Below are 48,383 nucleotides of genomic sequence, written 5' to 3'. Positions count from 1 at the left end.
CACCCTTTAGTCGAAGAAATAATTACAAAAGGACCGCAATTTGTGGGCTTTTTTCTTATGATTAGTAAGTCAATATTCTTTATGGTGCCAAAAGTAATCAAAAAGCTTAATAAATCTTGATATAAAAACAAAATGACGTATGCTAATTCATACGTCATTTCTTGTGTCATTTATTTAGTAAGTACCTCAAAACGGTGCTGTGATTACTAATGTTTTTATATTTTCTCAACTAAACGTACTATTTACTTTAACAAGTGTATCTTTTTTGAACTGAAATAAGAAGGAATAAACATTTTTATGAGCAGAATTAGGATATTAGGAAAAAATAAATAATCCATGGAGGGACCTATTGTGAAAGTAAATATACAGAACAATTTCTCGGTATCAAAAATAGTTATTGGATGTATGCGGATGAATGAATGGAACTTAAACGTTGAACAAAGAGTGGAATTTGTAGAATGGTGTATTGAACAAGGAATTACAACATTTGATCATGCTGACATATATGGTAGCAATCATCATAATGAAGAACTATTCGAGTTTTAGAATTAAAACCTCAGTTAAGAGAAAAAATTGAAATTATTTCAAAATGCTCCATATGCGTTCCTAGTAAAGAAAATCCAACAATAAAAACAAGATATTTTAATTCAGATAGTGAATACATCATAAATCAGGTAAATAAATCATTAGAAAAACTTAAGTCCAGCTATATTGATATACTACTTATTCATATGCATGACTTGCTTGTTAATCCGAAAGAATTAAATGATACGTTTCTTCAATTAAAAGAGGAAGGAAAGGTTAGATACTTTGGATTATCAAACCATAATCCTTTGGAATTCGACACACTGCAAAAATATTCAGATGTAAAATTTGTTACGCATCAATTTATGTTAAATCCTTTAGGAATCGAAAATTATAAAAATGGTACAATGACTCATTGTTTAAAGGAAGGTATCCATCCGATGTTTTGGTCTCCATTAGCTGGAGGCAGAATTTTCAATCCTAAAAATGCTTTTGAAGAAAATATGAGGAATGTATTAGAAGGTATTAGGAAAGAACTTCACCTTGAGGAAATAGATGAAGTGATTTACAAGTGGCTTTTAAAGCATCCGTCCGATTCTGTTATAGTATTAGGAACAGGAAATAGACAGCGTATAAAGAGAGCATTACATTCACTTGAGGGTGTGCAGATGACAAGGGAACAATGGTACAAAATCCTCACAGAAGCAGGATATAAATTCTGGTAATGCATAGTATCACTTCAAGTTAATTTTATATAAAAGAGGGTTAGCTATCAAGAGTTGTAATGTTGCAATTAGATGAAACTTGACAATAAAAAAGAGTGAAATGCTGAACAATTTCACTCTTGAATAAATTATTTAACTTTTGGTCGGACGTTCAAGGGTCAATATTTCATCTTCAAGAGAAGAAAATTGCTGTTCAACCACATGTTTAACATCTAAAACTGCCGCATTATAGAAATGAGGAGCAAGTGACTCCTTAACGAAATCTAATACTCTTTCTGCAGCAAATTCAGATATTTCTTCATCTCTTTCTTGAGAAAAGAAATATTGAATGTCAGCTATCATTGATTGCTGTTGCTTTTTTGTAAGCTTATAAAACAAATCAGAACACCCCTTTAAAATAATACTGCCATTATACATGTGAAAATTAGAAAATTATAGGCTATATTTTTACTGAATAATATGTACCTGAATGTGTGTGTCACGTTTTTTATTATATCGAGAAGGCAGATCTCCCTACTTGGCAGCATGTTTAAAATAAGGGCTTTTGAAATCCATTCATACGTGCGAAAATTGCAATTTGTCCAACATGATATACTTCATGTGTGTAAACATGATGATACAACCAGTATAGAGTAGGTATGGAAGGTGGTGTCCATCCATCTGAAAACGTTGGAACTTCAACTAATTTATCAAGTTGTGAAGAATCAAATGTATTCAGTATATCATCTGTATAATTTCTAATGTGAATATAGCTATCTAATATTTCTTTTGGAGAACAGTCATCATTTATATTTAAAATACAATTCTTTTTTAGTCCAATTTCATTAATCCAATAGTCTTCGCTGTTTGAAATATGGGAAACAATCCAAGCGAGATTTTTTGGATAAAAGTCTGATTCTTTAAACCAATACTCTTCATCAAGATTGCTTAAGTAGGGAATTAACGTTTTTCTAGGGTCATTACGATAAGGAAAAATCAAAAAACCATCCTTTCTTGTTTAAATATGTATATTCATTTTAAGCGAATAAACGTTCGGTGGAAAGGCTTTTTAAAAATTATAAAAAAATTTATTGCACCGTAAATATTTCTAAAAGTTTCTAAAAAGGGGTGAAAGACAAAATGGAATATGATTATTATATTAATCCTGAAAATTGGATCGGCGGTTTTTATGAGCTATCGATTGAATATCATCCATTCGGTGATGACAAAAGGATTAACGAAGCTCTGAATGCTTTGTGTAAGAGTGACTTCTTTAATGGAATGTGGGGAGAAAAAAAGGATTATGAAAAGCATTCTATTTCTCTACCAATAAATATTGAAGATGAAAGTGTAGATCAGTTTTATGGATTCTTATATTTGTCGGAAGAAAATGAACTTCCTTGTATGATCTGCGTGATTAGAGTGAGTGGTGAGTCAGATTGGTTAGATATTTCTATACCGCAAGCCTCATTTGGAAAGAAATACCCTTATCAATATCCTCTTACTAAAGAGTTAAATCCTTGGTTAAATGAAGTCAATGAAATGTATATAAAGTTGGCAGAAATCATATTCCAAAATTCACCCTTTGATTTTACAATGATAGGAGAAGAAATTTCGGGTTATACAAATCAAAAAGATATTACTGTGGAGGACGTAAAAAATATTACTTGTATACTACCAACTCAATTGCAAAATAAACTTGGACTTCATGGGAAAGGAAAAGAGCTGTCCAATCAACTTAGAATGTTTGGCTAAGCTAGTTTGAAGGAGGAAATGGATGTCATCTATTAAAAAAAGAGATCAACTAGTAATTCTAGTTCATGAAATTTATGGAGTAAATGACCATATGAATTTATTTAAAAAAATATTCGAAGAAAATGGTTTTGATGTGATTTGTCCTAATTTACTTTACTTAGACGAATCTTTTAGTAAGCATCAGGAAGATGAAGCATACAATAATTTTTTCCATTATATTGGGTTTGAAAAAGGTGCTGTTGCTATAAATAAACTAATTAATCAAGTACATAAAAGCTATAGTGAAATTTATTTAGTAGGGTTTAGTGTTGGGGCAACCATTGCCTGGATATGCAGTACACAAAATGCATATCTGAAGGGAGCATTTTGTTTCTATGGCTCAAGAATTAGAGACTATTATCAAAAAACACCTAAATGCTCAGTATCTTTATTTTTTGCTGAAAATGAAAAATCATTTAACGTTCATGAATTAATAATTAAACTAAAAAACGAAAAATATCAAAGTGTTGATGTTCACTTGTTTAATGCAGACCATGGATTTGCTAATCCGTATTCTGATCATTATGATAAAAGTGCATATGAACAATCACTAGACGAGATAATGTCAATTATTAAGAAGGAAAGATAAATATCATGTTGTCTTGAAAATTAGTGAAGAAGACAGACCAGTATTTATTTCTGATCTGCCTTAATGAATCGGGGGAGAAAAAATAATGGATATAAAAGTAAATATAAGTTCGGCAGCCACCAAGAAATATCAAAATCTGACCTTAAAACCCAAAAGGAAAGGGCTTGTAGTCCAGAACATGATGTTAGAATTAAAGATATTAAAGCTAGTTTTGTCCAGTTAGGATTACTTTTCTTATAGAAGTAAAGACTAGTAAACCCAGTAATTGATATGAGTATATCTAATGGAAAAAACGACCAATTCCAAGCGCTTAGGATAGGATTATTGTAATCTTTGAATAAATATTGACTTGGAACTAAATGAAACAGAGTAATGAACCAATAAATAATAAAACCGATATCAGTTATCCAAAAAAAGTATTTTAACGTTTTCAAGTGAAAGGCTCCCTTAATAAATTATATAAGTTGTACGGATTTAAAGTGGTAAGTATTTTTAGTAATCTTGATAAATAAGGCGCGAAAAGAGGCTTCGATAATACGAGCCCCGAATAAATTTCTATTTATTAAAAGAATAATCTCTTTCAACTTTACAGATACGAGTTATGTATTTGGAGTACCAATCAGTTTTCCCTTTTTCTTGAGCTTTTTGGTGAGGCATATTATCTTTCCATAATTTTATAGATTCTAAGCTGTCCCAATAGGAAACAGTGATTCCTATACCATCTTGATCTCTAGAACTTTCAACACCTAAAAAACCCGGTTGTTTAGAAGCAAGTTCAACCATTAAATTAGCAACCTGACCATACCCTTCATCATCTTTTTCTGTTCTTTGAGAAGTAAAAATTACAGCATAATAAGGTGGTTTTGGTGTTTTTGCAAATGACATAATATCGCCTCCATATAGTTATATTAATAATATTAACATATGTAATAAATAGTAAATAGTAAATAACTATTTTAGTGCCACTGTACGACAATTTAGAAGAAAGACTAGTATTTAATTCTAATCTTTCTAGATAAATCGGGGAAGTAAGAATAATAGATATAAAGATTTAATGCAAAAACGTTTGAAGTTATATCTTAAAGAGGGGTTTATTGTAGGGGAGAAAGAAAGAGGTCCAAGATAAAGCTGCTGGAACTTAGCCACTTTATCTTGAGCCTCTTTTTTAATTTATCGCTGGTAACTAATAATCTTTATGCTTTTTCCTTTTTTATTCGATAAATAGTGTATTCTGATTGAATCATCATAGCAAGAAGAAATACAGGAAAAGAAAGAATGACTGCTCTACGATGCCAATCTAAATTCCTCTTTAAAAAAAAGCTGGCAATAAGGATATTTGCAAGTGAATTTTTCAACATTATTTCACCTCTTTTTCCTTAGTTTAACGGTTATGGTGAAATTTATGTATTAGTAGATGAAAATTATGCAGTAAAACAATCCTACTGCTCTTATGACTGTATTTCTTTAATTGAGCTGCGTGCAGCAAGACTTTTATTTAAAAATTGAGCTTGTGATAAAGCCTGAGAATCGTTTAGGATATCACCTGGTTTGTTTGCTTCTCCTAAAATATAAGTTGAGAAATTCATATTTAAAAAATCGAAAGTATAGCGGAATTGCTGAATAAGGGGCAGGCCTTTTATTCTTGGTTCATCTCCACCTACCGCAATAACAATCGCCTCTACTGTCTTGATACGTTCTTTAAATTGTGGGTACCTTTCATCACGTATCGCTTGACTAAGTCGATCAATCATATTTTTCATTAAGCCCGACATCGTATACCAATATATTGGTGTGGCAAAGATGATTACATCGTTTTCCATGAATACTTTTACGATTTGATCATAATCATCATCTATGAGTTGAAATCCTTCTTTTGTATGGCGTAAATCTTCAATTGGTTGAATAGATAAGTCCTTTAAATATACCTTTTGATGTTTTATGTCTTTCAAGACCTCGTTTGCTAGTAATTCAGTGTTTCCTTCAGCTCTTGAGCTGCCTATAATGGATGCAATTTTCATTTTTAATCCTCCTCCATCTGTCCGTTTAAAGAAAGTTTATCCTTAATCCATTCATTAATAAAGATGATTATTTTGATTAAACCGATCGATAAAACCGATTTAGTGGTATGTAGAATATGGAAATTAAGTTATTTTACTAAAGATTAGGAAGTATCACTTTTTTCAACGCGCATGCTGAAACTTGATTTACTTAAAAATGTAAAATATTTTTAGTCGCCGACATAGAAAATATTTTGAAACAAACAAATAAAAAATTCCGGGTCTTGGATAGGGCAATCTTCTTCAATTTCTAAATATGTTTTGAATAATTCTGTAGCTTTCCTATTCCATCTTGCCACTTCTTTACCTTGGTGATAAAACCTAACCCAATCCATGAGTTCTTTTTTTAATACATATTCACTCGTATTATTAGTAATGAGGAATTCAGGGGCAATTTTTTGCCATGTTTTATAACTTACATTGAATTCCTCATTTGTCTTACAGTTAAATACATTGTACTCTGGCCTACCGAACCACTTCGTTACTTTTTTGCTCTGAAAAACTATATCTCCATCATTTGAATAAGCGTCATACTGAACAGACCAATCAATATCAAATATATAATTTCCTATTTTAGCTATTAAGTTTTTGTAAGTTCTTTTGAATTTGCATACTACATTACCTTGTTCGTCCATTACATCTATTATTTTAGTTGATGGCTTAAACTTAGGAGGAGAGTAGGAAAATTTCTGCATATAAAACTCCTTTAATAGTGCTACTTTAATAGATTATTAAATTATATGATATATTCTTTTTTATGTAACATCCTTTACTATTAGTATTTAATGGGACAACGTTATGCTCCACAAAAGATAATTCCATTGCATAACCACTTCTTGGAATAAAATACGACTTACATAACAAAAAGTTTCAGAAATAAATAAGTGAATTGAAATAAACGGATGATGTAGCTGCTTATGAAAGGAAGTTGTTCATTTTTTAATAGGAAAAGAAAGAGGAAGAATTTATTTTGCTAGATTGAAAATAAAAAAAGTATCGGCTCCGCCTTCGCCAAATACCATGATAGCCACGCATGCTATCCCCACTACATATAAAATAGCATTTGAATATTAATTTAGATAGAAGGGATTGTAAATCCTTTGTTAAATGAAGAATAATTTGGAAAACGAATAATATAGCAGTCCCCAAAATAGTAGTTTGTTTACAACAATTTGCAGTAAGTAGAATATATTGAAAGTAGATAGTTATTGGAGCAATAATGCCATCTATCAATAATATTATGTTCTTTTCAAAATGAAAGGTGACAATTAGTGGCAAAATATGATGCTTTTATTTTCTAGTTTATTCTTATGTAAATGTTCTCTATTGAGAATGACTAAATGTTTTTGTTGTGATAGAGATCAATAATCAGGATATTTTTTGAATTAGTTTTTATAAATAATGTAAGAGTAGCTGCCTCAGTGGGTGTTCTTTTTCTATATAAATAATAAATAGTTTATTAGGAGTGTGTATTAAATGGAAAAGGGATTTGATTGTTCAACGAAATTAACAGAAGTAACGGCAAGGAGTTTAAAGAATGCAGGTTTTGATTATGCAGCCCGTTATCTTGGCAACAGCTGGAAGTCATTTGATAAAAAAGAAGCGGAGGTCATTCAAGTAGCAGGTCTTTATCTTATCAGCATTTTTCAAAAAAGTGCAAATTATGGAGCGTATTTTACCTATGAGCAGGGAGTTGCGGATGCAAAAGAGGCAATGGAATATGCATATGCTGTTGAACAGCCTAAAGGGACCGCAATCTATTTTGCTGTCGACTTTGAGGCAGATTCCGCCCACCTTAAAGATGTTCTCCAGTATTTCAGTGGGGTAAAAAAGACATTAAAAGATTATAAGTTGGGGATTTATGGTTCTTATACTGTCATGCATGCAGTAAAAGATGTTGCTGACTACTACTGGCAAACTTATGCATGGTCCCGCGGACAAGTTGCTGATTTTATTCATATGCACCAATATGAAAATGATGTAGAAGTGAATGGTGTGACAATCGATCGGAACGATATTAAAAAAAGTCCTGGGCATTGGGAAACTGCCAAAGCGGTGGCAGCTGTAAAGGAAGGAGTAAAAAGCAATATAGTGAAAACAAACAGCTATCATATTGTAACGACAGTGAACGCATATATGAATGCAGCAGATGCGAAAGCAAAACAAAATAAAAAAGGGACTGTGCCAATTGGAGATTATTATATTTTCAACGAATCTCAAGGAATGATCAATGTGACGCAGAAGAAAGGGGTTCCAGGCAGCTGGATTAATCCTTCAGAAAATAAAAAAACGTCACCTGAAACGGCACGTTACCATATTGTAAAAAAAGGGGAAACAGTAACGTCCATTGCAAATGACTATAAAACCACGATTGCAGCCATTAAAAAGCTAAATCCAGATATTCAAAATATCGACTTGATTTATGTAAACCAAAAAATTCGTGTTAAATAAAAAAATTGAATTCATGGAAAAAAGACCGCTTTATACCTTAAAATGACAAGGAATAGAGCGGTCTGATCATAATTTTTATTTTTTTACAGCATGTATATAATGGATTGTTTCAAACGCTTTTAAATAGTCTTTGCGATTTTTAAAGTAATTCTCTTCGATATCATATGGTGTTAAGTGCTTAAAGATCAGCAAACCCACTTTTTCAAGCATCTTTTCCATTTCACAATAAGAAAAACAAGATTTCATTGGTTCACCGCCAGCCAAAGCCATTTTCACCATGTTTTCGACTCGGTTAGATAACCCTTTTTCTGTAAAAAGATGTTCATCCCCATAATCAAACACAATTGAGCTTCCAGATGGGATATGTGCAAATATTTGTTCTAACAAAAGAGATAGTTGCTCTTTTGATAAATAATAGGAAACACCTAATAGGCTAAAAAAAGTTTTTTTCGTACCATCAAAACCAGCATGTTTAAGCTGCTGATACGAAAATTTTTCAGTAAAATCCATCGACACAAAATGTAGATGATCCGGAGTTTCCAGTTTGGCATCTTTTAAGCGCTTCTTTTTATTTTCCTGTGTAGACGGATGATCTAGCTCGAAAATTTCCAGTTTGTTTTTTACGTGCGGGTTGCGAAAACAAAAAGTATCTAAACCTGCTCCTAAAATAACATATTGCTGTGTACCTAACATCATTTCATGTAACAATACTTTTTCACAATAAGCAGCACGTGCCAAAGGGGTTGGCGATAGCTGGATTTGTGTAATCCATTTTAATAATTTATCTGCATTATTGTCTAATTTAGCTGCAATATCTTTGTTAAAAAACTGTATTCCTTGGACCATATTTTCTTTTATCATATTTTTTTCTTGCTGAGAAATTAAATCTTTAGCTATATAATCATCAAATATTAGGGGACGATCAAACTCACTATGATAAGCTCTGCTAAAAGCAGAAACTAAGGAAGTAATACTGGATTGACCTGTTTTCAAATGAGCTTCCTCCTTATTAAACGCAAAAATAGGGTTCTCATGGCCATGAGAACCCTATTATATAGTTAAAAATCACAATTGTAAATTATAGCATAAATAACTTTTTTTGTCAAATGTTTAGCGTTGGAATAAAAAAACTGACAACTTAGTTGCCAGCGAAATGAATTTTCCCTCATCTGCCTTTATGCCTATTTTTTGCTTTTTGAATTTTTATCGCTCGTTTGTACTGCTGTTGTTCTTCTTTTTGTTGTTTACTTTTTATTACTTTTTCTTTTTTTCGTTCTTCATATTCGGCTTTGATAGCTTCTTGAGCTTGTGAGGAAATAGTTTTTTGTTTTATTTCCTTTGACACTTTTCGCTGCAGTTTTTTCGGATTGATTTTCTTTTGTGCTTCTTTTTTCACCGTTATACCTTTTTGGCTATGCACAGCGATAAATGACAGCAAGTCTTTCTGTACAAAATCTAAAACTTCTTGATCTTTTGGTTCTTTACCAAAAACGTAGCGATAGGCTTTCAATTTATTAGCAGATACGGTTTCAATTAACCCGATATAAAATTGCCCATCATGATAAATGGTTAGTTTCATATAGAGTCCCTCCTCAATAAAAAATAGAATGATGGACATCCCGAGGAGGGGAAGGTTACTGACATCTAAATGATAGATGCATCCGGACTACCAACCGAATTGTGTTTTTTCATTCTTAATATGTATTATACACTATTTTACATTTTTTTGATGAATAGATAGGTCGTTTAGCTATCTATTCATCAAAAAAAAACAAACCTTTCTCTTTAAGTGCTTGTTTTAGTTGTTCCAAAGCCTTTGGTCCCATCCCATGAAGCGCTAATAGTTCTTTTTCTGTAATTTTTGTGAGTTGACTTAACTGCACATAACCTGCACCAAACAGTGCTCGTTTTGCTGGCTTTGCTAATTTTTCTGGAAAATCAGATGCTTGTTCTGTTGTTTGATTGTTTGCCATTACTAGTACACCTCATTTATTTTTGCTTTTTATTATAACAATAATTATGCGGTGAAGAAGGAACACTTTTTATTTTTTTAGCTCTTCTAGAAAATAATGATATGCTGCTACACTAAATGCTGAAATGATTTCACCTGCAAAAACGAGTAATCTAGCAGCTAATTCCATCGCTATCCACTTCTTTCCTTATTTTAATGTCGAATCATTTTTATTTTGATTATATTATATTCTAATATAATTTATCCGGTTAGTATATATACGTGGGTTTATAGCAAAAAGTTTCATAAAATTTGAAGTACTCCTAAAAAATTGTATGTAAATAACGGGAAATATAAAGCATTATATGGTACGTTAAGGATAAACCGCTATTTAGAGGGGAGTGTTTTAACGATGCTAAAAGAATCGTCAAATATTTCTATGTTTATTTACAACGAATCCCATCGTAAAAAAATGGAACAGTATTGCTTTGGGGAAACACAGTTTTCGAGCTCGCCGATACAGGTGATTGATGCACTCGAAGAAAATAAGGACATTTATCCTGTTGTCGTTAATTGTCAGGAGCAAGTGATTGGTTTTTTCGTTTTAGAAAAGCTGCAGCATCAGTCCATATTCGGAGTTTATGATCATGCAATCCTTTTCCGCACTTTTTCCATTGATGCAAATTATCGAGGAAACGGGTTGTCAAAAAAGATAATGAACGAGTTAATTTCCTTTGTAAAAGAGAACTTTCCAGACATTGATACGATTGTATTATCGGTTAATCATAAAAATGAGAAGGCCATTCGTTTATATGAAAGGATGAACTATGTCGACACCGGGAGAACGTATACTGGAGAGAAGGGAAAACAATTAGTTTTTGAAAAAAATATAGAGCACAGTTCAATTAAAAGCGGATAAGAATACTATCATTTATCTCAATAAATATAAAAACCAAACAGCATGATTTTGTTCATCCATCGCCGCCCTTGTAAATGCTTCTTTGATTAATGGATTATTTGATTGATAGGCAATATCCAAATAAAAATCGACTGCTTCTTGTTCATCATGAAAAGCAAAATCAAGCGCTTCCTTATACATTTTTGGACATGGTTCTGTGATTTTAGGCGTGTGCTGCTGTCCAGTTAGTTGTGTATAAAGTTGGGAAAAAGTTTGAAAATGCTTTTTTTCATCGTTTCTAATTTCATGAATTATTTTTTTATCGGTCTTGTTTTTTGCTAAATTTTCTATCTCTTTATAACAAGCAATTGCAGAGTATTCACCATCTATTGCTTTTGCAATATTTAAAGCCAATTCATTTGTTTTTCGTTGGTTGTTGTCGTAATAAGGGTAGTACATACTATCAGCTCCTTTTTTTAACAATCCATTATATGTAAATGGGAGTAGTGCTGGAATTTGTCCTTATGAAATTTAATATATTGAAATAATATAAAAATAAAACTTGTGTATCTGTTTTTTTCTAATTACAAAAAAAAAAATTTGAAAATTCTTTTTGACAGAAGATTATTACATGTGTTACCATCCAATTACATTAAAAAATGCAAATAAAAACTCTTATGATGAGAGGTGGAGGGACTGGCCCTTTGAAGCCTCAGCAACCATTCTAACAAAAAGAAAAGGTGCTAATTCCAGCAAAGTTATCATCGCTTTGATAGATAAGAGAGGGATCCTTAAGACAACAAGCCTCTCTAAAAAGTTAGAGAGGCTTGTTGTCTTAAGGAAAATATCATTTGTATTTTTCTTTTGAAAATTGAATACATAACAACATATTAGGTGCTGTGTAAGGTTAGTTATTTATACAGCTTAAAAGGGAAGACCGGTTAAATTCCGGCACGGTCCCGCCACTGTGATGGGGAGCAACTTATCAACTACCACTGTTTCTTTTTTGAAATGGGAAGGGATAAGGAGCATTGATCCTAAGTCAGGAGACCTGCCTATTGTGTACGCTTGTACTCTACGTGGATATAGAGAGGGGTGACTAGAATGCATTGTTGAGAAAATCGATTCATCTCAACATTATTTGTAATGCCTTTTAATCTCTCTTTTCCAATAAGAAAAGGGAGATTTTTTATTTTAAAAAAAAGCTCTTTTCAAAAGTTTGTTGTTTTTAAATAAAATAATAAACACGACTGAAGCACTGAGCAGCCTGAATACACGTAGACTCCTGCTTAGAAAAGCGAGAAAGACGAGACCCCACAGGAGCATAGCATTGATGCGGCTCGGCACTCGTCCGCGGAAAGCGAAGTGTATTCAGGCTGCGGGGTAAATAACAACAATTTATACGAAAAGAGCGTAAAAAAACAACGAACTAGGAGTGGAGAATAGAAATGAGCAATGTAAAAAATTCTAATTTAGGATACCCAAGAATCGGCGAAAACAGAGAATGGAAAAAAGCTTTAGAACAGTTTTGGGCTGGCAAGATAGAAAAAGCGGAATTTTTAGAAGCAATTGAAGAGCTTCGTTTAAGCCATTTGAAAAAACAGAAAGAACATGGAATTGATTTAATTCCAGTTGGCGATTTTTCTTTATATGATCATGTATTAGATACAGCAGCAATGTTTGGGCTTGTGCCTAAGCGTTTTGAATACAATGGCGGCAAAGTATCTCTTGAGACATATTTTGAAATTGCCCGTGGAGCGAAAAATGCTGTAGCATCTGAAATGACAAAATGGTTTAATACAAACTACCATTACATTGTTCCGGAATTGAATGATGCGCAGCCAGTACTTGTAGAAAACCGTCCTTTAAGCTTTTATAAAGAGGCAAAAGAAAAGCTTAGTATTAACGGTAAACCAGTTATTTTAGGTCCAATCACTTTTATAAAACTATCAAAAGGATATAAACAAGAGGATTTTGCAGCTATCGTAAATCAATTTGTGCCTTTATATGAAGAAGTTGCAAAGCAGCTTCAAGAAGAAGGAGTAGAGTGGCTGCAAATTGATGAGCCGATTTTATCTACATCCATAACAAAAGAAGAGTTGGCATTATTTAAGCCAGTTTATACAGCATTAACAACAGCTGCGCCAAAACTAAAATTTATTTTGCAAACGTATTTTGAAGCAATCGAGCAATATGAAGAAGTCGTTTCACTACCTGTTCAGGCAATTGGACTTGATTTTGTACATGATGAAGGACAAAATCTTGCAGCATTAAAAGAAAAGGGCTTTCCGGAAGATAAAGTTTTATTTGCTGGGGTTGTAGATGGAAGAAATATTTGGAAAGCTTCTCTTGGAAAAATCTCTTCTCTTTTAGAAGAAATTGGACACATAGTAGGAAAAGATCGTGTTGTTGTACAGCCATCTTGTAGTCTTTTACATGTACCAGTTACTGCTAAGAATGAACAAGAATTAGAGCCAGTATTAAAAGAGGCAATTTCTTTTGCGGATGAAAAATTAGCAGAAGTAGCGATTCTTGCGAAAGGCTTACAGGAAGGGAAAGCTGCGATTCAAAATGAAGTGGACAACAGTGAAAAAGCAATTGCTGCATTGGCAGCATCTTCTCACCGTAATAATGCAGAAGTACAAGAAGCGATTCAAAATATTTCTTCTTACGCTTCCGAAAGATATGCTGGATTTGAAGAACGTTTAGCTCTTCAAGAGAAAGTATTTAACTTGCCCATTTTGCCAACAACAACAATTGGAAGTTTCCCGCAAACTGCAGAAGTTAGAAAGAATCGTTTAAAATGGCGCAAAGGAGAACTTTCCAACGAAGAATATGGAAAATTTATTGAAGAAGAAACAAAAAGATGGATTGACATTCAAGAAAAATTAGAAATAGACGTATTAGTGCATGGTGAATTTGAACGAACAGACATGGTTGAATATTTCGGTGAAAAATTAGCTGGCTTCCAGTTTACAAAATTCGGATGGGTGCAGTCTTATGGTTCACGATGTGTAAAACCGCCTGTGATTTTTGGAGATGTTGCATTCATTGAGCCAATGACAGTGAAAGAAACAGTATACGCACAATCCTTAACAAAGAAGCCAGTAAAAGGAATGCTGACAGGTCCAATTACAATCTTAAACTGGTCTTTCGTACGAAATGACATTTCCAGACAACAAGTAGTAAATCAAATTGCACTTGCGCTCCGCAAAGAAGTGAAAGCGTTGGAACAAAGCGGCATTCGCATGATTCAAGTCGATGAGCCAGCTATCCGCGAAGGGCTTCCATTAAAGGAAAGCAAAAAAGAGGGCTATTTAAATGGTGCAGTATATGCATTTAAATTGTCTGTATCGTGCGTAAAAAATGAAACACAAATTCATACACATATGTGCTATTCAGATTTTAAAAATATTATTAACAGCATTGATGCTTTAGACGTAGATGTCATTTCCATCGAAACATCAAGAAGCCATGGAGAGTTGATTGAAGCGTTTGAAGTAAATGAATATAAAAAAGGGATCGGCCTAGGGGTTTATGATATCCACAGCCCGCGTATTCCAACATTAGAAGAAATCACAAGAAACATCGATCGCGCGTTAAAGGTGCTTGATTCGAAATTGTTTTGGATCAATCCAGACTGCGGATTAAAAACACGCGGAGAATATGAAACAGTTGAAGCATTAAAAGTAATGGTAGAAGCAGCCAAACAAACAAGAGCAAAGCTGCTTGTAACAGAGGGATAAGAGGAGTAATGTAGAAAAGTTTAAGAATGATCGTTTTTAGTCATAATGAAAGGATAATTAGTTCAAGATGAACTAGTTATCCTTTCTTTTTTGTCCATGGAAATATTTATTTCTTCTGTTATATTGTTAAAATAAATAATTAATTTATTTCTTAAGATAGATAACGGTCTAGCTGCAGCGCCTAGCTCTTGTGGAAAATAACCTCATGCCTCTAAAAGTAAAAAACACTTTTTTGAGTCATGAGAACATTTTTCTTCAGAGCTGTTCAAGACGCTTCCGCTTTTCTTACAAAAAGATATTTACAAACAATGGATAAACGTGATATAAATCGTTAAGACAGACTGTAAATGCAGTCAATTATTATAGAAGAATAGGATAAATGGTGAAAAATATGAAGAAAGAAATGTACAAAAAAGTAAAAGATATCGTGTTTATTTTGCTGGGATCCTTTTTATTTGCTTTAGCAGTTAATTTATTTGTTATTCCAAATAAATTTGGAGAAGGCGGCGTCACCGGGATTACAATTATTTTGTTTTACTTATTTCAATGGGGGCCAGGAATTGTTAGTTTTATTCTCAATGGTTTTTTACTTGTAATAGGATATAAATTTTTAGATAAACAGACATGTATTTATACGATAATTGCTGTTATTTTTAATTCATTATTTTTACATGTAACGGAAAACTGGCGTATTGAATCAAATGAGATGGTCATTAATGCTATATTCGGCGGTGTGCTGGCAGGAATTGGCATCGGTATGATTTTAAAAGTGGGCGGAACAACGGCCGGAACAACGATTTTAGCAAAAATTACAAATAAATATCTCGACTGGAATGTCAGCTTTTCTTTATTGTTTTTTGATTTAATTGTTGCTTTTTCTTCTTATTTTATTATAGGACCGGAAAAATTGATGATTACGATTGTGATGTTGTATATCGCAACGAAAGTAATGGAGTTTATTATTGAAGGACTGAATCCGAAGAAGGCTGTCACGATTATTTCAAGTAAACAAAGCGAAATCGCAGAAAAAGTAAATGACATAATGGATCGAGGCGTAACGGTTATGTACGGAAGAGGCTTCTATTCAAAAGATGCGAAAGAAATTCTTTATATTGTCATCAGCAAACAAGAAATGGTTACTTTAAAGAAAATTGTCAAAGAAGTAGACGAAGAAGCATTTATTGCTATTCATGATGTCCGCGATGTATTTGGAAAAGGATTTTTGGAGCTTGCTAAGTAAATAATCTAGTTTAGTAGTAAAACCTCACTTTAATTAGTGGGGTTTATTTTCTATTATATAGAAAATAAGTGATCAGCCTTGTATAGTTAAATAATGTAAGTATCAATGATAGTGGAGAAAGGAATAAATAATTAACATGACTTTTCAAACATATAAAAAAGTAATCGAAAAAAAAGTCCGTTATGACAATAAAGTAGTCGAACATAGTTGTTTATTGCTGCAAGCAGAACCGTATATCGTGCTTTTTCATAAAATCACTGATTCTTTTACAATGACAACAGTGGAAGGAAAGCACCTGACTATTTCTGAAGGCAGTTATACAACTGCTTTTTACTGGAAAGATCGGCCTTATAATGTATATTTGTGGAGAGATAGTGAAGGGAATTATTTAGGCTGCTATTTTAATATAGTGAAAAATACGTATAGGACGGATGCTATCGTCTGTTTTGAAGATTTAATGATAGATGTGCTCGTTTTGCCAAATGGTCAGGTCTTTATTTTAGATGAGGACGAGTTGCCTGAACCGATAGAGCAGTTTGAAAAGGGTCAAGTGCAAAAAGCGTTGACTCACTTAACTACTAATATGGAGATCGTGTTATCTGAAGTTTTTACTGATATAGAGAAGAGTTTTCCGCATGAAAACATGCTATTGTTCCTTAATCAGTAAGTATTGATGAAATAAATTAGGCTGTTTAAAACATAAGAGCCCTCCCGAAAATTTTACGCATCCAATTTTCCACACAATATAATGACCAACAACTTTTAAAACCGAAGATATAGAAGAAATATATGGTAAAATTTATTGAAAAGGAGGGTAATAGAAATGGAAACAAGATGTATCTATCCATACATTTATTTTTTGGGCGACCCAGTTGTGTTTGTATTTGACATAAAAGTAGAAAAATACATAAGACCATCTCAGTTAAGAGAAGCGGGAGATTGTAAAGTTTACGAACTGAAGGATGGAGAGGAGTTTGAGTCATTTGATCATATAGAAGCAACCCCAGTTACTGGCGCTGGCTATTTTATGAGTGAGGAAGGGATTGCTTTTATGACAAAAGAGGTGAACCGGCAAATTAGCCATCATAAAAAAATATCCTCCACAAGCATAAAGGAAGATTTCCATGCCCCTGTCCACCTTGTTGCTTCTGAGTCGACAGCTGGGTCTTTACGTGCTGCCCTCGATTCTCCTAATAAGGTGATTGGTTTATCAGAGTATCTGGCTGTAGGTCCAATCAGAAATTTACATACAGAAAGTGGACAAGCAGAACGGTTTGAATGGCTGTTCGATCACATTAATATGGAAATAAGTGAATTTGACCAGGAGATTCGCTTTACAAATACACTTGTCGAAATAGCAGAAATCTCAAAACATGCTCCTATTTATATTTGGTGTGGCAATAACAATGAAGAACAAACCGCACTCCGTTTTTTTCTTTATCTTTTAGCAGATAAAACAAACGATATTTTTCTTATCCATATTAATGAACACAATGACATTAAACATACTCATATCTCTATGTTTGACGATAAGGAATTAAAGATTCTTTTTGAGTATAAGCAAAAGAAAGGAAGAACTCCACTTTCCAACGAGGAAAAAATCAATTATATCGAAGAATGGATGACGTTGGCAAAGTCAAAGGAAGTACTGCGCATTTGGCAAGAGAACAAAATTGGCAGTGTTTCTGAGCAGTATTTTGATTCTATTATTCTAAAAGTAATTAAAACATTACATGAAAAGCAAGAAAATAAAGAGTTTATTAGAGTCTCTGCCATTATTGGGGAAACGATCGATCAATTGGAGGAATATATGAGTGATTCTTTTATAGAATACCGCATTCGTGATCTTGTATACAGCGGGATATTAAAGATGAAAGGGATTCCTAAATCGATGCGGCATTATCGCGTAATGCTTTCTGAAGGATAAGAGAGGCTTTACCTGTAAAAAAAGGATATTTTCATGAATGGAAATATCCTTTTTTTAGGATGTGCTTTTTATCTCTATTATTCTTCTAATAGCTCTTTCAGCATTTTCTCTCGATTATGCAAAAAGTATTTCGTAATTTGATAATGATCGGTTTCTTCATACTCCATTTCTTCTATTCTTCCATTGTCAAAGCTAAAAATTGTTGCATTTGGGTAGCCTAATAGAATAGGAGAATGGGTGGCAATAATAAATTGGCATTCACCGGATTCACTTAATTGATGTAAGAGCCGCAAAAAAACTAACTGCCTTTGCGGGGTAGAAAAACAGTTTAATTAAATCTACTTAAATGCCTCCATATCTATTTGAAAACCTCCTTATATGGTAATATAAACCATATGAGGAGGTTTTTTTTGTATAGCATTAATAAAGCATCAGAAATGTTAGGTGTCTTTATATCAACTTTGAGAAGATGGGAAAAAGAAGGGAAATTTAACTCCATTAATACAACGGGTGGTCATCGTAGATACACGATTGAAGAATTAAATAAAATAAAGAAAATTAAACCCAAAGAAGGCAAAATAACCATAGGTTACTGTCGAGTTTCTTCTTCTGATCAAAAAGAAGATTTAAAGAGACAAATTGAAACAGTTTCCACTTTTTGTATCGCTAAAGGTTACACTTTCCGAATCATTGATGACTTAGGGAGTGGGTTGAATTATAACAAAAAAGGTTTAAAAGAACTTATCGCTTTAATTCAAAGTAATAAGGTTGATAGAATAGTGGTTCATTATAAAGATAGACCCATTCGATTTGGTTATGAAATCATAGAACAAATATGTGATTTTCATGAAGTGGAAATCGAAGTGATTAATCATACAGAAGATAAATCGTATGAACAAGAACTGGTTGAAGATATGTTATCCACTATTACTGTTTTCAGCAGCCGTTTATACGGTAGTAGGAGTCATAAGCAAAAAAAGTTAAAAAAAAGCAATGGAAGAAGCACTTGCTGAAAGTGATTGAATGAAATAATTGAACAGAAGGAGGTGAGAAAATGAGTCTAATTTACAATAAAAAGATTCAAGTAATCTTCACAAAAGAAGAAGAGTTGATTCTGGATGGACAAAGTAAAATTTGTAATTGGTTGTACAATCAGCTGCTAGATGCTTGTGAAAAGGATTACAAAGAGAATAATAACTCCCTAAAGCTATTAGAAGGTCGAAATTTACGTGATTACAGTGTGTCTTTAAAAGAAAAGTACCCTTTTTTAAACACTGTATTTTCCTCTGTATTAAAAGAACCTTCGACACGTTTAAAAAAGGCGTATCAAAGTTTCTTTAAGGGAGATACGCGATATCCAAAATTCAGAAGTTGGAAAAAGAAATGGTTTAGTTTAGTGTTTGATGAACCAAATAAAGGGTGGAAAATCCAAAATAATGGTACACAAATTTCCATTTCTTTAGGGAATATTCCTGGTATGGAAACAGAAAAAGGAAAACGAAATCCGTCTATCATAGGAAATCTGAAAGAAAAAATGGAAGTACGAGAAGATGAAATACTGAAGACTTTTAGTCTATGTAAACAACAAGGAAACCATTTTTATGCTGTTTTTACTGTAGAACGATGCACAAAAAAAGAAATGGAATTTAAACAGGTTATGTCTGTTTATCGCAAAGAATATAACCTAGCTAAAAAAGAAAATAGAGAAAAACCACCAAAACCTAAGTTTAAGGAAGAAACAGTAGTGATACCGAAGAATGTTACATGGATAGCACTCGACCCGAATCATAAAAATTTCTTTGTGGGTGTAGACTTTGAAGGGAATTCCATTGAGTTTCAAAAGTTGAAGATGATGAAATACTGGGATCAGACCATTGATCAATTAAAATCACTTCGAGATGCGTGTGAAAAGAGATATCGAAAAAGAAAAACAAAACATGGTAATCCTTTCACAGTACATAGTCCTCGTTGGAATCGATTAAATCATGCGTTAAACATTGCCTATCATAAACGTCGAGAACAAATAAAGACGGCATTATACTCCATTGTGCATACCTTATATCGAAAATATTGATTATCGGTGACTATACTCCAACAAACAGAACAGCTCCTTTTAATCATATGAAAAGAAGTATGCTGAATCAAGAAAAAATGGGAGAATTTCGTAAGGTTTTGGAATGGGTCTCCAGTAAACTAGAAAAATACTACCTGATGGCTAACGAACATAATACAACAAAAGAATGTTGTGTTTGTGGGCATTTAGAGAAAAAGGAACCAAATATCCGAAGTTTTGTTTGTGCATGTTGTGGAACCGAATTGTTGAGAGACAATAATTCCGCCGTAAACATCGGTAAAAAGGTTGGCTATTCATTGGATGTTGTTGCATATAAGCACAAACTAAAAAACTTCACCTATAAAGGAGAAGCGAAATTTGGAAAGAAGATTTTATGGTTAGAAAACAACCATTCATTGCCTTGCTTAGGCTAGTTAGGAGTGTCAAAGGCACGTTTGTACTGACTACACTTATAACGACATGCTTTCCCATTCGAGAGCAAGACAGTGCTCATTTGCACCCTGAAAAAATGTTGTTCTGCCAACAAGACCTTCACGCTGCAATACGGTCTTGATTTGGGGATAAGATGATTACTCAGGCGAGACATTCTAAAAAATCTATCTACTTAGATAGTTTTGATTAGAATGGAAGAGAAAAATCAAAGCGGAGAGTGCAGCTTCTGGCTCATCTAATAAATAGATTGCTTGACCGTTAAAACGGTTTAAAAAAAGGGATAAAAACGATTCTCCATGGGATTGCTTAATGATTTGCCGCCATAATCCCGAAATCCATTTTGGGCTACTTCATCAAGATGTGTAGCAAAATGATAAAAAGATTCTGCTCGCAGAAAAAATCCATTTGAAACTTTCGGCATCCAAGACAAACGAATATACTCCCCTAAATCAAAGTGGGAGGAATGAACATCATAATAATTATTCTTGCTGCCACCAGCAGTATGAAAGCCACATTTATCGGCAATGGCTTCTAAAAGAGTCGATTTTCCAGAGCCATTTTCTCCGACAAAAAAAGTAACATTGCTTTTAAAATCTATTGATTGAAAATTTTTGATAGTTGGGATGGAGAAAGAGTATTGTTCATATGTAGGGATATTTTCTTTTATCAAACTAATTCTTTTTAAAAACATCGTATCACCTGCATTTCTTTATTTGTAAGAAGCAGCTAAATCGGAATTTAGCTGAGAATCTTTTCTTTTTTTATGCTCACTATGATAGTAAAAAAATCTTTGATCCTGTCAATATCAAATGGCTTGATTTCTTTTTCTTACTTCCTCAATCGTATTTATAAACTTGTGTTCTGCTACTCCAAGGTAGGAATCCGATCGACGGATATAAACGATATCAATATTTTTATAAGGTTCAGGGAGTGGAAATAGTCGAACTAGTCCCTCTTTTTCAAATTTCTCTACCAAAGTTCGTGACATAGCCGTAATACCAAGACCAGCAATAACCGTACCCATAATGGTTTCAAGTGTACCAAATTCCATTATTCTTGGTGTTGCCATCTGTTCTTCTTTTAGCCAATGTTGTAAGTTTTCTCTATATTGACATCCTTTATTAAATAAAATAAACGGTAAGTGTAGTAATTCTTTGCCAGATTGAACATTTTTAGATTCTTCTCGACTGGTACCACAAACAAGTACAACCTCTTCCTCAAATGCAGGAACTTGATCAAGTAATGGTTCATTGACTGGCTTCGCTACGAACGCTCCATCTAATTGATACGTTAGAACTTTTTCTATTAATTGTCTACTTACTCCCGATACAAGTGTTATATCCACCTTTTTATATTTGCCATAATATAAAGACAGAATATCAGGAAACCCTGCTACTGTTTCGACCAATCCAATGCGTAGCGACCCGACAGGATCATCTTCATCCTGGAATGCTTTATTTATTTCACTCATCAACCTCATCAGTTGTTCCCCATACTTTAAAAGTTTCTTTCCTTCCACATTTAATGTCATTCCACGTCGATGGCGATGAAATAATGGCTTCCCAATTTTCCCTTCAAGAGAACGGATACGTGCAGTTACATTCGGCTGGACATAACCTAATTTATTAGCAGCAAGACTTACACTGCCATGTTCTGCAACAGCCATAAAAATTCGTATATCTTCAACATCCATGATTATCTTTTACTCCTTATCAACTAAACTAGTTTATATAAAACAGGTATCACAATTAATGATATCTACTATAACTTATCATTATTTTACAAGATATTATTGTCAAGATAAAATAATGACCGTCATATAAGGTTACTTATAGGTTAATAAAAATGAGAGCTGATTCTAAAAAGTCATATTTAATCGTATTTGAAATTGATAAGTTTATGTATAAAATTCACATAAAAGGGGATCTGTAGTGTTTTATCTATTATTATTTCTCGCAATTATTTTAGAAGTTATCGCAGTATTTTTTCTCAATATTACGGATGGATTTACGAAATTTGTTCCAACTGTTTTAGCTATAATATTTTACTGTTCCTCTCTTACTGCTTATATCCTGCTTAATGCTAGAGGTGAAGCAGGAGTAGCTAGCGCCTTATATGCTGGAGGCGCAACGGTACTTGTTGTTATTACTGGTGTTGTTTTCTTTGGTGAATCTATTTCCTTATCTAAAATACACGGAACCTGTTTTATTATTATTGGTTCCGCTGTGCTCAACTTGAAAGAAAATTCTAAAGAAAGGGGCATTAAATAGTGGGCTATGTATTTTTAACAATCAGTTTGATTTTAGGTGTTTCAAGTCAAATGTGTGTAAAATTATCAAAAGGATTTAAAGTCCTTCTTCCAACAATAGGGGCATTCCTGCTATTGATTGTTTGTATTTATTTTGTTTCTTTAACGACAAAATATTTTGAAATGGGTGTAGTTTTTGCTATATGGGCAGGATTGACAGTTGCTAGTACTACATTGTTAGGTATATACATATTTAAAGAATCAAAAAGCACGAGAAAGCTAGTTTCTGTAGCTCTTATCATTATTGGTGTTGTGATATTGAAGGCTTTTTAATATAAAGATAAATTGGCACTTATTTTTTGCTGCAGCTAGATCGGAATCTAGCTGCAGCTTATTTTTTATGCCCACCCAATAAGGTTGCTCGCTGTAATGCCGTGCCGCCAGGTGTATAGGAAACAGCACGCAATAGAGAAGCGGGGCCGTAGCGATTGCGAATGCTGTCTACGACATAACCGATTTTTCTTTTTTTCCAGCCGTTTGTGTCAAATAAATCAAGCTGCATTTCGTAGTCGTTTTCTAATTTTGTAATGGAAATGGATAGTTGTCTAACGGTTTGCCCATTATAGTTTTCTTTAAATAACTCTAGGCAAACACGATAGATATCCATTGTAATATTTGTTGGGGTTTCAATCGTTCTGGAACGGTGAAATCCGCCGCCAAATTCATGTTTGCTGTAAGAAACGCCTAAGCTAATCGTTCTGCCTGCATGATGTTTCGTCCGGGCTCTTTTTGCCACTTCTTCACACATTTCTAACATAACGGATTTAATTTCTCTTTCTTCTTTATAATCGCGCAGGAGAATTTGGCTTTTTCCGTAGCTGATTTGTCCTTGCATAATCGGAGCGCCAATTTCTGAAAGATCAATTCCCCATGCATGGTGATAGATCTGATTTCCCATAATGCCAAATTTATTTTCCAGCAGCTTTAAATCATAGCGGGCAAGCTGCCCAATGGAGAAAATCCCCATGCTATTTAATGTTTTTTCCACTCGTCTGCCGATTCCCCACATTTCGCGCAAAGGAGAAATCGGCCAAAGTTTTTCTGGAATATCTTCATATGTCCAAGTACTGATGCCAGTAGGCGACTTTTTTGCTGCTAAATCAAGGCAAAGCTTTGCCATCAACATATTTGGACCGATGCCAATGGTACAAGGAAGACCGAAATCGAGCATAATATCGTTTTGAATTTGCTTCGCGATTTCTTCCGGTGTTCCCAAAATTTTCTCCAAACCACCTACATCGAGAAAACTCTCATCGACTGAATAGATATGGACAGCAGATGGTGGCGCATATCGAAAAAATAATTTCGTAATTTCCGTCGATACACGGACAAATAATCCCATTCGCGGGTTGCACACTTCAATTCTTGGGTCATCAGGAATCTCAAATAAACGAGATCCCGTTTTAATATGAAAATCTTTTTTCATGGCAGGAGATGCTGCTAAAACGACACTGCCTTGCCGGTCGGTGTTGCCGACGACAACAAGGTGGCAAGTGAGAGGATCTAATCCTTTATCGACAGCGATAATGCTTGCGTAAAAACTTTTCATATCCACGCAAAGAATAGATCGTTTTGGAAATTGTTTATAGTCAAACACTGTAGTCTCCTTTTAATTTTTTTGTATGTTTACTAAGGTGCGAAAAGGAATATAGTGAATGTTATTGTTTGTATCTTGGATGCGAAGCTCCTGTTTTATATGGTCGATATAGACAGTTCTTCCAGTTATTCTTTTTATTGCTCCATGTTTAAAAATGTCATAGTGAACGGTCCAATTGTACTCCATGCCTTCTAGGATAAGGAGCTCCATTTCTTGAATTTGACTTTCATCTAAAATAGGCTGTGTTATTTTTTTATCTTCTTTTAAAGCTTCCTTTATGCTTTGAACATGTTCTGGAAGCATCATTGCTGTCCATTTTATTGATCCTCTGTCTCGAATCATAACCATCATCTCCTTACATCTGTTTTCATCTTATCAGAACATTTGTTCGTAATCAAGAAGAGGGATAAAAGTTTTACAGAGAAGAATTTTCCATTCTATATCAGAATTGGTTAACGGATATTGTTTCCAAATGAAGCGGAAATATAAGACATAAATGCAGGGGAGATAAAAGCAGAACTGGCAGCTAGTCTATTTTTTTTAAAGCCTTAACACTTAACAAATAGAGCAATTAAGGTATAATAGTATTTGGTGAAAAAAATCTCTTCAATAGATAAAATGGGTATATCTAGTGAACATTTTATTGAAATAATTGAAGAAAGCATACATAGTTATTTATAATAGATAATTGAAATTGTAAAATCAGAAAGAGAGTGTTCATTATGGGTCGTAAATGGAACAATATTAAAGAGAAAAAAGCGTCAAAGGATGCGAATACGAGTCGTATTTATGCAAAATTTGGCCGCGAAATTTATGTGGCAGCGAAACAAGGAGAACCAGATCCAGAATCCAATCAAGCGTTAAAAGTAGTTCTTGAGCGCGCTAAAACATATAGTGTCCCAAAAGCAATTATTGATCGTGCGATTGAAAAAGCAAAAGGCGGTTCAGAAGAAACATACGATGAGCTTCGTTATGAAGGATTTGGACCAAGTGGATCAATGGTGATTGTGGATGCATTAACGAATAACGTAAACCGAACTGCTTCAGATGTTCGTGCAGCTTTCGGAAAAAATGGCGGAAATATGGGTGTGAGCGGATCCGTTTCTTATATGTTTGATGCTACTGCTGTAATCGGTGTAGAAGGTAAAACAGAAGAAGAAGTGTTAGAGCTATTAATGGAAGCGGATGTAGACGTACGTGATATTCTTGAAGAAGAAGATGCAGTAATTGTCTATGCCGAGCCAGATCAGTTCCACGCCGTACAAGAAGCATTTAAAAGTGCAGGTGTGACAGAATTCACAGTTGCTGAGTTGACAATGCTTGCCCAAAACGATGTAACACTAGATGGAGATGCACAAGCACAGTTTGAAAAAATGATTGATGTATTAGAAGATTTAGAAGACGTTCGCCAAGTGTATCATAATGTTGATTTAGGGGAATAAGATCGACGAATGTTTATATTGTCAAATTTTTGACGGAATCCTTAAAGTTTTGATTTATTCGATAAATGCTCCTCTCATGGATAAAATGAATTTTATCATGAGAGGAGCATTTTTTTAGGTGGCTTTTTGTTTATCTTGCTAAAAAATAGTCGGATATCTATGTCCGACTATTGGTATTTAATGTTTCATTATTTGTTTTTTTGGGTCTAGGGATGTGCCAACCATATATTAATGACAGCATTCTTAAAGAAACGATTAAAAGAAATAATATATAGATTTCTAATTTAGTTGAAGCTATTTGATTGCTAATAATGATTCCGGTTAAAATGGTCCAAAATGCATATAAATCATATTTAAAAACAAAAGGCTGCCTCTTGGATAAAGCATCTCTTATAATTCCTCCACCTACTCCAGTTAATAAAGCGGATGTAATGATAGCGCTTGAAGGAAGATTTAGCTCTTTTGCAAATAATGAACCTTGAATCGCAAAAGCGGCTAATCCAATGGCATCTAATAACCCAAATGAAAGTTCCCAATGTTTCCACTTTGTTAGTTTATGAATAGGAAGAACATATATTAAAGTGATGAGAAAAAAAGTAATGAAAAATAGCTTTCCTTGGCTCCAAAGGGTTGTTCCAGGAGCACCAATAAGCAAATTGCGTAAAGCTCCTCCTCCAAAGGCTGTAATGAAGCCTAAAGCATAGTAACCGATTAAGTCATAATCTTCTTCAGATGCAATAATTGCTCCACTTAATGCAAAAGCAATCGTTCCAATGATGTTAAAAATCTCCCAAGACATAATTACTGTTTACACCTACATTCATTAAGTTTAAAAATAGTATTGTCACTACCGATAAGTATTGTAACATCTTTTACTAGGAAGGTGTAAAAAAAGTATCATTCATTTAAAAATAATTAGGTGAATAAATGATACTATTACAATTATTTAGAACAAATATAAAGACTAAAAGATAAATGACTAAATTAACTTAACGATCACACCATGCTTTCAGTATAGAGTCCAGCTGCTGAAGCGATTTTTCCGATTTTGTTTTCGCATCTTCCAGCCAAGACTGATGTCTACTGTGCTGACTCATCCGATTAGCAATCATTCTTTTCACTTCATCTGGATTCGGGCCTCCTGGCAGCGAACGAACATGAACAAAATAATCAGCATCAAGTGACTGCCGAAGTTTTGCCTCATCCAGTAACAGCGGTTTGCCAATAACCTCTACTGCAGCTTTATTGACATGAGATAGAGTGATTTGGTATGGGGAGATATGTTGAGTTATTGCGTTTTTCACAACGATACTTGCAATATGGTGTGCTTTACGGAAGGAAAGTTTATCCGTTCTTACGAGAGTATCCGCTAATTCAGTAATAGTAGCGAAACTAAAGGCAGCCCGCTTACGAAGATTTTCTTTATTCACCTTCACCGTTCCGATTACGCAGCCTATCAGCCGGCATAATTTGTCCAATAGCTCCAAGCTTCTCCAAGCGTATGGCTGCATATCATCTTCTGTATCGACAATGTCGCCAAAAGGAGTGTTGTGAAGCATGGTAAGTACGGTTTTTGTATTGCCTACACAGCTCGATAATAGTGATCGAATATGCTCGAAAGACACTGGATTGCGTTTTTGCGGCATAATGGAGCTTATTTGCACATAAGGATCGGCAACCGTTAATACTCCGAACTCTTGTGTGCTCCAAACAAGCAGATCTTGAACAAAACGCCCGAGGGTAATGGCCGTAATTTGAGTGGCAGTCATAACCTCCGCAATATAATCAGCTCCTGCAATCGCATCATAGGAATTTTCCACTAATCCATCAAATCCAAGTAATTCCATCATCCGTTCCCGATTGATAGGGAAGCCAGAAGTGGTAAAAGCAGCTGCACCCATTGGACTTTGGTTGCAATGTTTATATGCTAGCATAAATCGTTGGATATCCCGATTTAAGCTATCAACAACTGCCATAATATAATGGCCGAGTGTTGTAGGCTGTGCCTGCTGTGTGTGCGTATATCCAATCATAAGGGTATCAGCGTGTTCTTGAGCAAAGTGGAGTAATAGTTCTTTTAAAGATAAGATGGAAGAAATGGCAATCTGCATTTTTTGGCGCAGCGTCAGGCGAAACATCGTGATGCACATATCGTTGCGGCTTCGGGCAATATGGAGATTTCCAGCAATATCTCCAGCTTTTTGCAGCAGCTCACCTTCTATTTGAAAAAATAAATCCTCTACTTCAGCAGTATAATGAGAGGTGCGAATAGAATGTAAATCTAAGCTTCTAAGAGCCTCAGCAATCTGTTTTCCTTCCTCAAACGAAATCAAGTGCCGCTCGTGCAGCATAATGAGCTGCGCTTTATTAATGGCCATCATCGGATCAAGCAAATGGAGTTTCGCGTTGTCATAGGAAGGTTGAAGCACAACTTCTGTGTATGTTTTTCCTGGAAAAGTATAACCTTCCTTTTGAAAAATTTGGTCACTGTGCTTGATTTCTTCATCGTTTATTGATTGCTTATTCGAGGTTCCCATTGCATCTTCCCCCTTAATTTTTTCTATTATTAATAAAATAGCAGTGCATTCCAGTTGTTATCTGAGTAATTAACGTGTAATGTTTTCATTTCATCTTATTCCATTTGCCTGAATAACGTCATGTATTTATTTAGAATATAGTGTTCTGAAGTAGCTTAGAAAATCTGTATAATAATTGTAAAAATCAAAATGAAAAAATAGGAGGAAAAATTAACCGTTAAATATACATTATAATTAGAAATGAGGAATGAAATTGTTACATTTTATTGGATGTGGAAGTGCTTTTAATACGCAATTAGGAAACAATGCAGCATTTATCAAAAAAGGGAATAGCTTATTTTTAATTGATTGTGGCAGTAGTACATTCGAAAGGTTTCAGAGAAGCGGCTTGTTAAAGGGTGTCGAGCAAGTATACATACTTTTGACACACACTCATCCAGATCACGTTGGCTCTTTAGGCGACTTGATATTCTTTGGATATTATGTAATGGGGAATTTGGCAGAACCAAGCGTAACGGTGCTTGCTCCTAATAAATTAAAAATTCAACACCTATTAAAAGGAATGGGAGTAGAAGAAAACATTTATACATTCATTCCATTTGAAAAGAACGGAAGAATTCGCTGTAATGATTTCCATTTACAGTATGAAGCTGTTTCTGTTACACATGTAAAAGAATTAAGTTGTTTTGGCTATATTATTCATTTTGAGAATAAGACCATTTATTACAGTGGAGATGCTAATAGCATCCCACCAGAAATTTTAGATAGGCTTCATGATGGTGAATTTGACTTTTTTTATCAAGATACTTGCAAAGCCGATTATAAGGGGAACGTCCATTTATCATTAAGAAAATTAAATGAATTAGTGACGCAAGAGTTTAGAGATAAAGTTTATTGTATGCATTTAGATGAAGGATTCAAAAAAGCAGAAGCAAATAAGTTGGGGTTTCATGTAGTAAAATCGATCATTTAATATTAAAAAAGTAAATCCTTCCTAAAATTTATGCAAGTAATATTTTAATACTGAATGGAAAGAATAAAGTGGACAAACGAATTGTCAATCTTTAAAGGGAGGAAAAAAGATAATGACAAAAGTACAAGATGTAATGACAAAAGATGTAAAAGTATGTACACCACATGAGCCTCTGACAGCTGCAGCAAAAATTATGCGTGATATTAATTGTGGTTCCGTACCGGTTTGTGAAGGGAAAAAAGTGGTGGGAATGATCACGGATCGTGATATTGTCATCAAATGTGTAGCTGATGGAAAAGACTGCAGCACCGTTCATTGTCATGATTGTATGACTTCGGATGTTATTACCTGTTCGCCGGATACAGATGCACATGAATGTGCCCGTATGATGGCTGACCAGCAAATCCGCCGTATTCCTGTGGTCGAAAATGGAGAATTAGTTGGAATTTGTGCGATTGGTGACTTGGCAACCGTTGATATTCATATTAATGAAGCCGGGGATGCGTTAAGTCATATTTCTCAACAGCTTCATTAATTTTATACAATACATTTAGGAGGCAATATAATGGGAAGAGCAAACAATCAAGTATCATCGGGCAATAAAAATTCATTACCTCAAACTCCAAAAAACTTAAAAATAGCACCGAATCATGTTGATGAAGAGTTTTCTCGTGAACTAGGTGAAAAAGAGAAAATAAAAGCCCCAAGACCTCAATAAAAATATGTACCAACGCAATATCAATATTAATTTTAGGGTTGCCGATTACAGGTGATCCTTTTTTTGTTAAAATTTTTTTAGTTATACATAAGCTCAACCTGAAATATTAAGAAAATCTTAAGATTTTTCATCCGAGAATGTTAAGATTTTCCCATTATGATATAAACAGAGAAAAGATAGAAGAAAGCAGGGGAAACATGGAGAAGTTAAATGTATTAGTCGTGGATGATGAAAAAGAAATCCGCGATGCGATTGAAATTTATTTAAAAAACGAAGGAGTCACCGTATTAAAAGCGAAAGATGGAATCGAGGCGTTGGAATTAATCCATGAACAAGAAATCCATCTCATCATTTTAGATATCATGATGCCGAGGCTGGACGGTATTGCAGCTACTTATAAAATACGGGAAGAAAAAAACATCCCTATAATTATGTTAAGTGCAAAAAGTGAAGATACGGATAAAATATTAGGCTTGCAAGTTGGCGCAGATGATTATGTCACGAAACCATTTAATCCGATGGAGCTTGTTGCCCGGGTAAAATCACAGCTGAGAAGGTATGTGACATTCGGCACATTCGAAGGCATCAATAAAGTCATTGATTTAAACGGACTGACATTAGATGCAGAAGCAAAAGAAGTAAAGGTGAATGGAGAGCCGGTAAAGCTCACACCAATTGAATATAAGGTTGTCGAGCTGTTGATCCAACATGCAGGACGCGTATTTTCCATTGAGGAGATTTATGAAAGAGTATGGAAAGAACCGAGTTATCATGCCGAAAATACAGTTGCCGTACATATTCGCAAAATTAGAGAAAAAATCGAAATTGATCCAAAAAATCCAAGATATTTAAAGGTGGTGTGGGGCATTGGCTACAAGATGGAAAAATAGCATTGGTTTTGTCGTTTGGACTCTCTTATTTACAATTGGAGTAAGCGGTTTATTCACGATTTACATATTAGTGAAGGATTATCGGTATAAAGATTATTTCAACACACCGCAATTTAAGCGAGTAGTTGATCAATTTGCCGAGTATTTAAGTGACTTTGAATTATACAGCATTCCGTTGGAAGACGCGAAAAAATTAATAAAAGTGACAGGTGAAGAAATTAATGAGCACCGCTATCGATATGGAAAGCTAGATGACCAGGTTGCTAATATAAAAGAACAGTATAAACAGCAAATTGCAGAAGCTTATGCAGAGGAAAATGAAAAGCAAGCAGATGCATATATAGCAGAAAGAGATGAAAAAATTGCTGATATTAAGGAGAATTTTGAAAGCGATGAGCATGTAAAATCAAAAGTAATAAAAGAAAAAATAGAAAAATTAGAAAGTTATTATAGTGAAAAAGAATCATACCGTATAGATTACTACGTAAACATGGAAGGATTTAGCTATTATTTTAAAAATGATAAAACAGGGAAAGTATATACGAATTTAACGCCTTCTGAACAAAAACCTGGAAAGAATGTGATGAATACAAAAAATATGCTGTTTCATACAGACTATACGGTAACAAGTAATGGTTTTATTGATGATAGATTTATCGATTATGTGCAGCTGGACGATTTAATAACAATAGATAAGCCTGGAAGGTTTGAAGGGGAAATTGGTGTATCCCAATCTTTATCCACTTCTAGTGTTCTTATGGAGGCGTACAATCAGTATAAGCAGGAGCAATTTATTTTATTTGTGTATTCGTTATCAAGTATGGCAACACTTATTATCGCTTTTATTATCGGGAAAAAATCTAGAGTAATAACAAAAGTAAGTGAAAGCTGCAAATCTCTTTATCAAAAAATCCCAATTGATATATGTGTTTTATTTTTCATCACAACGATTGTGTGTACGGGTTTCTGCATTTACGGAATAACTACTGAATTAGAATATATATTCGATACTTTATTTCTACAGGATATTATCATATTTCTTCTCATCGGAGCGTTTTGTTGGGGATTAACGATTATTCAAGGAAAAATACTATTATCAGCATGTAGAGATTGGAAGCAATTAAAAAAAGAGTGGAGTAAAGCGCTGGTAAGTAAAACTATTTCTATCTTAATCTTGCTCTGCAAAAAAACAGTCCATCGTGTAAGAGAAGCATTTTTAAATCAAAGTGTCGGCAGGCAATTATTTATGATGTTAACAACTATTTTCGGGTTAGGCCTTTTAGCAACATTGTCAGTAGTGGAACCGGATTTTATCTTTATATATATCCTTATCCTTATCATTATAGGTTTCCCATTAGCCATGACCTTAGTAAAAAAAATCGACTATTTTAATAGAATCGTACTGAAAACAAATGAACTTGCAGCAGGGAAATTAGGACCGGATCTCGAAGTGTCCGGGAAAACAGTATTCGCACAATTAGCAGGCAATATGAATGTATTAACGGAAGCAGTAAAAACATCCCAAAGTGAACAAGCAAAAAGCGAACGGCTGAAAACAGAATTAATTACAAATGTCAGCCATGATCTTAGAACGCCTTTGACTTCAATCATTACGTATACACAGCTACTAAAATCGGGGTCTGTCACAAGTGAAGATCAGGTGAGTTATCTTGAAATTATTGACCGGAAATCGAAGCGGTTAAAGGTGCTGATTGATGATTTATTTGAAGTGTCGAAAATGGCAAGCGGCAATATTGAGCTGAAAAAAGAAAAAGTCGATGTTGTGCAACTATTGCAGCAGGCATTGGCAGAATACGATGAAGGCATCAACGAATCTACTTTACAGTTCCGAGTAACTCACAAAGAGAAGCCAGTGTATGCCTTTGTTGATGGTCAAAAAATATGGCGGGTTTTTGAAAATTTAATCGGCAATATTTTAAAGTATTCCCTAGAGCATTCCCGTGTTTATATCTCAATTGAAAAATTAGACAATCAAGCAGTCATTACCTTTAAAAATATTTCAAAATATGAACTAAGCGGCAACAGTGAAGAGCTGCATGAACGATTTAAGCGAGGAGATACATCCCGCCATACAGAAGGGTCAGGCCTTGGGCTTGCCATTGCCAAGTCCATTGTCGAACTTCATGATGGGATATTTACGATGGAAACAGATGGAGATTTGTTTAAAGTAAGCATTTCGTTAAAAGAGGAGTAAGGAGAAAGGAGCAAATAATGGAGAGTCAAACGGATATTTCAAAAATATTTCCCTTATTTTATCAACGCTTATTTCAAATAAGCTACTCCATCACAAGAGATCGGCATTTAGCAGAAGACGTTGTTCAAGAAACATTCATCAAAGCTATGAAAAAAATGGGAAGCATAGAGGATGAGAAAAAGATAGGCGCCTGGTTATCTGTAACGGCAACAAGAACAGCGATTGACTTTGTCCGGAAAGAGCGAAAAAAGCAAGGTGTCTTGATGGAGAAAGATATGCTTGATTGTTTCGGAAAAACGGAAAAGCAGCATGTAGAAGACAAAGTGGAAGCCGACCTATTTTTCGATCGAATAAATGATGCAATTGGACGGATGAATAAAGAATATCAGAAAGTATTTTTATTAAAAATAAAACATGGCTTAAAAGAGAATGAAATTGCCGAAATCCTTGGCATTAAACATTGCACTGTAAAAACAAGAATTTACAGAGCAAGAAAACAGTTGAAAATGCAATTTTTAAATGAAGTGCAAGTATAATATGTAAAAAAGTGGTGTCCTATTTGGGAAGTAGTTCAGATAATGTGGAGAAAATGTAAAATAACAGTGAAAAATCAAATATTAGTATATTTAGCATACAAAAACGTTTGGGATAAACCCAAGCGTTTTTGATAAAAATTATATTGGTTTGTTAAATGAAGACCATTACCTTGAAGGTTACTATTGAACTTCAATTACAAAGGCATAACTTGAACTTCCTTTTTCCCATCTTGCAGAAACATCGTACAAATACACACCTTTTTCTTTTGGCAATAGTATTACGTTATCACTTAATGGAACATTTTCGGTTTTTTCATTGGTAAGCCATCTATTTACTCCTAATGTATTTTCTTTAGGCTTATTTTCGAATTCTATTTTCAATTGGGATTGTGGTGATACGACCACAGGTTTTAGTTCTTGATGTTTAATGATTTCCGGTGGAGAACTAGTATCAGCACAAACTGAATTAAATAGTCCATCCCAACAATACGAACCTTGTGCTACTTCCACCTTTTTATCTCCGACAGTTATGATTGGTGAAGGTGGTTTAGTGCTAGATAGCCCAATAATAAAATATACTCCAATAGATACTACACCTATTATTAATATAGAAATCAAAAACTTTCGCATACATCCCCCTCGTGTTAATTTTTACTTAGCTAATCTTTTAAGTAATCTATCTATTATATTAACATATAATTACAATTTACTTTTCGTCATTTTAAATCAGAGGTAGAATTAGCAATTAATTAAACAACCCAAATGCCAAGATGGCAATTGTAGTTGTCATACTGATATTTCGTATGTTATTTGCTATATGTTTTTAAATGATAAAAGTTATTAATTGTTAATATAACTAGGGTTGGAAAAGACTAAATCATAATGCGATTTGGTCTTACAGTTGATATGCTTTCTAATGTTTCTCTACAAAAAATGCTTACTTTTAGGGACACCACTTTTCTGTTTATAGAGCAGCTTTAATCACTTTTTTATAATAGAAAACAGACAGGATACCAAAGATAGAGTAAAGTGCTGTATATAGCACCATGACAATAATCATTGGCGTCCATAATTCGGTGCCGAAGAAAAACCAGCCGGATTGTACGGCGAAATAGCTGTGAAGCAGTCCAACGACCAACGGAATTCCAAAGTTAAAAAGCTGCTTGCCTTGAATTCCTTTCAGTAAATCACCTTGTGTATAACCTAATTTTCGTAAAATCGTATAATTGTATTTTTCGTCTTCGCCTTCATCCATTTGTTTAAAATAGAGGATGCATCCAGATGTAACCAGGAAAGCAAGTCCTAAAAAGGCAACGATAAACATTGTCAGTCCCATCATTCTTTTTTGATGGTTTAGCATATCGAGGCGGGAATGGTTGCTTTCATCAAGTGCCAGCGCATGAAACGTTTGATTGGCTTTTTCCATTTTTGTTTCGTCTTGTAAATCAATGCCGATATAGGTAGTAGATTTCATTTGTATATTTTTATCAATATTATCAGCCAGCGTGTGGAAAACAGTTTGATCGACGATGGCTGTAGGCAGCCCGCCGCTTGTGAAATTAAAGGAAACGACTGTGTTTTTATTCAACCCTAAATAGTTAAGGGGAATAAATCCTTTTTTATGATTGAATGTAACAATTCCTTTATCTTTAAAGCCCATAAAACGCTGTAGTGCGTCATTTACGCCTGTAAAAAGGACTTCCTCTTTTCCTACTTCCACTCCTTTGACACTGTTTTCGCTCACAACAGCAATCGGCATATTGCTCATATCCTGCGTCATTCCTTTTGGTTCAGAAGCGAGGATTTTCTTTAAATCAGTACTCACCTGAATAACGGGAATGATTGTTTCTTTGGATGATATATTTTTATCTGCTAATGTTTGCTTAAAGGTATCGGCTGTTTTTGTTTCATTGAAAGCAAACTGGTTCGGAATACTCTTTTTTGCTGATTGCTCTGCAGAATAAAAGGTAATGTAGCTTAACGACAATAAGGCAATAGCAAGAGCAGAGACAGTTGTAATAATCGTTAATAAAAGCGCATTTGATTTCATTCGGAACATAATCGTAGAAAGGGAAAGCACTTCATTGATGTTCAAATAGCCGTTTTTGCTTTTTCTAATAATATTAGAAATAAAGCTGACAGATCCTTTATAGACAAGATAAGTTCCAATAATAACAGACGCTAAAATGACAACCATTGCCATAAACAATTCATTCATCGTAGTGAAATCTCCATCAAATAGTCTGGAGGAAATATAATAGCCGACAATAACAAGAATAATACCAACAATACCCATCAATATTTCCCAAATAGATAATTTTTTTACTCTGCCTTCCGATGAAGATTTCACTCTAAATAAAGCTAAAATCGTTTGTCGTTTAATGAAGGCGTAATTCATCAACATGATAAAAACATAAATTGCACAAAAAACAAGTATCGTTTGAACAAGTGCCTGTGATGAAAAATGTAATGTTGCAATTCCTTTAACGCCTGTTATTTTAAATAAAATTAAGATAACAAATTTCGAAAAAGAAAAGCCGATAAAAGTTCCAATCAGCAAGGAGCCAAAATATAAGATAATATTTTCTGTAATAAGGATTCGGAATATGCGATTTTTCGTCATTCCAATTAGCTGGAATAGTCCAATTTCTTTGCTGCGGCGTTTAATAAAAATCGTATTCGCATAAAACAGAAAGATACCGACGATCGCAACTAATAAAATCGAAGCAGAACGAATGGCAGCGCCTCCTTTTAATGAACCTTTCGTTGCATCCATGGACGGATCATATTGTAAGGTCACAAAAGCGAAATACAAGGATACACTAAAAATAAGGGCAAATACATAAAGATAATAATTTTTGATATTCTTTTTTAAATTTCGCAGGATAAGCTGATTAATGTTCATATTGCACCCCGCTTAACACACCTTGTGTTTTCATAATATCTTGGAAGAAGCTTTGTCTTTCTTGTTCGCCTTTATTTAATTGTGTATAAATTTGCCCATCCTTTATAAAAATGACTCTGCTTGAGTAGCTCGCTGCAGCTGGGTCATGAGTAACCATGACAATTGTTGCTTTGCGATTTTGGTTTAAAAGCTTAAGTTTATTTAATAAATCGGAAGCAGATTTAGAATCAAGTGCTCCTGTTGGTTCATCGGCAAAAATAATGCTCGGTTCATGAATGAAAGCTCTTGCAGCGGATGTTCGCTGTTTTTGTCCGCCGGAAATTTCATTTGGATATTTATCTTTTAACTCGTAAATGCCAAGTTCTTTCGCAAGCGTATTAAATTTTTCCTCTGCTTCTTTTTTCGGCACATTGGAAATAGATAAAGGAAGAAGAATATTTTCTTTTACCGTCAAAGTATCCAATAAATTATAATCTTGAAAGATAAAGCCAAGATGGTTTTTGCGAAACGTAGCTAATTGTTTTTCTTTCATGCCTGTAATTTCTTTGTTTTCAATTTTGATCGTACCGTTTGTGACTTTATCAATAGAAGAGAGCACATTTAAGAAAGTGGTTTTACCAGAACCAGATGCTCCCATAATGCTGACAAATTCGCCTTTTTGAATACGAAGATCCAATCCCTTTAACACTTCTTGCCTATTAAACTTATTTCCATAGCTTTTATGAATTTTATTTGCTTCTAAAATAGTCATTTTTGACAACTCCTTTATTTGATACGTTTATTATAAAAAGATATGGTGATTAATTCCTTCGATTAGCCGAACAAATAAAGGAAGCATGTGACAAAATTGTCACATGCTTTGTCACTGCCAGCTGTTTGTTTCCCATTACTTGATGTTAAGAAGTACAAAATCATTTTTTTTCGGAAAGGTTAACGTAAAGGTTGTTCCTTTTTTCGGCATGGATTCCACTTCTAGATGAATAAGCAAGGAATCTGCCACTTTTTTTGTTAAATACAATCCCATGCCGGTCGCGTGATTGTTCATATGATTTGTTGTGGAGGTAAAGCCTTTATCAAAAATGCGGGGAAGATCTTTAGCATCAATGCCAATTCCGCTGTCTTTGATTTGCAATACACTATTTTCACCTTTTTGACAGCTGCATATGATAATGTCAGATGCTTCGCAGTACTTTACTGCATTGGATAAAAGTTGTCTAATGATAAAAGCAAGCCACTTGCTGTCGCTAAGGACTTCAGTTGCTTCTAACTCTACATCAAAACCAATTCCTTTTTGAATGCACCACGATTGTAATGTTTTAATTTCATCGAAAATAATTGCTTCTATATTTGTTTTTTCGATATACAAATCATTTTGCATAAATGGGATTCTTTTTTGATGAAGCTGCTGATCAAGCAAAAGGTGAATTCGAAGCCACTCATAGGTTAACTGCGCTTTTATTGGTTCATTTTCCAGGCGGTCGATCATTAAATGAAGGGCAGTTAATGGTGTCTTCACCTCATGTATCCAGGCTAATAGTTCATCTTTTTCTTCTTCCAGCATAATTAAATTTTGCTGCGCTTCTTTTTTTAACAGTTCTGTTTGATTTTTAATGCTCTTTTCAATAATTTTTTCGAAAGGGCTTTCAGGATCTGCAACGCTTGTTAAATCAAGATTATCTTCCCTTTCTGCTAAACTTTTATAAAATGCCGTTTCTTTTTGATAGCGCAGCAGTAAAAAAACAACGAGAAAAAGCAAGGCTAAAAAAGATATGTATAGCATGGAATGAAAGGAAAGCCTCTGATCCATACTTGCGATAAAAAGACTTAATAGTTGTAAAAATAGAATAAACAAAATCCAGCTTCGTTTTTCAGAAAGAAAGGTTCTAATCATATCGATTCCTCTTCTATTGCGATATAGCCTTGGCCAACTTTTGTTTCGATAAACGTGCCAAGACCGATTTTATCGAGCCTTTTTCGCAGTCGATTGACATTAACTGTTAGCGTATTATCACTGATAAAACGTTTATCATTCCATAAACTGTTTATTAAGTGATCGCGGCTGACAATTTTATTTTTTTGTTCAATCAGCAATTTTAAAATAAAGATTTCATTTTTTGTTAATTCAATCGTTCCAGCACTGTTTTCTACTGTATTCTTTTCATAATCCACGGTTGCATCCCACCATGTTTTCAACTCATTTTTTTCTACACTATAGTTATACACTCGACGGAGGGTTGCTTGAATTTTGGCAATTAGCACATCAAAATGAAAAGGTTTCTGGACAAAATCATCGGCACCAAGCTGCATTGACATCACCATATCGGTTGGATGATCTCTTGATGATAGAAAAATAATCGGAACATTGGAATGGGAGCGAATCATCCGGCACCAATGAAACCCATCATACTTTGGCAGTTGAATATCAATAATAACCAAGTCAGGCTTTTTTTCCGTAAAATCCCGCATCACATGGTTAAAATCCGTGATGCCAAAAACCTCATAGGACCACTGATTTAACCGGTCCTTCATCTCTTGAAATAAAGTTTTATCATCTTCAATTAACAATAGTTTAAACATAATAACCACCACATTTTTGACATTTTCTACTATAGAGTGTAACGAAAAACAGGAGAGGATGCTATATAAACAATGAAAAAAACGGAAATGAGGAAAAAATTTTCGTTAGTAGTGGTAAAAATAGGAATCTTTTTTAAAAAGTAATCGTATATGATGTAAGAAATGAAACAAGGAGGAAGATTTATATGTTAGAAGTTAAAGTGAAACTGTTGAATGATGTTCTCATAATAAACTGGCAATTGGCTAAAATAGACATTCCTTTATCCGAAATCGTCAAAGTAACAGAAGATGATACTTATGCTGGTGAAGAAAAAGCGGCTATTCGAATCGGATTTCCATATCCTACAACCGAAAGAATAGTAATAAAAACCAATTCTGATACTTATATTTTATACACAAGTGAAGATGCAACGAAAAAGAAATTATTATCACTTGTGAAAAGGTAATGGAATGATTTGGTGAATATATCACAACAGAGCATTTCTACAATAGGTAGGAATGCTTTTTTACTAACATTACAAAAGTTGCTTTTGTAAGACTATGTAAACAATGACATGGTGAGATAAAAGAAAAAATCAGGTGATAAAGGAATAATCACATTTTATTTCCACTATTTTCAAGGAAAAGTATTGATATAATTTAGCACCTAGTGTTAATATTAGGTTATAAAACTAGGTGTTTAACTAAGGAGGGCGAAAAACAGATGAAATCAAAAGCAAGAATTACAGCTATTGGCACTTATGTACCTGAAAAAAGGCTGACAAATGATGACTTAGAAAAAATCGTAGATACAAGTGATGAATGGATTGTACAAAGAACTGGCATGAAGGAAAGAAGAATTGCAGGAGATAAAGAATATGCATCAACAATGGCTATTAAAGCCATTGAAAATCTTAGAGAGAATTATAAAAAAGATTTAGAAGATATTGATTGTATTATTGTAGCAACTACAACTCCTGACTATGCGTTTCCTAGTGTCGCATGTCAAATTCAAAGTCACTTTCATATTCCTAGTACAGGAGCGTTTGATTTAAATGCTACTTGTGCAGGCTTCACATATGGCCTGCACTTAGCAAATAATTTAATTACGTCCGAGGCTCATAAAAAGGTACTGGTAGTTGCAACCGAAACTTTATCAAAAGTAACGGATTATGAGGATCGATCAACCTGCATTTTATTTGGAGACGGTGCTGGTGCAATGCTAGTTGAATATGATCCCGAAAATCCTAGCTTCCTTGCTCATCATATGGGAACAAATGGAGAAGGGGGTATGCATGTTTACAGAACAACCTTTGCAACTACGATGAATAACAAACCTTTAACGGATACTGGAAAGATGGTCCAAAATGGCAGGGAAGTATATAAATGGGCAACTCGAACTTTACCAATAGGAATAAAAGAATTATTGCTGAAGGCAGAATTAAATAAAATAGATATTAACTGGTTTATACCACATAGTGCAAATCTAAGGATGATTGAATCAATTTGTGAAAAAACAGAATTTCCAATAGAAAAAACGTTGACTAGCATGAAGTATTTTGGGAATACCTCTTCTGCGTCTATCCCATTAGCACTTAATCTAGCAATTGAAGAAGGAAAAGTTGAGAATGGCGACACGTTATTACTTTATGGATTCGGAGGAGGACTGACACATTTAGGACTTGTTATTACATGGAATTTAACTAAATAATTGTCAAACGAATTAGAAATATTTAGTGGAATAGGACTTGACGAAAATGTTTTCAAGGGTATATAGTGTGTACGTGGATAAACATTTATAAATGATACGAAATAGTTTGTTTTCTGTTAAGTGAGGCTCCTGTATAGAGATACGCTGCTGCCCAAAAATGTCCAAAGACGCCAATGGGTCAACAGGAAAAATCGGATTAAGGTTTTTCTTAATGTAGCTGGATATTCCTATGCTATACAGTGCTAAAACGAAACGAGGGAAGACATATGAAGCTGAATATTGCTTATTATGACTTCTTGCGATTGGAAAGAAGTCTTTTTTTATAGGGAAAAGTGTAACTTTTGAAGTTAGATGGATGTCTAGCTTCAGCGCCTAGCTCTTGTGAAAAATAACCCCATGCCTCTAAAAGTAAAAAGCACTTTTTGAGTCATGTGAACATTTTTCTTCAGAGCTGTACAAGGCGCTTGCGCTTTTCTAAATTGGAGGTGGGGAAGAATGGGAGCAGATGATCCGAGTAGGATAAATGAACAAAAAGAGAAAACACATGAGGAAATAAAGGTCCCTCCCGTTCTTCTTAACACTTTTCAACAAGTAAGATAAACGGGAATAGAAACATCTTTATTGCCTCTAATCGAATGAAGAGGTGACGAGTATGATTAAGACATATTTTTACACAAAAACAAATGAAGAAGTAAAGAAGAATATTAATTTAACGGATATAAAAGATTATATAAAAATAGGAAATGAGAAAGATACTCTTCTATGGATAGATCTTTATGATACGACGAAAGAAGAACTGCAAAAAATTGCGGAGATTTTTGATTTCCATCCGCTTGCAATCGAAGACTGCTTGCAGCATACATTGCGTTCGAAGGTCGATCGTTATGAAGGATATACTTTTTTTGTTTTTAATGCGGTTAATTATAATGAAGAAGAAGAGGTGGAAATTACAACACAGGAATTAAATGTATTTTTAGGTGAAAATTTTATTGTAACAGTTCATCCAAAACGAATAAAAGCAATAGGAAAAGTAGTAGATAGCATTCTACACTCTAAAAAGAAGATGAAAAAAGGGGCAGATTACTTTTTATATGCGATTATAGATGAGGTTGTCGATGAATATTTTCCTATATTAGAACGAATATCAGAACGGATTGATGAACTGGAAGACGAAATGTATATCAATCCGGCACAGGAAATTTCAGAAGAATTCCTTGCGCTTAAAAGAACAATCGTTTTATTTAGGAGGGTCATTCAGCCAAAAAAACGGATATTTGCTTCGGTAGGAAATCGTTATTTATTTAAAGTACAAGAAGAAAATATTCCTTATTTTATGGATTTGGTCGATCATTTAGAACGAATTGCTGATTCTTTAGAAGTGTTTCGGGATTTAGTATCTGGTGCGATGGACACCTATTTTTCCATCGTGTCTGCACGAACAAATAATTCGATGCAAAAATTAACAATGATTACAGTTGTTACAGCAGTTATTGCGGCTATTACCGGTTTCTTTGGCATGAATATTCCACTGCCATTTCAAGATAAACCAATCATGACAATTGCTGTCCTTATCCTGCTTATATTGATTCCTGTATTAAGTTGGAAATCAGCCAAAAAAAGAGATTATTTATAAGATTTGTTATGGAATACGAAGATATCAATGAGTTATATAAAAAGAATTTATTCATGAAAAAGGGCCAAAACTGGTCCTTTTTTCATGTGATAAGAATAAGTCTTTTCCATTTAATACATAGTTTCCGCATGTTATGATGAATATGTAAAAAATTTCGAAAAAGTTCTATTTAATGTAATGGTTCAAGGAGGAGAACTGCGTGACAACGATTAAAAAAATAGCAATTGTTGGACTTGGGGCAATCGGGTCTGTGTATGGAGATATGCTTCAGAAAACAGGTGAGTTTCAAGTAAAAGCAATTGTCGATCAAAAAAGAAAAGAGCGTTATGAACAAACCGGCATATATGTGAATAATGAATTGGTTTCTTTATCATACATAACACCTGAAGAAGTGGGGGAAGCGGCAGATTTAATCATTGTTTCTGTTAAGTACGGACAGTTAGGAGAAGCAATTTCTGCTATTAAACATCATGTTGGAGAAAATACAACCATCCTCTCTTTATTAAATGGCATAACAAGTGAAGAAGAATTGGCTGCCGTATATGGAAAAGAAAAAATAGTGTACGCAATGTGCAACGGCATTGATTCTACAAGAGATGGCAATTCTATTTTCTGTTCTAATCCTGGCAAAATATCATTTGGAGAAAAGAAAAACTATCAAATCACGGAAAGAGTGCAACAAATCAAAGCATGTTTTGAACAAGGACAAATTCCAGTTGAAGTTCCAGAAGATATGGAGCGAACATTATGGTATAAATTTATGATAAATGTAGGGATGAATCAAGTTTCCGCAGTAACTCGATCACCATATGGCTTCTTTCAACAACCTGGTTTTGCAAGAGATTTAGCGATGCGCGCGATGAAAGAGGTTATTGCACTTGCAAAAGCACAAAACATTGATTTAAAAGAAAAAGATATGGAAGATTTTTTCGACAATATTTTAAGCAAAATAAGCAAAGATGGAAAAACATCGATGCTGCAAGATATCGAAGCAAAGCGTTTAACAGAAGTTTCGATGTTTTCAGAAAAAGTAATAGATTATGGAAAACGGCTGAATATTGACACACCTGTAAATCAAACACTGTACGAAATTATTCGGACGGTAGAAGCTGCTTTTTAAAGATCCCAACTTTATAAAGAGCAATACTAGATTAAAATCGAGGGGAAGCAAAATATTTTTAGCACCATTATTTGAAAATGATGTACCAATAGTACTTCTCCGTCCTTAATGGAGTAAAGTGACCACTTCTCTCAGCAAGGGACATTTATTGATTGAAGAATCCATTTTGATTAATCTTTTTTCAAAATGGATTCTTTTGCTGTCTTTACTTATTTTTAGCTGCTTTATTAACCATTTCTTTTAATTCTTCATACGTATTTCCTTCAAATTTTATACCATTAATAAAAATGGTAGGTGTACCGGTAATAGAAAGGGAATGAACGTAAGACAAATCTTTCTCTAGGGAATCTTTATACTTATTTTCTTCAAATGCTTGAACGACTTTCTCCATTTCTTCATCGGAAGCCATTTCTTTTAACGTTTCTTTTAAAAACGCTTCAGTATAAAGGTCAATATTCTCATATTTTATATCATCGGGCTGTTTTTCAAAAAGCAATTCATGGAATTGCCAAAATGCATCTTTTCCTAATTCATGATAAATCGTTTCGGCAAACAATGCAGATCTCGTCGAATCGGTATGAATAAAGGGGTAGTTCATAAAATAAAATTTTGCTTTCCCTGTATCAATAAAGTCTTTTTTAATAAGAGGGAAAAAGGATTCATTAAAATTTTTACAAACTGGGCATTTATAGTTGCCAAATTCAATAATGCTGACATCAGCGGAATCTTCTCCTAAAAAAGGCTGATCTGTATAATCAATGGCAACAGCATCTTTTGGCAAGTTTGATAAAATGACAAGACTAATAATGCAAAAGATGAAAATTCCAATAATCCAGTATAAAAACTTAGAAGGTTTATTTTTATTTTTTTTGTTTACCATGTATTCTCCTTCATTCAATTAGGCTCTTTTGGTATAGATTGTTATTATTTACCCCGCAGCCCTGAATACACTTCGCTTTCCGAGGACGAGTGCCGAGCCTCCTCTTCGCTATGCTCCTGTGGGGTCTCGTCTTTCTCGCTTTTCTAAGCAGGATTCTACGTGTATTCGGGCTGCTTAGTGCTTCAAGCATGTTTACTATTTTATTCAAAAACAACAAACTTCTAGAAAACAGCCTTCAATTAAAATAGTTAGGCACTTTGTTGTTTGCTTTTATTAGAGGGGATGATATTATCTAGTGCAAATGCCTGTTCCTGATTAAATGCTAGGAATAGAGACATGGCAAGCAAAGATAATTCAAATTCATAGCCGCCAACAAAGCCATTGCTTCCATTCACCATAAAAATGGCACCTACCATAATTGCTGCAAATAATACTGAAATGATTCGTGTTCCAAGACCAATAATAATAAGCACACTTCCGATAAGTTCTATTCCAGCTACGAGATAAGCGGAAAAACCAGGCAACCCTAAGCTTGTGAAGAAGCTTGCTGTATTTTCGATTCCATTTTGCACCTTTGCTAAACCATGCATAAAGAAAATAATCCCTAGAACGAAACGAATAAGAAGTACGCCAATAGGTTGTAATGTAAACATGTTATTCCTCCTATTTTGATAATATTTTATATAAACACTACAATATGTAGTGTGAATCGTGAAAAAAAATTAAATCAATGTGATAATAAATAATATCGAAAGAATAACAAATATATTCAGAGAAGCTATTGTAGATAAAAATGGAAGTCTTACAGAATAAGCCTTATCAGGATCCAGAATATATTTAATCCGATAATTAACAGAGCTTTCTGCAAAGGAAACATAAGTAAATAGCTGCTTTTTTTGTTGTCGATTTTTTATCATTTTAAGTAACGCATTACTAATATCTATCGGATTGCCGCTCTTTTTTATTGCATAATCATCTGCCATCACTTCCTGAATGATGATATATTGTTGGGAAATCCATTTTAATAAAGGAATATACCAAATAACTGTTGCAAATAAGTGAGTAAGAAAACTTTTTAATGGATCAAGTTTTTTCTGATGATATGCTTCATGAAATAATACAGCTTTTATCTCATCTTTTGATAATAGCTTCCATAATCCGGTGGAAAGAATAATTTTCGGTTTGAAAAACCCCATTGTAATAGCCAGTGGCTCACGGTGTTCAATCACCAGCAAAGATTTTTGACGGTTCTCCAGCAGTTTCATTAATTCTAAACTATGTTCTTCATTAACAAAACGCAATAGCTTTTTATGCATTTTTCTTATTTGGATGGTTTGTTTGGCAATGAGCCAGCCAGCATGTAATATGGTATAACAAACTAATCCTAGAAGCACATATTCAATAAAAGGGACACCAATTACTTGAAACAGTTGCTGACACGCTTGAAAAAGATTAAAGCTTAAAGAAAATCCGTAAAAAATAGAAAAAAGATAACAAATCATTTGCATAAGCAAAATGCATGAAATAATAGTACTTGTTATAAAAAGAGCATTAGCATAATTTTTTTTCATACTATTGTTCCTTTTTCCAATCTTTTATTTTTTGTTCTAATTTTTCTACTAAATCTTGATCCACATCTTCTAATGCATCCAGCATATGATTAACAACAAGGGATCCGAATTCATCCATTAATTCATGAGTAAGTTCTTTTGACTGTCTGTCTAAAAAAACAGCTTTAGAAAGAACAGGTTTGTAGAGAGAAGTTCTTCCTTCGATGCGTTTTTGTAATATGTCTTTTTCCACTAACCGATTCATTACGGTCATTACAGTATTGAAGCTTACTACCTTATCTTTTTCTAAAATTTGCTGTACATTTTTAATCGTCATTTCTTTCCCTTCCCATAAAATGGACATAATTTTTGACTCTAATGGTCCGAAAAAACGATTTAAACCTTTTTCATTAAACTTAAACTGATTAATTTTCAAGCAGAAACACCTCACACTACTTATTGTAGTGTATAGATTTATTTTTAGTCAAGAAATGAGTGCTTAAAAGGTATTTCAAAAAAAGTTTATAATTATTAACTATAATAAACGTTAATAACATCTTAAATATGTTATTATTCTAATGGTTGCAAAGTAATAGAAGTTCAAAAAGCATTTTTTAAAAGACGATAGAAATATAAAGGCAGCTGGTTTAAAGTTTGACTAACTTACGAAAAGGAAGGTGGTACTTCTGAATCATGTAAAACAAATCCCCTTTTGCATAGAGGGTTATTTAAAATTAGCAGATGCAGTAATGATTACAGATATTAACCATACAATATTAGAAGTAAATCAGGAATATGAGCATATCACAGGGTATACTAGGGACACCGTTATAGGATTGCAAGCAAACTTTCTCAAATCATCGCTAACCCCTTCATCTACATATTCTTCTTTAAAAAATGCAATAAATCATCATAAACCTTGGTCTGGAGTATTAATAAACAAAAAAAGTGTGGAGATCTTTGGCATTCTTCTTTAACCATCACTCCAATTTTAGAAGATAATGAAGTATATTATATTGGCGTATTTCGTGAATTAGAGCAATTAAAACAGGGTGTATATATTCCAGAAAGTAAAAAAATAGGAACAGAAAGAGAATTATTGCGCGTACTGGCTATTTCCTGTGAAATTCGCGATCCAGGAATTGAAGAGCATCTAATGAGTGTTCAACATTTAACAGAAAAATTAGTTGCTTCGTTTATTACAAAAAATAGTCAACGTTTTTCTATGCAATATTTATATCAAATAATTCATGCAAGTATTTTGCATGATATAGGAAAGGCAGGCATTCCAGAAGGAATACTATACAAACCGGGTTCGTTGACAAAATATGAGAGAAAAATTATAGAAATGCATCCGTTAATAGGAACAGATATATTAAGCAAAACATCGACAGGCTTACATTATGAATTTATGAACAATTATAAAGTAGCGGAAAACATCATAAAATATCATCATGAAAAATGGGATGGTACAGGCTATCCATACGGTTTAAAAGAAGAGGATATTCCTTTTGAAGCAAGAGTCGTTGCGATAGTGGATGTATTTGATGCATTAGTTGCAAAAAGATCATATAAAGATTCATGGACAGAGGAACAAGCGTTAGCTTTTATTAAGGAACAAAGTGGAAGTCATTTTGATCCAGAAATTGTGGATGCTTTTATGGACTTGTTTTAATGCTTTCAATAGCTAAAAAAATAAGATAGATTGCCAATGAAAATTGCAATCTATCTTATTTTTTAGGTGCTTTATTTATCATCTTTAGACTTGTGAACACATAAAAAGTAGTTTAAAAAACTAGTTCAAAAAATGCCTCTTCTTGCTCGGTATCTTCAAAATATTTAATCCCAATATATTGAAAACCGATTTTCCCTAAAACAGAGATAGCTTCTTTGTTAAGAATGGAAGAAGAGGCAGTTACTTTTTGGACAAGGTTTGTTCGATAAGCGTAATTTAAACAAGCAATCGCAGCTTCTGTCGCATAACCTTTATTCCAAGCATCTTTGATAAAATGAAAAATCAGTTCAGGATTGTCCGAATCATGTTCGATATTAAATCCGGCTGCACCAATTACTTTATTTGTCGCTAACTCCACTACCGCATACACTGACAAACGGTTGTCTTTTTGAGATTGTTCATAAAAAGCAATAACATGTGGGAGCAGCTCATCTGAAGTACTTCCTCCACAATAAGCCATTACTTCCTCATCTCCCCAAAATAATGCACATACATTTATATCATCTAATTGTAATAACCGATAGCCTAATCGATCTGAAGTAAAAAGATATTCCAATATGATTACTCCTCTATCATAATATGGTGAAAGGTATACTATAGAGGAAATTAGATGAAAAGTAAATTCTTATAGAAAAGTTGCTTTTTAAAACTATTAGGCTGTTTTCTCAAAGTTTGTTGTTTTTACGTAA

The 48,383-nt window shown here is 33.9% G+C and carries 54 protein-coding genes, 2 pseudogenes and 3 riboswitches; of the genes and pseudogenes, 28 read left to right on the top strand and 28 right to left on the bottom strand.

The genetic code is table 11. The features are described 5' to 3' along the window. Positions 1-351: 351 nt before the first annotated feature. Entirely contained in the window at positions 352-546 is a 195-nt protein-coding gene (locus tag ACTYA4_RS19995) for an aldo/keto reductase (protein ID WP_443481539.1), read from the top strand. After that, entirely contained in the window at positions 534-1,250 is a 717-nt protein-coding gene (locus ACTYA4_RS19990; protein WP_443481715.1) for an aldo/keto reductase, read from the top strand. Before ACTYA4_RS19995 ends, ACTYA4_RS19990 begins: the two co-directional genes overlap by 13 nt. 132 nt (positions 1,251-1,382) lie before the next feature. Here ACTYA4_RS19990 and ACTYA4_RS19985 read toward each other — a convergent pair whose 3' ends face one another. Beyond that, a complete protein-coding gene (locus ACTYA4_RS19985) occupies positions 1,383-1,628 on the bottom strand; it encodes a DUF2164 domain-containing protein (RefSeq protein ID WP_443481540.1) in 246 nt (81 codons plus the stop codon). Between the two features lie 151 nt (positions 1,629-1,779). Beyond that, positions 1,780-2,229, bottom strand: coding sequence for a DinB family protein (locus tag ACTYA4_RS19980; RefSeq protein ID WP_443481541.1), 450 nt, complete (start codon positions 2,227-2,229; stop codon positions 1,780-1,782). Positions 2,230-2,369: 140 nt separating this feature from the next. Between ACTYA4_RS19980 and ACTYA4_RS19975 the strand changes: the two genes are divergently transcribed. Together ACTYA4_RS19975 and ACTYA4_RS19970 are read left to right on the top strand one after the other, a co-directional pair. Continuing rightward, a complete protein-coding gene (locus tag ACTYA4_RS19975) occupies positions 2,370-2,984 on the top strand; it encodes a hypothetical protein (RefSeq protein ID WP_443481542.1) in 615 nt (204 codons plus the stop codon). A gap of 22 nt (positions 2,985-3,006) precedes the next feature. Further along, on the top strand, positions 3,007-3,612 hold the full coding sequence (locus ACTYA4_RS19970; protein ID WP_443481543.1) for a dienelactone hydrolase family protein: 606 nt from the start codon (positions 3,007-3,009) through the stop codon (positions 3,610-3,612). Between the two features lie 44 nt (positions 3,613-3,656). On the opposite strand, the gene ACTYA4_RS19965 is transcribed toward ACTYA4_RS19970, so the two are convergent. From ACTYA4_RS19965 to ACTYA4_RS19945, 5 genes are all read right to left on the bottom strand, one after another. Continuing rightward, a complete protein-coding gene (locus tag ACTYA4_RS19965; protein ID WP_443481544.1) occupies positions 3,657-4,046 on the bottom strand; it encodes a DUF5360 family protein in 390 nt (129 codons plus the stop codon). 121 nt (positions 4,047-4,167) lie between these two features. Continuing rightward, on the bottom strand, positions 4,168-4,500 hold the full coding sequence (locus tag ACTYA4_RS19960) for an antibiotic biosynthesis monooxygenase family protein (RefSeq protein WP_443481716.1): 333 nt from the start codon (positions 4,498-4,500) through the stop codon (positions 4,168-4,170). Between the two features lie 305 nt (positions 4,501-4,805). Continuing rightward, entirely contained in the window at positions 4,806-4,970 is a 165-nt protein-coding gene (locus ACTYA4_RS19955; RefSeq protein WP_443481545.1) for a hypothetical protein, read from the bottom strand. A gap of 90 nt (positions 4,971-5,060) precedes the next feature. Next, positions 5,061-5,630 carry a flavodoxin family protein gene (locus ACTYA4_RS19950; RefSeq protein ID WP_443481546.1) on the bottom strand — a complete coding sequence of 190 codons (570 nt, stop codon included), beginning with the start codon at positions 5,628-5,630 and terminating at the stop codon, positions 5,061-5,063. Positions 5,631-5,839: 209 nt separating this feature from the next. Beyond that, positions 5,840-6,364, bottom strand: a complete 525-nt coding sequence (locus ACTYA4_RS19945) for a tubby C-terminal domain-like protein (RefSeq protein WP_443481547.1) — start codon at positions 6,362-6,364, stop codon at positions 5,840-5,842. Between the two features lie 781 nt (positions 6,365-7,145). Between ACTYA4_RS19945 and ACTYA4_RS19940 the strand changes: the two genes are divergently transcribed. Next, positions 7,146-8,120, top strand: coding sequence for a glycoside hydrolase domain-containing protein (locus ACTYA4_RS19940; RefSeq protein ID WP_443481548.1), 975 nt, complete (start codon positions 7,146-7,148; stop codon positions 8,118-8,120). Positions 8,121-8,195: 75 nt separating this feature from the next. Here the strand turns inward: ACTYA4_RS19940 and ACTYA4_RS19935 are convergent, their stop codons facing one another. From ACTYA4_RS19935 to ACTYA4_RS19925, 3 genes are all read right to left on the bottom strand, one after another. Then, entirely contained in the window at positions 8,196-9,113 is a 918-nt protein-coding gene (locus tag ACTYA4_RS19935) for a class I SAM-dependent methyltransferase (RefSeq protein ID WP_443481549.1), read from the bottom strand. 172 nt (positions 9,114-9,285) lie between these two features. Further along, on the bottom strand, positions 9,286-9,699 hold the full coding sequence (locus tag ACTYA4_RS19930; protein WP_443481550.1) for a YjdF family protein: 414 nt from the start codon (positions 9,697-9,699) through the stop codon (positions 9,286-9,288). 175 nt (positions 9,700-9,874) lie between these two features. Continuing rightward, complete coding sequence (locus ACTYA4_RS19925; RefSeq protein WP_443481551.1) at positions 9,875-10,093, bottom strand: helix-hairpin-helix domain-containing protein; 219 nt, start codon at positions 10,091-10,093, stop codon at positions 9,875-9,877. A 390-nt stretch (positions 10,094-10,483) separates the two neighbouring features. On the opposite strand from ACTYA4_RS19925, the gene ACTYA4_RS19920 reads away from it, so the two are divergent. After that, complete coding sequence (locus tag ACTYA4_RS19920) at positions 10,484-10,990, top strand: GNAT family N-acetyltransferase (protein WP_443481552.1); 507 nt, start codon at positions 10,484-10,486, stop codon at positions 10,988-10,990. A gap of 12 nt (positions 10,991-11,002) precedes the next feature. Here the strand turns inward: ACTYA4_RS19920 and ACTYA4_RS19915 are convergent, their stop codons facing one another. Continuing rightward, positions 11,003-11,428: a ferritin family protein gene (locus tag ACTYA4_RS19915; protein ID WP_443481553.1), complete on the bottom strand. Its 426-nt coding sequence runs from the start codon at positions 11,426-11,428 to the stop codon at positions 11,003-11,005. Positions 11,429-11,641: 213 nt separating this feature from the next. Beyond that, positions 11,642-11,752: riboswitch (SAM riboswitch) on the top strand. A gap of 92 nt (positions 11,753-11,844) precedes the next feature. Next, positions 11,845-12,042, top strand: a riboswitch (cobalamin riboswitch). Positions 12,043-12,417: 375 nt separating this feature from the next. Between ACTYA4_RS19915 and metE the strand changes: the two genes are divergently transcribed. The 4 genes from metE to ACTYA4_RS19895 all read left to right on the top strand — a co-directional run bounded on the left by metE (position 12,418) and on the right by ACTYA4_RS19895 (position 17,882). Beyond that, positions 12,418-14,715, top strand: coding sequence for a 5-methyltetrahydropteroyltriglutamate--homocysteine S-methyltransferase (gene metE / locus ACTYA4_RS19910; protein ID WP_443481554.1), 2,298 nt, complete (start codon positions 12,418-12,420; stop codon positions 14,713-14,715). A 403-nt stretch (positions 14,716-15,118) separates the two neighbouring features. Next, positions 15,119-15,955: a YitT family protein gene (locus ACTYA4_RS19905; protein WP_443481717.1), complete on the top strand. Its 837-nt coding sequence runs from the start codon at positions 15,119-15,121 to the stop codon at positions 15,953-15,955. 136 nt (positions 15,956-16,091) lie between these two features. Then, positions 16,092-16,622: a DUF402 domain-containing protein gene (locus ACTYA4_RS19900; protein WP_443481555.1), complete on the top strand. Its 531-nt coding sequence runs from the start codon at positions 16,092-16,094 to the stop codon at positions 16,620-16,622. Between the two features lie 156 nt (positions 16,623-16,778). Next, on the top strand, positions 16,779-17,882 hold the full coding sequence (locus ACTYA4_RS19895) for a DUF1835 domain-containing protein (RefSeq protein ID WP_445505848.1): 1,104 nt from the start codon (positions 16,779-16,781) through the stop codon (positions 17,880-17,882). A 77-nt stretch (positions 17,883-17,959) separates the two neighbouring features. On the opposite strand, the pseudogene ACTYA4_RS19890 reads toward ACTYA4_RS19895, so the two are convergent. Next, positions 17,960-18,199: pseudogene (locus ACTYA4_RS19890) on the bottom strand (AAA family ATPase); the annotation flags it as partial. Positions 18,200-18,292: 93 nt separating this feature from the next. On the opposite strand from ACTYA4_RS19890, the gene ACTYA4_RS19885 reads away from it, so the two are divergent. Genes ACTYA4_RS19885 through ACTYA4_RS19875 form a run of 3 tightly spaced genes read left to right on the top strand, consistent with a single transcriptional unit; the run spans position 18,293 to position 20,369 of the window. After that, entirely contained in the window at positions 18,293-18,895 is a 603-nt protein-coding gene (locus tag ACTYA4_RS19885) for an IS607 family transposase (protein WP_443481558.1), read from the top strand. A gap of 41 nt (positions 18,896-18,936) precedes the next feature. After that, entirely contained in the window at positions 18,937-19,956 is a 1,020-nt protein-coding gene (locus tag ACTYA4_RS19880; RefSeq protein WP_443481559.1) for a hypothetical protein, read from the top strand. 59 nt (positions 19,957-20,015) lie between these two features. Then, the gene (locus ACTYA4_RS19875; RefSeq protein WP_443481560.1) at positions 20,016-20,369 is read left to right on the top strand and encodes a zinc ribbon domain-containing protein; all 354 of its coding nucleotides are present in this window, start codon (positions 20,016-20,018) and stop codon (positions 20,367-20,369) included. Between the two features lie 231 nt (positions 20,370-20,600). Here the strand turns inward: ACTYA4_RS19875 and ACTYA4_RS19870 are convergent. Together ACTYA4_RS19870 and ACTYA4_RS19865 are read right to left on the bottom strand one after the other, a co-directional pair. Further along, positions 20,601-21,079: pseudogene (locus tag ACTYA4_RS19870) on the bottom strand (AAA family ATPase); the annotation flags it as partial. 114 nt (positions 21,080-21,193) lie between these two features. Then, the gene (locus ACTYA4_RS19865) at positions 21,194-22,081 is read right to left on the bottom strand and encodes a LysR family transcriptional regulator (protein WP_443481561.1); all 888 of its coding nucleotides are present in this window, start codon (positions 22,079-22,081) and stop codon (positions 21,194-21,196) included. A 238-nt stretch (positions 22,082-22,319) separates the two neighbouring features. Between ACTYA4_RS19865 and ACTYA4_RS19860 the strand changes: the two genes are divergently transcribed. Next, positions 22,320-22,658, top strand: coding sequence for a DMT family transporter (locus ACTYA4_RS19860; protein ID WP_443481562.1), 339 nt, complete (start codon positions 22,320-22,322; stop codon positions 22,656-22,658). Next, a complete protein-coding gene (locus tag ACTYA4_RS19855; protein WP_443481563.1) occupies positions 22,658-22,969 on the top strand; it encodes a DMT family transporter in 312 nt (103 codons plus the stop codon). Before ACTYA4_RS19860 ends, ACTYA4_RS19855 begins: the two co-directional genes overlap by 1 nt. 58 nt (positions 22,970-23,027) lie before the next feature. Here ACTYA4_RS19855 and ACTYA4_RS19850 read toward each other — a convergent pair whose 3' ends face one another. Together ACTYA4_RS19850 and ACTYA4_RS19845 are read right to left on the bottom strand one after the other, a co-directional pair. Then, a complete protein-coding gene (locus ACTYA4_RS19850; protein ID WP_443481564.1) occupies positions 23,028-24,293 on the bottom strand; it encodes a Y-family DNA polymerase in 1,266 nt (421 codons plus the stop codon). Between the two features lie 12 nt (positions 24,294-24,305). Beyond that, positions 24,306-24,635 (bottom strand): YolD-like family protein, encoded by a 330-nt coding sequence (locus ACTYA4_RS19845; RefSeq protein ID WP_443481565.1) that lies wholly within the window; start codon positions 24,633-24,635, stop codon positions 24,306-24,308. A 380-nt stretch (positions 24,636-25,015) separates the two neighbouring features. Between ACTYA4_RS19845 and ACTYA4_RS19840 the strand changes: the two genes are divergently transcribed. Next, the gene (locus ACTYA4_RS19840) at positions 25,016-25,735 is read left to right on the top strand and encodes a YebC/PmpR family DNA-binding transcriptional regulator (RefSeq protein ID WP_443481566.1); all 720 of its coding nucleotides are present in this window, start codon (positions 25,016-25,018) and stop codon (positions 25,733-25,735) included. Between the two features lie 157 nt (positions 25,736-25,892). On the opposite strand, the gene ACTYA4_RS19835 is transcribed toward ACTYA4_RS19840, so the two are convergent. Together ACTYA4_RS19835 and argH are read right to left on the bottom strand one after the other, a co-directional pair. Then, positions 25,893-26,534: a trimeric intracellular cation channel family protein gene (locus ACTYA4_RS19835; protein ID WP_443481567.1), complete on the bottom strand. Its 642-nt coding sequence runs from the start codon at positions 26,532-26,534 to the stop codon at positions 25,893-25,895. Between the two features lie 190 nt (positions 26,535-26,724). Next, the gene (argH, locus tag ACTYA4_RS19830; RefSeq protein WP_445505849.1) at positions 26,725-28,233 is read right to left on the bottom strand and encodes an argininosuccinate lyase; all 1,509 of its coding nucleotides are present in this window, start codon (positions 28,231-28,233) and stop codon (positions 26,725-26,727) included. A gap of 292 nt (positions 28,234-28,525) precedes the next feature. On the opposite strand from argH, the gene ACTYA4_RS19825 reads away from it, so the two are divergent. The 6 genes from ACTYA4_RS19825 (at position 28,526) to ACTYA4_RS19800 (ending at position 33,604) form a co-directional block, all read left to right on the top strand. After that, positions 28,526-29,245, top strand: a complete 720-nt coding sequence (locus ACTYA4_RS19825; protein WP_443481569.1) for an MBL fold metallo-hydrolase — start codon at positions 28,526-28,528, stop codon at positions 29,243-29,245. Between the two features lie 112 nt (positions 29,246-29,357). Next, a complete protein-coding gene (locus ACTYA4_RS19820; protein ID WP_443481570.1) occupies positions 29,358-29,780 on the top strand; it encodes a CBS domain-containing protein in 423 nt (140 codons plus the stop codon). A gap of 30 nt (positions 29,781-29,810) precedes the next feature. Then, positions 29,811-29,963, top strand: coding sequence for a YfhD family protein (locus tag ACTYA4_RS19815; RefSeq protein ID WP_443481571.1), 153 nt, complete (start codon positions 29,811-29,813; stop codon positions 29,961-29,963). Between the two features lie 197 nt (positions 29,964-30,160). Then, positions 30,161-30,853 carry a response regulator transcription factor gene (locus tag ACTYA4_RS19810; protein WP_443481572.1) on the top strand — a complete coding sequence of 231 codons (693 nt, stop codon included), beginning with the start codon at positions 30,161-30,163 and terminating at the stop codon, positions 30,851-30,853. Further along, positions 30,831-33,068, top strand: a complete 2,238-nt coding sequence (locus tag ACTYA4_RS19805; protein ID WP_443481573.1) for a sensor histidine kinase — start codon at positions 30,831-30,833, stop codon at positions 33,066-33,068. Before ACTYA4_RS19810 ends, ACTYA4_RS19805 begins: the two co-directional genes overlap by 23 nt. Before the next feature lie 17 nt (positions 33,069-33,085). After that, entirely contained in the window at positions 33,086-33,604 is a 519-nt protein-coding gene (locus tag ACTYA4_RS19800; protein WP_443481574.1) for an RNA polymerase sigma factor, read from the top strand. Positions 33,605-33,784: 180 nt separating this feature from the next. On the opposite strand, the gene ACTYA4_RS19795 is transcribed toward ACTYA4_RS19800, so the two are convergent. The 5 genes from ACTYA4_RS19795 to ACTYA4_RS19775 all read right to left on the bottom strand — a co-directional run bounded on the left by ACTYA4_RS19795 (position 33,785) and on the right by ACTYA4_RS19775 (position 39,086). Next, complete coding sequence (locus ACTYA4_RS19795) at positions 33,785-34,234, bottom strand: hypothetical protein (RefSeq protein ID WP_443481575.1); 450 nt, start codon at positions 34,232-34,234, stop codon at positions 33,785-33,787. A gap of 334 nt (positions 34,235-34,568) precedes the next feature. Beyond that, positions 34,569-36,509 (bottom strand): FtsX-like permease family protein, encoded by a 1,941-nt coding sequence (locus ACTYA4_RS19790; RefSeq protein ID WP_443481576.1) that lies wholly within the window; start codon positions 36,507-36,509, stop codon positions 34,569-34,571. After that, positions 36,499-37,260 carry an ABC transporter ATP-binding protein gene (locus tag ACTYA4_RS19785; protein ID WP_443481577.1) on the bottom strand — a complete coding sequence of 254 codons (762 nt, stop codon included), beginning with the start codon at positions 37,258-37,260 and terminating at the stop codon, positions 36,499-36,501. The genes ACTYA4_RS19790 and ACTYA4_RS19785 overlap by 11 nt, the downstream gene beginning before the upstream one ends. Before the next feature lie 135 nt (positions 37,261-37,395). Beyond that, positions 37,396-38,400, bottom strand: a complete 1,005-nt coding sequence (locus ACTYA4_RS19780; RefSeq protein ID WP_443481578.1) for a sensor histidine kinase — start codon at positions 38,398-38,400, stop codon at positions 37,396-37,398. Then, positions 38,397-39,086 (bottom strand): response regulator transcription factor, encoded by a 690-nt coding sequence (locus tag ACTYA4_RS19775; RefSeq protein ID WP_443481579.1) that lies wholly within the window; start codon positions 39,084-39,086, stop codon positions 38,397-38,399. The genes ACTYA4_RS19780 and ACTYA4_RS19775 overlap by 4 nt, the downstream gene beginning before the upstream one ends. A gap of 185 nt (positions 39,087-39,271) precedes the next feature. On the opposite strand from ACTYA4_RS19775, the gene ACTYA4_RS19770 reads away from it, so the two are divergent. The 4 genes from ACTYA4_RS19770 to ACTYA4_RS19755 all read left to right on the top strand — a co-directional run bounded on the left by ACTYA4_RS19770 (position 39,272) and on the right by ACTYA4_RS19755 (position 43,529). Further along, a complete protein-coding gene (locus ACTYA4_RS19770; RefSeq protein WP_443481580.1) occupies positions 39,272-39,532 on the top strand; it encodes a SunI/YnzG family protein in 261 nt (86 codons plus the stop codon). Between the two features lie 257 nt (positions 39,533-39,789). Next, positions 39,790-40,776, top strand: a complete 987-nt coding sequence (locus ACTYA4_RS19765) for a ketoacyl-ACP synthase III (RefSeq protein ID WP_443481581.1) — start codon at positions 39,790-39,792, stop codon at positions 40,774-40,776. A 105-nt stretch (positions 40,777-40,881) separates the two neighbouring features. Next, positions 40,882-41,043: riboswitch (M-box (ykoK) riboswitch) on the top strand. Positions 41,044-41,428: 385 nt separating this feature from the next. After that, positions 41,429-42,409, top strand: coding sequence for a magnesium/cobalt transporter CorA (gene corA / locus ACTYA4_RS19760; RefSeq protein ID WP_443481582.1), 981 nt, complete (start codon positions 41,429-41,431; stop codon positions 42,407-42,409). Between the two features lie 199 nt (positions 42,410-42,608). Continuing rightward, positions 42,609-43,529: a ketopantoate reductase family protein gene (locus tag ACTYA4_RS19755; RefSeq protein ID WP_443481583.1), complete on the top strand. Its 921-nt coding sequence runs from the start codon at positions 42,609-42,611 to the stop codon at positions 43,527-43,529. A 205-nt stretch (positions 43,530-43,734) separates the two neighbouring features. On the opposite strand, the gene ACTYA4_RS19750 is transcribed toward ACTYA4_RS19755, so the two are convergent. The 4 genes from ACTYA4_RS19750 to ACTYA4_RS19735 all read right to left on the bottom strand — a co-directional run bounded on the left by ACTYA4_RS19750 (position 43,735) and on the right by ACTYA4_RS19735 (position 46,395). Next, entirely contained in the window at positions 43,735-44,409 is a 675-nt protein-coding gene (locus ACTYA4_RS19750; RefSeq protein ID WP_443481584.1) for a DsbA family protein, read from the bottom strand. Positions 44,410-44,657: 248 nt separating this feature from the next. Next, entirely contained in the window at positions 44,658-45,062 is a 405-nt protein-coding gene (locus ACTYA4_RS19745; protein ID WP_443481585.1) for a DoxX family protein, read from the bottom strand. A 69-nt stretch (positions 45,063-45,131) separates the two neighbouring features. Continuing rightward, positions 45,132-45,980, bottom strand: coding sequence for a M56 family metallopeptidase (locus ACTYA4_RS19740; RefSeq protein ID WP_443481586.1), 849 nt, complete (start codon positions 45,978-45,980; stop codon positions 45,132-45,134). A 1-nt stretch (position 45,981) separates the two neighbouring features. Then, positions 45,982-46,395 (bottom strand): BlaI/MecI/CopY family transcriptional regulator, encoded by a 414-nt coding sequence (locus ACTYA4_RS19735; RefSeq protein WP_443481587.1) that lies wholly within the window; start codon positions 46,393-46,395, stop codon positions 45,982-45,984. A 241-nt stretch (positions 46,396-46,636) separates the two neighbouring features. On the opposite strand from ACTYA4_RS19735, the gene ACTYA4_RS19730 reads away from it, so the two are divergent. After that, on the top strand, positions 46,637-46,936 hold the full coding sequence (locus tag ACTYA4_RS19730; RefSeq protein WP_445505847.1) for a PAS domain S-box protein: 300 nt from the start codon (positions 46,637-46,639) through the stop codon (positions 46,934-46,936). Further along, positions 46,879-47,634: an HD-GYP domain-containing protein gene (locus ACTYA4_RS19725; protein ID WP_443481588.1), complete on the top strand. Its 756-nt coding sequence runs from the start codon at positions 46,879-46,881 to the stop codon at positions 47,632-47,634. Before ACTYA4_RS19730 ends, ACTYA4_RS19725 begins: the two co-directional genes overlap by 58 nt. A gap of 112 nt (positions 47,635-47,746) precedes the next feature. On the opposite strand, the gene ACTYA4_RS19720 is transcribed toward ACTYA4_RS19725, so the two are convergent. Continuing rightward, entirely contained in the window at positions 47,747-48,250 is a 504-nt protein-coding gene (locus ACTYA4_RS19720) for a GNAT family N-acetyltransferase (protein ID WP_443481589.1), read from the bottom strand. Between the last annotated feature and the right edge of the window lie 133 nt (positions 48,251-48,383).

This window comes from Niallia yueguangensis (genome assembly GCF_052663115.1).
This window is presented reverse-complemented; position numbering and strand designations above follow the sequence as displayed.

Excerpts from the sequence above, each read along its gene's own strand:
- ACTYA4_RS19975 (WP_443481542.1), top strand. The coding sequence starts at position 2,370 with ATGGAATATGATTATTATATTAATCCTGAAAATTGGATCGGCGGTTTT.
- ACTYA4_RS19970 (WP_443481543.1), top strand. The coding sequence starts at position 3,007 with ATGTCATCTATTAAAAAAAGAGATCAACTAGTAATTCTAGTTCATGAA.
- ACTYA4_RS19955 (WP_443481545.1), bottom strand. The coding sequence starts at position 4,970 with ATGTTGAAAAATTCACTTGCAAATATCCTTATTGCCAGCTTTTTTTTA.
- ACTYA4_RS19950 (WP_443481546.1), bottom strand. The coding sequence starts at position 5,630 with ATGAAAATTGCATCCATTATAGGCAGCTCAAGAGCTGAAGGAAACACT.
- ACTYA4_RS19945 (WP_443481547.1), bottom strand. The coding sequence starts at position 6,364 with ATGCAGAAATTTTCCTACTCTCCTCCTAAGTTTAAGCCATCAACTAAA.
- ACTYA4_RS19940 (WP_443481548.1), top strand. The coding sequence starts at position 7,146 with ATGGAAAAGGGATTTGATTGTTCAACGAAATTAACAGAAGTAACGGCA.
- ACTYA4_RS19930 (WP_443481550.1), bottom strand. The coding sequence starts at position 9,699 with ATGAAACTAACCATTTATCATGATGGGCAATTTTATATCGGGTTAATT.
- ACTYA4_RS19925 (WP_443481551.1), bottom strand. The coding sequence starts at position 10,093 with ATGGCAAACAATCAAACAACAGAACAAGCATCTGATTTTCCAGAAAAA.
- ACTYA4_RS19920 (WP_443481552.1), top strand. The coding sequence starts at position 10,484 with ATGCTAAAAGAATCGTCAAATATTTCTATGTTTATTTACAACGAATCC.
- ACTYA4_RS19915 (WP_443481553.1), bottom strand. The coding sequence starts at position 11,428 with ATGTACTACCCTTATTACGACAACAACCAACGAAAAACAAATGAATTG.
- metE (WP_443481554.1), top strand. The coding sequence starts at position 12,418 with ATGAGCAATGTAAAAAATTCTAATTTAGGATACCCAAGAATCGGCGAA.
- ACTYA4_RS19905 (WP_443481717.1), top strand. The coding sequence starts at position 15,119 with ATGTACAAAAAAGTAAAAGATATCGTGTTTATTTTGCTGGGATCCTTT.
- ACTYA4_RS19900 (WP_443481555.1), top strand. The coding sequence starts at position 16,092 with ATGACTTTTCAAACATATAAAAAAGTAATCGAAAAAAAAGTCCGTTAT.
- ACTYA4_RS19895 (WP_445505848.1), top strand. The coding sequence starts at position 16,779 with ATGGAAACAAGATGTATCTATCCATACATTTATTTTTTGGGCGACCCA.
- ACTYA4_RS19880 (WP_443481559.1), top strand. The coding sequence starts at position 18,937 with ATGAGTCTAATTTACAATAAAAAGATTCAAGTAATCTTCACAAAAGAA.
- ACTYA4_RS19875 (WP_443481560.1), top strand. The coding sequence starts at position 20,016 with ATGCTGAATCAAGAAAAAATGGGAGAATTTCGTAAGGTTTTGGAATGG.
- ACTYA4_RS19865 (WP_443481561.1), bottom strand. The coding sequence starts at position 22,081 with ATGGATGTTGAAGATATACGAATTTTTATGGCTGTTGCAGAACATGGC.
- ACTYA4_RS19845 (WP_443481565.1), bottom strand. The coding sequence starts at position 24,635 with ATGATTCGAGACAGAGGATCAATAAAATGGACAGCAATGATGCTTCCA.
- ACTYA4_RS19840 (WP_443481566.1), top strand. The coding sequence starts at position 25,016 with ATGGGTCGTAAATGGAACAATATTAAAGAGAAAAAAGCGTCAAAGGAT.
- ACTYA4_RS19835 (WP_443481567.1), bottom strand. The coding sequence starts at position 26,534 with ATGTCTTGGGAGATTTTTAACATCATTGGAACGATTGCTTTTGCATTA.
- ACTYA4_RS19820 (WP_443481570.1), top strand. The coding sequence starts at position 29,358 with ATGACAAAAGTACAAGATGTAATGACAAAAGATGTAAAAGTATGTACA.
- ACTYA4_RS19815 (WP_443481571.1), top strand. The coding sequence starts at position 29,811 with ATGGGAAGAGCAAACAATCAAGTATCATCGGGCAATAAAAATTCATTA.
- ACTYA4_RS19810 (WP_443481572.1), top strand. The coding sequence starts at position 30,161 with ATGGAGAAGTTAAATGTATTAGTCGTGGATGATGAAAAAGAAATCCGC.
- ACTYA4_RS19800 (WP_443481574.1), top strand. The coding sequence starts at position 33,086 with ATGGAGAGTCAAACGGATATTTCAAAAATATTTCCCTTATTTTATCAA.
- ACTYA4_RS19795 (WP_443481575.1), bottom strand. The coding sequence starts at position 34,234 with ATGCGAAAGTTTTTGATTTCTATATTAATAATAGGTGTAGTATCTATT.
- ACTYA4_RS19790 (WP_443481576.1), bottom strand. The coding sequence starts at position 36,509 with ATGAACATTAATCAGCTTATCCTGCGAAATTTAAAAAAGAATATCAAA.
- ACTYA4_RS19785 (WP_443481577.1), bottom strand. The coding sequence starts at position 37,260 with ATGACTATTTTAGAAGCAAATAAAATTCATAAAAGCTATGGAAATAAG.
- ACTYA4_RS19780 (WP_443481578.1), bottom strand. The coding sequence starts at position 38,400 with ATGATTAGAACCTTTCTTTCTGAAAAACGAAGCTGGATTTTGTTTATT.
- ACTYA4_RS19775 (WP_443481579.1), bottom strand. The coding sequence starts at position 39,086 with ATGTTTAAACTATTGTTAATTGAAGATGATAAAACTTTATTTCAAGAG.
- ACTYA4_RS19770 (WP_443481580.1), top strand. The coding sequence starts at position 39,272 with ATGTTAGAAGTTAAAGTGAAACTGTTGAATGATGTTCTCATAATAAAC.
- ACTYA4_RS19765 (WP_443481581.1), top strand. The coding sequence starts at position 39,790 with ATGAAATCAAAAGCAAGAATTACAGCTATTGGCACTTATGTACCTGAA.
- corA (WP_443481582.1), top strand. The coding sequence starts at position 41,429 with ATGATTAAGACATATTTTTACACAAAAACAAATGAAGAAGTAAAGAAG.
- ACTYA4_RS19750 (WP_443481584.1), bottom strand. The coding sequence starts at position 44,409 with ATGGTAAACAAAAAAAATAAAAATAAACCTTCTAAGTTTTTATACTGG.
- ACTYA4_RS19745 (WP_443481585.1), bottom strand. The coding sequence starts at position 45,062 with ATGTTTACATTACAACCTATTGGCGTACTTCTTATTCGTTTCGTTCTA.
- ACTYA4_RS19740 (WP_443481586.1), bottom strand. The coding sequence starts at position 45,980 with ATGAAAAAAAATTATGCTAATGCTCTTTTTATAACAAGTACTATTATT.